47 protein-coding genes, 2 tRNA genes, 3 pseudogenes and 14 riboswitches (1 of these 66 running past the window's edge) are annotated in these 57,671 nt (G+C 63.1%); of the genes and pseudogenes, 12 read left to right on the forward strand and 40 right to left on the reverse strand.

What is annotated here, in order from left to right:
• Positions 1-246 precede the first annotated feature (246 nt).
• Positions 247-981, forward strand: a complete 735-nt coding sequence (locus BFE01S_RS20425) for a Crp/Fnr family transcriptional regulator (RefSeq protein WP_028227101.1) — start codon at positions 247-249, stop codon at positions 979-981.
• Positions 982-1,605: 624 nt separating this feature from the next.
• On the opposite strand, the gene rpiA is transcribed toward BFE01S_RS20425, so the two are convergent.
• From rpiA to rnr, 4 genes are all read right to left on the reverse strand, one after another.
• A complete protein-coding gene (gene rpiA, locus BFE01S_RS20430; RefSeq protein WP_028227102.1) occupies positions 1,606-2,301 on the reverse strand; it encodes a ribose-5-phosphate isomerase RpiA in 696 nt (231 codons plus the stop codon).
• 98 nt (positions 2,302-2,399) lie between these two features.
• A complete protein-coding gene (locus BFE01S_RS20435) occupies positions 2,400-3,272 on the reverse strand; it encodes an N-acetylmuramoyl-L-alanine amidase (RefSeq protein ID WP_042338083.1) in 873 nt (290 codons plus the stop codon).
• Between the two features lie 33 nt (positions 3,273-3,305).
• Entirely contained in the window at positions 3,306-4,049 is a 744-nt protein-coding gene (gene rlmB / locus BFE01S_RS20440; protein WP_028227104.1) for a 23S rRNA (guanosine(2251)-2'-O)-methyltransferase RlmB, read from the reverse strand.
• A gap of 163 nt (positions 4,050-4,212) precedes the next feature.
• Complete coding sequence (rnr, locus tag BFE01S_RS20445; protein ID WP_028227105.1) at positions 4,213-6,675, reverse strand: ribonuclease R; 2,463 nt, start codon at positions 6,673-6,675, stop codon at positions 4,213-4,215.
• Positions 6,676-7,087: 412 nt separating this feature from the next.
• On the opposite strand from rnr, the gene BFE01S_RS20450 reads away from it, so the two are divergent.
• Positions 7,088-7,174 (forward strand) — tRNA-Leu (locus BFE01S_RS20450).
• A gap of 324 nt (positions 7,175-7,498) precedes the next feature.
• Here BFE01S_RS20450 and BFE01S_RS45900 read toward each other — a convergent pair.
• The 14 genes and pseudogenes from BFE01S_RS45900 to BFE01S_RS20530 all read right to left on the reverse strand — a co-directional run bounded on the left by BFE01S_RS45900 (position 7,499) and on the right by BFE01S_RS20530 (position 21,380).
• Positions 7,499-7,975, reverse strand: coding sequence for a single stranded DNA-binding domain-containing protein (locus tag BFE01S_RS45900; protein ID WP_028227106.1), 477 nt, complete (start codon positions 7,973-7,975; stop codon positions 7,499-7,501).
• A complete protein-coding gene (locus BFE01S_RS39445) occupies positions 7,972-10,368 on the reverse strand; it encodes an FAD-dependent oxidoreductase (RefSeq protein ID WP_156967092.1) in 2,397 nt (798 codons plus the stop codon). Before BFE01S_RS39445 ends, BFE01S_RS45900 begins: the two co-directional genes overlap by 4 nt.
• A gap of 92 nt (positions 10,369-10,460) precedes the next feature.
• A pseudogene (locus BFE01S_RS44460) lies at positions 10,461-10,595 on the reverse strand (3-hydroxybutyrate dehydrogenase); the annotation flags it as partial.
• Positions 10,596-10,626: 31 nt separating this feature from the next.
• Positions 10,627-10,959 carry a cytochrome o ubiquinol oxidase subunit IV gene (gene cyoD / locus BFE01S_RS20475; RefSeq protein ID WP_028227107.1) on the reverse strand — a complete coding sequence of 111 codons (333 nt, stop codon included), beginning with the start codon at positions 10,957-10,959 and terminating at the stop codon, positions 10,627-10,629.
• A 1-nt stretch (position 10,960) separates the two neighbouring features.
• Positions 10,961-11,566 carry a cytochrome o ubiquinol oxidase subunit III gene (gene cyoC / locus BFE01S_RS20480; RefSeq protein WP_028227108.1) on the reverse strand — a complete coding sequence of 202 codons (606 nt, stop codon included), beginning with the start codon at positions 11,564-11,566 and terminating at the stop codon, positions 10,961-10,963.
• Complete coding sequence (gene cyoB, locus BFE01S_RS39450) at positions 11,566-13,602, reverse strand: cytochrome o ubiquinol oxidase subunit I (RefSeq protein WP_042338085.1); 2,037 nt, start codon at positions 13,600-13,602, stop codon at positions 11,566-11,568. Before cyoB ends, cyoC begins: the two co-directional genes overlap by 1 nt.
• Positions 13,603-13,609: 7 nt before the next feature.
• Complete coding sequence (gene cyoA, locus BFE01S_RS20490; protein WP_042338086.1) at positions 13,610-14,503, reverse strand: ubiquinol oxidase subunit II; 894 nt, start codon at positions 14,501-14,503, stop codon at positions 13,610-13,612.
• A gap of 555 nt (positions 14,504-15,058) precedes the next feature.
• A riboswitch (Fluoride riboswitch) is annotated at positions 15,059-15,125 on the reverse strand.
• Positions 15,126-15,222: 97 nt separating this feature from the next.
• Positions 15,223-15,840, reverse strand: a complete 618-nt coding sequence (locus BFE01S_RS20495; protein WP_028227110.1) for a histidine phosphatase family protein — start codon at positions 15,838-15,840, stop codon at positions 15,223-15,225.
• A gap of 278 nt (positions 15,841-16,118) precedes the next feature.
• A complete protein-coding gene (locus BFE01S_RS39455) occupies positions 16,119-16,583 on the reverse strand; it encodes a DUF3331 domain-containing protein (RefSeq protein WP_042338087.1) in 465 nt (154 codons plus the stop codon).
• Positions 16,584-16,615: 32 nt separating this feature from the next.
• Positions 16,616-17,920, reverse strand: a complete 1,305-nt coding sequence (gene gltA / locus BFE01S_RS20505; protein ID WP_042338088.1) for a citrate synthase — start codon at positions 17,918-17,920, stop codon at positions 16,616-16,618.
• 177 nt (positions 17,921-18,097) lie between these two features.
• A riboswitch (Fluoride riboswitch) is annotated at positions 18,098-18,172 on the reverse strand.
• Between the two features lie 227 nt (positions 18,173-18,399).
• Positions 18,400-18,873 carry a hypothetical protein gene (locus tag BFE01S_RS20515; protein ID WP_156967094.1) on the reverse strand — a complete coding sequence of 158 codons (474 nt, stop codon included), beginning with the start codon at positions 18,871-18,873 and terminating at the stop codon, positions 18,400-18,402.
• A 374-nt stretch (positions 18,874-19,247) separates the two neighbouring features.
• Positions 19,248-19,535 carry a DUF211 domain-containing protein gene (locus BFE01S_RS20520; RefSeq protein ID WP_218002919.1) on the reverse strand — a complete coding sequence of 96 codons (288 nt, stop codon included), beginning with the start codon at positions 19,533-19,535 and terminating at the stop codon, positions 19,248-19,250.
• Positions 19,536-19,543: 8 nt separating this feature from the next.
• Entirely contained in the window at positions 19,544-20,689 is a 1,146-nt protein-coding gene (gene zapE / locus BFE01S_RS39460; protein ID WP_084170071.1) for a cell division protein ZapE, read from the reverse strand.
• Positions 20,690-20,924: 235 nt separating this feature from the next.
• Positions 20,925-20,986, reverse strand: a riboswitch (Fluoride riboswitch).
• Between the two features lie 58 nt (positions 20,987-21,044).
• A complete protein-coding gene (locus BFE01S_RS20530) occupies positions 21,045-21,380 on the reverse strand; it encodes a hypothetical protein (RefSeq protein ID WP_028227114.1) in 336 nt (111 codons plus the stop codon).
• A gap of 295 nt (positions 21,381-21,675) precedes the next feature.
• A riboswitch (Fluoride riboswitch) is annotated at positions 21,676-21,740 on the reverse strand.
• Between the two features lie 273 nt (positions 21,741-22,013).
• Positions 22,014-22,076: riboswitch (Fluoride riboswitch) on the forward strand.
• A 59-nt stretch (positions 22,077-22,135) separates the two neighbouring features.
• Between BFE01S_RS20530 and crcB the strand changes: the two genes are divergently transcribed.
• Together crcB and cfa are read left to right on the forward strand one after the other, a co-directional pair.
• Positions 22,136-22,528 carry a fluoride efflux transporter CrcB gene (gene crcB, locus BFE01S_RS20535; RefSeq protein WP_028227115.1) on the forward strand — a complete coding sequence of 131 codons (393 nt, stop codon included), beginning with the start codon at positions 22,136-22,138 and terminating at the stop codon, positions 22,526-22,528.
• A gap of 66 nt (positions 22,529-22,594) precedes the next feature.
• Positions 22,595-22,661: riboswitch (Fluoride riboswitch) on the forward strand.
• A 342-nt stretch (positions 22,662-23,003) separates the two neighbouring features.
• On the forward strand, positions 23,004-24,191 hold the full coding sequence (gene cfa / locus BFE01S_RS20540; protein WP_028227116.1) for a cyclopropane fatty acyl phospholipid synthase: 1,188 nt from the start codon (positions 23,004-23,006) through the stop codon (positions 24,189-24,191).
• Between the two features lie 28 nt (positions 24,192-24,219).
• On the opposite strand, the gene BFE01S_RS41990 is transcribed toward cfa, so the two are convergent.
• Positions 24,220-24,564, reverse strand: coding sequence for a hypothetical protein (locus BFE01S_RS41990; protein ID WP_156967095.1), 345 nt, complete (start codon positions 24,562-24,564; stop codon positions 24,220-24,222).
• A 271-nt stretch (positions 24,565-24,835) separates the two neighbouring features.
• A riboswitch (Fluoride riboswitch) is annotated at positions 24,836-24,898 on the reverse strand.
• A gap of 74 nt (positions 24,899-24,972) precedes the next feature.
• On the opposite strand from BFE01S_RS41990, the gene BFE01S_RS45905 reads away from it, so the two are divergent.
• Positions 24,973-25,284 carry a hypothetical protein gene (locus BFE01S_RS45905; RefSeq protein WP_245621156.1) on the forward strand — a complete coding sequence of 104 codons (312 nt, stop codon included), beginning with the start codon at positions 24,973-24,975 and terminating at the stop codon, positions 25,282-25,284.
• 315 nt (positions 25,285-25,599) lie between these two features.
• Positions 25,600-25,734, forward strand: coding sequence for a hypothetical protein (locus BFE01S_RS46275; protein WP_281177407.1), 135 nt, complete (start codon positions 25,600-25,602; stop codon positions 25,732-25,734).
• Between the two features lie 282 nt (positions 25,735-26,016).
• Here BFE01S_RS46275 and BFE01S_RS46590 read toward each other — a convergent pair.
• A pseudogene (locus tag BFE01S_RS46590) lies at positions 26,017-26,664 on the reverse strand (dynamin family protein); the annotation flags it as partial.
• A 287-nt stretch (positions 26,665-26,951) separates the two neighbouring features.
• Positions 26,952-27,019, reverse strand: a riboswitch (Fluoride riboswitch).
• A gap of 114 nt (positions 27,020-27,133) precedes the next feature.
• Positions 27,134-27,203: riboswitch (Fluoride riboswitch) on the forward strand.
• Between the two features lie 66 nt (positions 27,204-27,269).
• Between BFE01S_RS46590 and BFE01S_RS20555 the strand changes: the two are divergent.
• A complete protein-coding gene (locus BFE01S_RS20555; RefSeq protein ID WP_156967096.1) occupies positions 27,270-28,538 on the forward strand; it encodes a hypothetical protein in 1,269 nt (422 codons plus the stop codon).
• 65 nt (positions 28,539-28,603) lie between these two features.
• Here BFE01S_RS20555 and BFE01S_RS20560 read toward each other — a convergent pair whose 3' ends face one another.
• The 13 genes from BFE01S_RS20560 to BFE01S_RS20620 all read right to left on the reverse strand — a co-directional run bounded on the left by BFE01S_RS20560 (position 28,604) and on the right by BFE01S_RS20620 (position 42,321).
• Entirely contained in the window at positions 28,604-29,722 is a 1,119-nt protein-coding gene (locus tag BFE01S_RS20560) for an MFS transporter (RefSeq protein ID WP_042338094.1), read from the reverse strand.
• Between the two features lie 38 nt (positions 29,723-29,760).
• Positions 29,761-30,231 (reverse strand): hypothetical protein, encoded by a 471-nt coding sequence (locus BFE01S_RS39475; protein WP_156967097.1) that lies wholly within the window; start codon positions 30,229-30,231, stop codon positions 29,761-29,763.
• Between the two features lie 198 nt (positions 30,232-30,429).
• Entirely contained in the window at positions 30,430-32,424 is a 1,995-nt protein-coding gene (locus tag BFE01S_RS20570; protein WP_028227120.1) for a proton-conducting transporter transmembrane domain-containing protein, read from the reverse strand.
• Positions 32,414-33,223 (reverse strand): NADH-quinone oxidoreductase subunit NuoB, encoded by an 810-nt coding sequence (nuoB, locus tag BFE01S_RS20575; protein ID WP_028227121.1) that lies wholly within the window; start codon positions 33,221-33,223, stop codon positions 32,414-32,416. Before nuoB ends, BFE01S_RS20570 begins: the two co-directional genes overlap by 11 nt.
• Before the next feature lie 30 nt (positions 33,224-33,253).
• Complete coding sequence (locus BFE01S_RS20580) at positions 33,254-34,741, reverse strand: hydrogenase large subunit (protein ID WP_028227122.1); 1,488 nt, start codon at positions 34,739-34,741, stop codon at positions 33,254-33,256.
• Entirely contained in the window at positions 34,738-36,216 is a 1,479-nt protein-coding gene (locus BFE01S_RS39480) for a hydrogenase 4 subunit F (RefSeq protein ID WP_052420943.1), read from the reverse strand. The genes BFE01S_RS20580 and BFE01S_RS39480 overlap by 4 nt, the downstream gene beginning before the upstream one ends.
• A gap of 2 nt (positions 36,217-36,218) precedes the next feature.
• Complete coding sequence (locus tag BFE01S_RS20590; RefSeq protein WP_028227123.1) at positions 36,219-36,899, reverse strand: hydrogenase; 681 nt, start codon at positions 36,897-36,899, stop codon at positions 36,219-36,221.
• Between the two features lie 4 nt (positions 36,900-36,903).
• On the reverse strand, positions 36,904-37,851 hold the full coding sequence (locus BFE01S_RS20595) for a respiratory chain complex I subunit 1 family protein (protein ID WP_028227124.1): 948 nt from the start codon (positions 37,849-37,851) through the stop codon (positions 36,904-36,906).
• 240 nt (positions 37,852-38,091) lie between these two features.
• Positions 38,092-38,163: riboswitch (Fluoride riboswitch) on the reverse strand.
• Between the two features lie 50 nt (positions 38,164-38,213).
• Complete coding sequence (locus BFE01S_RS20600) at positions 38,214-38,582, reverse strand: DUF190 domain-containing protein (protein WP_028227125.1); 369 nt, start codon at positions 38,580-38,582, stop codon at positions 38,214-38,216.
• 224 nt (positions 38,583-38,806) lie between these two features.
• Positions 38,807-40,099, reverse strand: a complete 1,293-nt coding sequence (gene eno, locus BFE01S_RS20605) for a phosphopyruvate hydratase (RefSeq protein WP_042338098.1) — start codon at positions 40,097-40,099, stop codon at positions 38,807-38,809.
• 33 nt (positions 40,100-40,132) lie between these two features.
• The gene (eno, locus tag BFE01S_RS20610) at positions 40,133-41,434 is read right to left on the reverse strand and encodes a phosphopyruvate hydratase (protein ID WP_028227127.1); all 1,302 of its coding nucleotides are present in this window, start codon (positions 41,432-41,434) and stop codon (positions 40,133-40,135) included.
• A gap of 21 nt (positions 41,435-41,455) precedes the next feature.
• A complete protein-coding gene (gene ppa, locus BFE01S_RS20615; RefSeq protein WP_028227128.1) occupies positions 41,456-41,992 on the reverse strand; it encodes an inorganic diphosphatase in 537 nt (178 codons plus the stop codon).
• Positions 41,992-42,321 carry a DUF190 domain-containing protein gene (locus tag BFE01S_RS20620; protein ID WP_028227129.1) on the reverse strand — a complete coding sequence of 110 codons (330 nt, stop codon included), beginning with the start codon at positions 42,319-42,321 and terminating at the stop codon, positions 41,992-41,994. The genes ppa and BFE01S_RS20620 overlap by 1 nt, the downstream gene beginning before the upstream one ends.
• Positions 42,322-42,494: 173 nt before the next feature.
• Positions 42,495-42,559: riboswitch (Fluoride riboswitch) on the reverse strand.
• 124 nt (positions 42,560-42,683) lie between these two features.
• Positions 42,684-42,750: riboswitch (Fluoride riboswitch) on the forward strand.
• Between the two features lie 90 nt (positions 42,751-42,840).
• Between BFE01S_RS20620 and BFE01S_RS20625 the strand changes: the two genes are divergently transcribed.
• From BFE01S_RS20625 to BFE01S_RS20645, 4 genes are all read left to right on the forward strand, one after another.
• A complete protein-coding gene (locus BFE01S_RS20625) occupies positions 42,841-43,311 on the forward strand; it encodes an HAD family hydrolase (RefSeq protein WP_028227130.1) in 471 nt (156 codons plus the stop codon).
• 18 nt (positions 43,312-43,329) lie between these two features.
• Complete coding sequence (locus BFE01S_RS20630) at positions 43,330-43,875, forward strand: inorganic diphosphatase (protein WP_028227131.1); 546 nt, start codon at positions 43,330-43,332, stop codon at positions 43,873-43,875.
• A 79-nt stretch (positions 43,876-43,954) separates the two neighbouring features.
• Positions 43,955-44,025, forward strand: a riboswitch (Fluoride riboswitch).
• 78 nt (positions 44,026-44,103) lie between these two features.
• The gene (locus tag BFE01S_RS20635; RefSeq protein ID WP_156967098.1) at positions 44,104-44,784 is read left to right on the forward strand and encodes a hypothetical protein; all 681 of its coding nucleotides are present in this window, start codon (positions 44,104-44,106) and stop codon (positions 44,782-44,784) included.
• A gap of 15 nt (positions 44,785-44,799) precedes the next feature.
• Positions 44,800-46,878 carry a dynamin family protein gene (locus BFE01S_RS20645; protein WP_084170073.1) on the forward strand — a complete coding sequence of 693 codons (2,079 nt, stop codon included), beginning with the start codon at positions 44,800-44,802 and terminating at the stop codon, positions 46,876-46,878.
• A gap of 104 nt (positions 46,879-46,982) precedes the next feature.
• Here the strand turns inward: BFE01S_RS20645 and BFE01S_RS39485 are convergent, their stop codons facing one another.
• Complete coding sequence (locus BFE01S_RS39485) at positions 46,983-48,581, reverse strand: MutS-related protein (RefSeq protein ID WP_063834433.1); 1,599 nt, start codon at positions 48,579-48,581, stop codon at positions 46,983-46,985.
• The gene (locus BFE01S_RS20655; RefSeq protein ID WP_028227135.1) at positions 48,578-50,113 is read right to left on the reverse strand and encodes a MutS-related protein; all 1,536 of its coding nucleotides are present in this window, start codon (positions 50,111-50,113) and stop codon (positions 48,578-48,580) included. Before BFE01S_RS20655 ends, BFE01S_RS39485 begins: the two co-directional genes overlap by 4 nt.
• A gap of 166 nt (positions 50,114-50,279) precedes the next feature.
• Positions 50,280-50,342: riboswitch (Fluoride riboswitch) on the reverse strand.
• A 1,084-nt stretch (positions 50,343-51,426) separates the two neighbouring features.
• On the opposite strand from BFE01S_RS20655, the gene BFE01S_RS20665 reads away from it, so the two are divergent.
• A tRNA-Leu gene (locus tag BFE01S_RS20665) sits at positions 51,427-51,513 on the forward strand.
• 125 nt (positions 51,514-51,638) lie between these two features.
• Here the strand turns inward: BFE01S_RS20665 and BFE01S_RS39490 are convergent.
• The 5 genes and pseudogenes from BFE01S_RS39490 to oxlT form a co-directional block, all read right to left on the reverse strand.
• Positions 51,639-53,213 (reverse strand): annotated as a pseudogene (locus BFE01S_RS39490) (TolC family protein).
• Positions 53,200-55,269 (reverse strand): FUSC family protein, encoded by a 2,070-nt coding sequence (locus BFE01S_RS20675; RefSeq protein ID WP_028227137.1) that lies wholly within the window; start codon positions 55,267-55,269, stop codon positions 53,200-53,202. The pseudogene BFE01S_RS39490 and the gene BFE01S_RS20675 overlap by 14 nt, the downstream one beginning before the upstream one ends.
• Complete coding sequence (gene mdtN / locus BFE01S_RS20680) at positions 55,250-56,302, reverse strand: multidrug transporter subunit MdtN (RefSeq protein WP_028227138.1); 1,053 nt, start codon at positions 56,300-56,302, stop codon at positions 55,250-55,252. The genes BFE01S_RS20675 and mdtN overlap by 20 nt, the downstream gene beginning before the upstream one ends.
• Position 56,303: 1 nt before the next feature.
• Positions 56,304-56,591 (reverse strand): hypothetical protein, encoded by a 288-nt coding sequence (locus tag BFE01S_RS20685; protein ID WP_028227139.1) that lies wholly within the window; start codon positions 56,589-56,591, stop codon positions 56,304-56,306.
• 536 nt (positions 56,592-57,127) lie between these two features.
• On the reverse strand, positions 57,128-57,671 hold the end of the coding sequence (oxlT, locus tag BFE01S_RS20695; protein WP_156967099.1) for an oxalate/formate MFS antiporter. Its footprint extends 797 nt past the window's final position; only the last 544 of its 1,341 coding nucleotides appear in the window; the start codon falls outside the window, past its right edge; it ends in the stop codon at positions 57,128-57,130.

Here is a 57,671-nt window from a genome sequence, read left to right on the forward strand (position 1 = left end):
CCCCGATACGGCCCGCAACGATACGCCTGACAGAGTTTTGGGCCAGGCTGGCACACACCCTGCTAAAGAGATCACGCCACACTAGCGAAAACGCCTGGACCGAAACGAAACGGCGAACGCGCACGGGACTATGGGGCTGGCAAGACGAACGGATAGCCGAACGGGAAGCGGCACATAACTACGGATTCGCTTGCTGGAATGAAAGAACAACGAGGCTGCGTTGGCGGTCTCGCACGAGGACCAATCATGTTGACCCTTCAATCCGATCTGCACGGCAACCATTTGCTGGGTGCGCTGCCGTCGCACGAATGGCAGGCGCTTGCACCGCATCTCGAGCTCGTCCATCTGCGCACCGAACAACTGCTCTGCGATTCCGGCCAGCGCATTCATCACGTGTACTTTCCGACCACCGCCATCATCTCGATGCTCTCGACGATGGAAGACGGCAGCTCGGTCGAAATTGCCGCCGTGGGCCGCGAAGGCATGACGGGCGTGCCGGTCCTCACGGGCGGGGAGACCATGCCCAACCGCGTCCAGGTGCAGTGCGCGGGCTTCGCCTATCGCATGAGCGCGCAAAGCCTCAAGCAGCAGTTTGCCCGCTCGGATTTCCTGCGCCGGCTCATGCTGCTCTACATGCACGCCCTGCTCACCCAGGTGGCGCAGACGGCCGCGTGCAACCGCCATCACTCGCTCAACAAGCAGTTGTGCCGCTGGCTCCTGATCGAAGTGGACCGCGTGGCGTCGAACGACCTCACGGTCACGCAGCAGCTCATCGCCGACATGCTCGGCGTGCGTCGCGAAGGCATCACGGAAGCCGCGGGCAAGCTGCACGACGAAGGGTTGATCCATCACAGCCGCGGCCATATCCGCGTGCTGGACCGCGAGGGCCTCGAAGCCCGCGCCTGCGAATGCTACGGCCTCGTGCGGCGCGAGTTCGACCGGCTGCTGCCGCGCCTGCGCCAGGCGGAAACGGTAGAGTGAGCCCAGGCGGGATGAAACAGCGCTGAAGGTTGCGCGCGGGACGATTCCCGCGCGCGAACGCGTGCGTCCGGCTGCCAGCCGGCTTGCCCTGCGGCTTCGCGCAAAAGCCCCTGTTTTCCGGCGCAATAGCATGACGGCAAGCGTGACGGCACGCTCCGCATCGTTCAATGCGGAGCGTCCCCCAAGACAGAGTTCGAAAACCGGACCCTGAAGAGCGCCGACCGTTGCCTTGCGTATTGCTACGCACTGCGACGTATTCTTGTCGGGCGCATTCTCGCTGAAGCCATCCTGTTTCATTGTTATCTCCTCCCTTCGCCCGGCTCGCCTCGAACCTCCCCTCAGGTTCGCTGGCCGGTTAATCGCGCACAAGCGCGAGGCACCGCTGTCTGTCCGCTCTGTCTGGCCTGTTGGCTTTGCGTCGCCGGACAATGAAGTTATAGCTCAGATGATCTGCGCAATGCTACGGCAACCCCACCTGTTGTGTGCGGTCTTCAACGTAGCCCCGGGAGGCGGAAGAGGGATCGGGCAGAACGCGTTGCACGCCTGCCCGAAGCGGGCGGCGCCGCGCACCTTCATGCCGGCAAGGCATGCGCGCGGGCCGCATCGAGCGGGAGCGGAAGGATATCAGCGTTGCGGATAGTCGATGCGCTCGACGCCCGTTGCGGCGCCCAGCAGGCACAGGTCGGCGCCGCGCTCCGCGAAGAGGCCCACGGTCACGACACCGGGCCATGCGTTGACCAGCGCCTCGAACGCGCGCGGCTCGTTGATACGCAGGCCCTTCACGTCGAGGATCTCGTTGCCGTTGTCGGTGATGTAGGGCGAGCCGTCCTTCTGCACGCGCAGAACAGGAACGCCGCCCAGCGCGCTCACGCGCCGGCCGATTGCCGTGCGCGCCATCGGCACGACTTCGATGGGCAGCGGAAACTGGCCGAGCACGTCGACGCGCTTGCTCGCATCGGCAATGCAGACGAACACGTCGGACACCGAGGCCACGATCTTCTCGCGCGTGAGCGCCCCGCCGCCGCCCTTGATCATCGCGCCCTGCGCGTCGATCTCGTCGGCGCCGTCCACGTACACGGGCAGCGATTCGATGTCGTTGAGGTCGAAAATGCGGAAGCCATGCGACTGCAGGCGCGCCGTGGTCGCCACGGAGCTCGACACGGCGCCGCGGTAACGGCTCTTGCTGGCGGCGAGCGCGTCGATGAAGCAGTTCGCGGTCGAGCCGGTGCCGACGCCGATCACGGCGCCTTCGGGCACGTTCGCGTTCACATAGTCGGCGGCGGCCTGGCCGACCAGTTGCTTGAGTTCGTCTTGAGTCATGGGAAAACAGCCTGATGAGAGAAAAAGCCGGGAAAACGCCTAGTTTACCGGAGTCGGCCGCGCGGCCCTCGCGGGCGCTGCCGGAACGGCCCTGGAACTCAGCGCGTGATATCGGGTTCGCCCGGTTGGGCGGGCATGTACTTGTCGAGGAGCGCCTCGGCGATCGCGTCGGTTTCCGCGTCGGGCGTGCCCGAATAGTCGCGCGGACGGAAGTGCATCTGGAAGGCCGCAATGACGCGGCGCGTGCGCTCGTCGAGCACGCCATCGGTCGCGACGTCGTAGCCATAGCGCGCGAGCTTCATCTGCAGGCCGCGCACGTCCACAGGCGAATCCGGCGCGCGGCCGGCCAGATCGGCCTTGACCGTCGCGTCGTCCGGCCATGCGCCCACGCCCGCGTCGTAAAGCTGCTTCCAGGGGAACAGCGGACCCGGATCGGTCTTGCGCTGCGGGGCGATGTCGCTATGGGCCACCACGCGCGTGGGCGGAATGCCGTAGCGCGTCACGATGTCCTTCGCGAGCCGGATGATCGCATCGACCTGCGCGGGCGGCCACGGCGCCCAGACGCGGCCTTGCGGCGTATCGCGCGGGCCCGCATTGACGTTCTCGATGCCGATCGAGGCTGCGTTCAGCTCCGTCGTGCCCTGCCACTCGCTCACGCCCGCGTGCCAGGCGCGCTGCGATTCCGGCACCAGTTGCCAGACCACGGGCTTGCCGTTCTGAAGCGGCGGATCGGCGGGCACGAGATAGTGGGCGCTGACCGCTTCGGTCGTGAGCACCTTGATCGACTCGGCTTCGTCGATTTCCGTGTAGTGCATCACGAGAAAGCGGATGCGCGAGTCGGCGCTCTGCGCGTGATAGCGCGTATCGGCGACATAGGCGCCGCGATCGACCATCGTGCTGCTGGCGCACGCGGCAAGCGCGAGCGTCAACGCGAGAGCGGCCGCGCGCGGCGCGAGGCGCAACGGAGTCATGCGAGCCTCGCGGCGCGTCGCCAAGGCTGTCCCTCAGCGCGCGACGGCGCGCTGACGCACGGCTTCGAAGAGGCACACGCCGGAGGCCACGGAAACGTTGAGGCTTTCCACGGTGCCCGCCATCGGAATGTGCATGACCTCGTCGCAGGTCTCGCGCGTGAGGCGGCGCATGCCCTCGCCTTCGGCGCCCATCACGAGCGCAACCGGGCCGTCGAGCTTGGTTTGATAGAGGTTGGCGCTGGCGTCGCCGGCCGTGCCGACCACCCACACGCCCGCGTCCTTCAGTTCGCGTAGCGCGCGCGCCAGATTCGTCACGGTGATATAGGGCACCGTGTCGGCCGCGCCGCTCGCCACTTTCGCGGCCGTGGCATTCAGGCCCACCGCGCGGTCGCGCGGCGCGATCACGGCATGCGCACCTGCGGCATCGGCCACGCGCAGGCAGGCGCCGAGGTTATGCGGGTCGGTCACGCCGTCGAGCACGAGCAGGAGCGGCGCACCGGAAATGCCGTCGAGCAGCTCGGCCAGGTTCTGCGCGAGCGGCAGGTCGTGCACGCGCGCGACGACACCCTGGTGGCGCTCCGTGTGGGCGAGCCCCCACAGGCGCGTTTCGTCGGCGGCGATCAGGCGCACGCCGGCGTCCTTTGCGGCGTGCAGGAAGTCCTGCATGCGGCGGTCGCGCCGCGTCTGATCGTAATAGACATCCTCGACCGTGGACGCGTCGTGCCGCAGGCGCGCGGTCACCGCATGAAATCCGTAAAGAACCTTGAGACGTGACATGACTTCGAACAACCCCTGATGAACGGTCCGCGACGCGTTGCAGGCAAAGCCTGCCGCGTGCATCGCAAACGACTGAAACTTCCCCGGCCGCGGGCGCGGACCGGGCATCGCGGCGCACGCCGCCCCGCATGCTGCGGGCAACGCGCGCCGCGCCTTGCGGCCCTCAACGCTTCTTGCGCGGAGCCGGCTTCTTCGCCGGCGACTTGGAGGCGGGCCGCTTCTTCGCGGTTTTCGCCGCACCGCGCGCCGCGCGCGCTTCCTTCACTGCCGCGCCCGGCGCGGGGGCGGCCTTCTTGCGGCGCGGCGCCTCCACGGCCGGCAGCGCGCGCACGCGCGCACCGCCTTCGGCCGGACCCTTGTCCATGACCGCCGGACGGTTGCCGGACGGCTTGATCGGCGTATCGCGCACGAGACGGAAATCGATCTTGCGCGCGTCGAGATCGACACGGCTCACCTGCACGCGCACGCGGTCCGAGAGACGGTAGCGAATGCCGGTGCGCTCGCCGCGCAGCTCGTTCTTGATCTCGTCGTACTGGAAGTAGTCGGAACCCAGTTCCGTCACGTGCACGAGACCTTCGATGAAGAGCGAATCGAGCTGCACGAAAATGCCGAACGACGTCACGCCGCTCACCATGCCGCCATACTCTTCGCCGAGCTTGTCGCGCATGAAGTAGCACTTGAGCCACGCCTCGACGTCGCGCGACGCTTCGTCCGCGCGGCGCTCGTTGGCCGAGCAGTGCAGCCCCAGCTCTTCCCAGATCGCCGTATTGCCGCCGCGCGCGCGCTTGCCGCGCTTTTCCTCGTCCTCGGCCTGCAGCGCGCGGGCGCGCGGCGAAAGCGCCGTATTGAGTTCGACGCCATGAGGCGCGACCGGCTGGTACTTCTTGCCCTGCAGGATCGCGTAGATGGCGCGGTGCGTGAGCAGGTCGGGATAGCGGCGGATCGGGCTCGTGAAGTGCGCGTAGGCCTCGTACGCCAGGCCGAAGTGGCCGATGTTGTCCGGGCTGTAGACGGCCTGCTGCATCGAGCGCAGCAGCATGGTCTGCAGCATCTGCGCGTCGGGCCGGTCGCGGATATGCGCCATGAGCGCCGCGTAGTCGCTCGCGTGGGGCGTGTCGCCGCCGCCGAGCGTCAGGCCCATGCCGCGCAGGAAGGTGCGCAGATTCTCGAGCTTTTCGGCGCTCGGGCCCGCATGCACGCGATAGAGGCCCGGGTGCTTGTTGCGCTTCATGAAGTCCGCGGCGCACACGTTGGCCGCGAGCATGCACTCTTCGATCAGCTTGTGCGCGTCGTTGCGCTGACGCGGCACGATCTGCTCGATCTTGCCCTGCGCGTTGCAGACGATATAGGTCTCGGTCGTGTCGAAATCGATCGCACCGCGCTTCTGGCGCGCGGCGAAGAGCGCCTTGTACACGCCGTAGAGGTTCTGCAACTGCGGCAGCAGCGCCGCGCGCCGCGTGGCCTCGGGCCCCTTGGTGTTCTTCAGGACCGCGGCGACCTCGGTATAGGTGAGGCGCGCCGCCGAGTGCATCACGCCCGGATAGAACTGGTACGCCTTGATCTCGCCGCGCGCGGTGATGACCATGTCGCACACCAGCACGCAGCGGTCCACGTGCGGATTGAGCGAGCAGAGGCCGTTCGAGAGCTTCTCCGGCAGCATCGGAATCACGCGGCGCGGGAAGTACACCGAGGTGCTGCGCTCGATCGCGTCGATGTCGAGGCCGCTGCCGGGCAGCACGTAGTGCGACACGTCCGCGATCGCCACGATCAGGCGGAAGCCGTCGCCGCGGCCCACCTGGATCGGCTCGCAAAAGACCGCGTCATCGAAGTCGCGCGCATCTTCGCCGTCGATCGTCACGAGCGGCACGTCGCGCAGATCCACGCGGTAGCGGATGTCCGAGGGGCGCACGGCGTCGGGCAGCTTCGCGGCCTCGTCGAGCGCGGCCTTGCTGAACTCGTGCGGCACGCCGTACTTGCGCACGGCGATCTCGATCTCCATGCCGGGATCGTCGATATCACCCAGCACCTCGGCCACGCGGCCGAGCGGCTGCGAATGGCGGCTCGGGAAATCGGTGAGCTCGACCACCACCACCTGCCCGACCTTGGCCTTCTTCGGGTTCTGCGTCACCAGGATGTCGTGGCCGATGCGCTTGTCTTCCGGCGCCACGATGAGCGCGCCGTTTTCATTGAGCAGACGGCCGATCACGCGCGTGTTGGCGCGGTCGGTGACCTCGACGATATGGCCTTCCGGACGCCCGCGCCGGTCGTAGCCGACGATGCGCGCGAGCACGCGGTCGTTGTGCATGACCTTCTGCATTTCGCCCTGCGGCAGGAACAGATCGTCCTGGCCGTCGTCGCGCACGAGGAAGCCATAGCCGTCGCGGTGGCCCTGTACGCGGCCCGCGACGAAGCTCGACGGATGCGCAAGCTGATAGTGGCCGCGCGAATCGAGCCGGATCTGCCCGTCGCGCTCCATCGCGGCGAGCCGCCTGAAGAACCCTTCGCGCTCCTGGCGCTTGATGGCGAGCGCCTCGGCGATATCGTTCGCGGTGCAGGGCGTTTCGCTGGTCCGCAGCACGCCGAGGATCTCTTCGCGGCTGGGAATCGGGTACGGATATTTGCTCAAGGGCTTGTCGATGGTTGTTCTCGTTGCGTCGATATCGGATGTGCCGCGTCGCCCGAAACATGCAGGACGGCGCCCCGGTCTTCGAGTGCTTCTTACAGCTTGCCAGGCGGCGCCCGGCGAAGGGACATACTGCGAGGCATTCTAACACCCGTGTCGCACCCCGCTAACGCAGATCGGGCCGTGCGCGTGCCCTCTTGTGCGCCCTGTGCGGCACGGCTCGCCGCGCGCTCGTGGGGATCTTCTGGCGGTGGAATGGGGACGCCGCGGCAAGTTCGCGGTGTCACCACTTCGGGGCGGTGGCCGGCAAGGAGTCGCCGCCCGGACTTTATTCAAGAAACGCTTGACAGTCGAGACAGGCACGCTATAATTTCTGACTTCGCTGCGCAATACAACGCGCAGCGAACGACACCTTGCCCAGGTGGCGGAATTGGTAGACGCACCAGGTTCAGGTCCTGGCGGTGGCAACACTGTGGAGGTTCGAGTCCTCTCTTGGGCACCATAAAGCTGTTTAGAGTCGTACAACGCAGTCCAGCAAAACCCCGCAAAGCTTTGTCGCAGCGGGGTTTTTTGCTTTTTTTCGGTCTATCGTCTTCCAGTTGAAGCGCGTGTCATGGTAGTCCGCTGGACAGTACGTCGAAAGTTCGCACTGGCTGGAGCCGGCACTTCCGGCACAGCTTCGCCGGGAAACAGCGGCGCCTCTCCTTCCGCACGTACCCCAACGCACCCCACCCCTCTCCTGCCAGCCAGCAAACGGCCCGCGCGCCCGAACGGCTGCGATCCTGCGACTTGCGCGCTACTTCTTTCTAACAGCGGACACCCGATGTCACGCCTTTGTTCCGCTGCTGGAGCTACGCTTGCCCGCATCAACCCCGCTTTCCCTGACACTCCGTTCGAGCCTGCCGAGATATGTCATCCACGGAACGGTGACGTGGCCAAGGCTACCCGCATGGGCCACGAGGTCGATCACGCTGCGCTGCCAGTCCTTCATCGCAGTCACCACCTCGTCAGCCAGCCCGTTATCCCGGGAAACCGACGTCAGTGCCTCCTGAATGCATTGCTGCCGCGCTTCCCAATGCCGCTGAACAATTCGCGCCTGCATGGACATGAATGCCGGGGCGTCCGTCGCCCCGAGCAGTTCCTCCAGTTCGGCACCTGTGTCCGAAATCGCTGCGGCCAACCTCTGCTGCTGAACCTCGGACCAGCGCCTTCCTGATCGGTCCAGCACCGCACTCATTTTTTGCATCAACCCCGCGTTGATCCTGTAGAACTGCATCAGCGCATCGACACTCTCATCGCTCATTGTTCTTCTCCGTCACAGAACATTTCAGTTCGAGCAGGATCGAGGTCCGCTTTCTCCCTGACCGAGCGCATCACCGCTTCGGGTTTTTCATTGAAATCGTGATCAGACAGCAATCGACGACCGGTGTGCGATTGCCAGTGCGATTCCTGTTCCGACAACACATCCATAGCGAGACGATAGCCATCGCGCAGGTTCGACTCAATCGCCACGTCCGAAAAATCGTAGTCCCGCGACGATGGCTCGCCTTCTGGTCCCTTGCGCACGAAACGCGTCACGCGCATGGGCGCACCGTCTCCCATCAGCTGGATATAGCGCGGACGCTGCCTGATCTTGTCCTGCACCGCAGGATCTACCTCGCTCAGGATGCTTGCGACGAGGCTCCTGTACGCGTCCTTCATCTCGCGGGTGCGAAGATCGCTGCGCACGCGCTCCGAATAAACAATTTCATCGCGGCGCGCCATGATTTCCATCATGTTCGTCGGAAGGGCGCGCTCTCCGGAAAAGAGATCGACAATGTAGACCTGCTTGCCATCGGGTCCGCAACGATCGATCACCAGGTCGAGAGGAGAGTTGCTGACTACGCCGCCGTCCCAATACGGCTTGCCGTCAACGAAGGTCCATGAAAAGCCGGGGGGAAGACTGCCGCTTGCGAGAATATGTTCCGGCGTCAGGTCGTCCACGTAGCTGTCAAACACCTCCAGCTCCGCGGTCAGGACATTGACCGCTCCCACGATGAGCCGGATCGGGCTCGATTTCAGCTTCGAGAAGTCCACATACCCGGACAGCAACTGCTTCATGGGGGAGGTGTCGTAAAAACCCGTCCATTCCCACGGCATCGTCCATGGTTCGTCGAGCGAAGGTATCCAGCGCGGCCTGAAGAACCGCGGGACACCAAACTGCAATACCTGCATGGCCGACATCGCCCGCTGCAGATGTTCGGGCAGCATCCCTGGCGAGCAGATCTGCAGCTCGGACCAGAACGCCTCGAGGGCTCCCACCGCGTTGTCGGGATTTCCCGCGATGATCGCGCCGTTGAGCGCGCCTATCGAGATACCGGCCACGACGTCCGGCACGATGCCATGCTCGTCGAGCGCCTTGACGACGCCACACTCGAACGCCCCCAGTGCGCCTCCGCCCTGAAGAATTAGCACGTTTTGCGTTGCCAGCTCATCCAGTCCGGATCCGGAGTCGCTCAGCACCGCCTTCTCTACCGACACGTTCACGCGATACCGGATCAATCCCTCGGCCTGGCGGATTTCGGTCGGCGGTCGACCAAACGAGAAGACGGCACGCGGCACGTCGTCGCGCAGATAGAACTGCGTATAGGAATGCGCTTCGAGCGAGCCACGCGCGATGTGCTCGTCAACGCCCACCGTATCACCGAGCACATTAAAGCCGATGCCTCCTACCTCGCAGAAAAAGTAGGACACTTCGTCATAGCGACGACGACGCCCGAGCATGTTCAATGCAGCCAGCCTTCCCTGCCGGATGGCGTTATCCCAATGCTCGATATGCCGCCGCCTCAGAAACACCGGATCGTAGAAAGACACTGCGTCGCCGGCGGCAAAGATGCCGGCAGCGCTGGTGCGCAGCAGTTCGTCGACGACAATGCGACCGGCCTCCAGCGCGATGCCGCTGCCCGCCAAAAATTCCGTCGCGGGCTCGACGCCGACACACGTGACCACGAGGTCGCAAGGCAGACTGGCACCGGACGCCAGTTCGACTGCCTCTACCTCGCGATTGCCGCTAAAGCCGACGACTGGATCGCTGAGATGTATGGCCACTCCGCCAGACTGCGCATACTCCCTGAAAAAATCAGATAGCGCCGCTGATTCGAGATGCCGGAGCAGGGAACCATCGCCCTCGACCACTGACACCGCGAGTCCGGCTTCGCGCAAGGACATTGCAACCTCCATACCCAGGAAGCTGCCGCCCACTATGACGGCACTCCGGGCGGTGGCCATCCCCTTGCGGATGGCGTCGCAGTCCGCCCTGGATCGCAGCGTGTGGATACCCGCCAGATCTGCGCCGTCCACCGCAAGCCGGCGTGGTTTCGCACCGGGCGCCAGCAGAAGCTGCTCAAAATGCAGCCGGTCGCCGGTTTCAGTCTCTGCGCACCTGGCCACTGGATCGACTGAAACGATCCGTGTGTCAACGGCAAATCCGATCCCCTGGTCGCTGTAAAACTGCTCGGGATGCACGAGGATCTGCGACGGTCCCGCCTGCCCGAGCAGGTAGCGCTTTGACAGGCTCGGCCGGTGATACGGCAAGTCCGGTTCAGACGAAACAATCAGAATGCCCCCTTCGGCGCCCTCGCGCCGAAGGGTCTCGGCCGCCTTGGCGCTCGCCAGCCCCCCGCCGATGAGAAGAAAATCGATCTGCTGTGCTGCCACCTGAAATGCCTCCATTTATCGACGATCAGACGCGCCACCACGGTGCCCTGTCCTGCCCGCGGCAGCTGCTTCGTTTATTGCATGAACCATCCGTCACGGATGCCGGCTTCCTTCGCCTGTTCCGGAATCCGCCTGTCGACGCGCGGCGTGCGCACGAAGCCCGGACATACAACGTGCAGGCGCACGTTATGTTTCGCGCCCTCCTTCGCCCGCACGCGCGCGAAACCCGGCATGGCGGGGGTATCTGCCCGATATATCCTACCGGGACATCATGTTCATCGTGACGTTATGCATGACCCACAACGTTCCGCCGATCACGATGGTGACCGTCAGCACCGTGAACGCGAATGCCGTGACGTTCCAGCGCTGGCCCGACGAGCCGTTGAGATGCAGGAAGAACACGAGGTGCACCACGATCTGCACCGCAGCCAGCACCGCGAGGCCGGGCACGGCGGTTTCCCGCGAGAACCCGCCGTGCAGCACGAGCCAGAACGATGCGGCCGTCAGCACCACCGCCAGCACGAAACCGACCAGATAACTGCCGACGGTGCCGCGGGCTTCTTCTTCGTGAATGGAATGCGATTGGGCCATTTCAGATCACGCTCGCGAGGTAGACAAAGGAAAACACGCAGATCCAGACGATGTCCAGAAAGTGCCAGAAAAGAGAGAGGCACGTCAGGCGGCGCAGTTCGCGCTCGCCCAGTCCGTCCTTCGCCTTCGCGACCTGCACCATCAGCACGATCATCCACACCATGCCGAGCGTCACGTGCAAACCATGCGTGGCGACCAGCGTGAAGAACGCCGACAGGAACGCGCTACGGTCCGGGCCCGCGCCTTCGGCGATCAGGTGGGCGAACTCGTGCAGTTCGAAGTACAGGAACGTCGCGCCGAGCACGAACGTGATCGCGAGCCACACGAGCACCTGCGCATTGCGCTTGCTGTGCGCGGCGACCATCGCGAAGCCGTACGTGATACTCGACAGCAGCAGCACCGCGGTTTCCATCGCGACGCCCGGAATGTCGAACAGATCCTTGCCGGTGGGGCCGCCTGCGAACTGGTTCTGCATCACCGCGAACACTGCGAACAGCGACGCGAAGATGATGCAGTCCGTCATCAGATACAGCCAGAAGCCGAACACCGAGTGCGACGGCGCATGATCGTGATCCGCCGTCGTGGCCATATTGGTTCTCTGCGACATCAGTTAGCCTCCAGTGCTTCTTGACGTTTCCCGTCGCGGCGCTGCCGTTCCTCGAACGCCCTGACGAGCGCGCGGCTGCGCATCTCTTCATCGGCCCGGACCTTGGCAGCCGGGATGTAGTAGCCGTCGTTGCGGCGAAAGCTGTAGGTGATCACCGTCGCCATCACGCCGATCAGGCCGGCCGCTGCCAGCCACCAGATGTACCAGATCGCCGCGAAGCCGAGCACGAGGCTGAACATCCCGATCAGGAAACCAGTGCTGGTATTTGACGGCATATGGATATCGCTGTACTTCGTGTTCGCGACGTCCACGGTCTCGCGGCCGGTTTTCTTCATATTCGTGAACTCGTCCAGCTCGCTGACGTGCGGGATCACCGCGAAGTTATAGACCGGCGGCGGTGACGAGATCGCCCATTCCAGCGTGCGGCCGCCCCAGGCGTCGCCCGTCAGGTCGCGGTTCTCCAGAAGGTTGCGGTCGCGAACCGAAACGTACAACTGCAGCAGCTGGTGTGCGATGCCGATCGCGACGAGCACGGCGCCACAGAACGCGACGAGCATCCATGGATGCCATGCCGGGTTGTCGTAGTGGTTCAGACGGCGGGTAACGCCCATGAAGCCGAGCACGTATAGCGGCACGAACGCGACATAGAAGCCGACGAGCCAGAACCAGAATGCGCGCTTGCCGAGATTCTCGTTCAGCTTGAAGCCGAAGGCCTTCGGGAACCAGTAGTTGAAGCCCGCGAGGTAGCCGAACAGCACGCCGCCGATGATCACGTTGTGGAAGTGAGCGATCAGAAAGAGCGAGTTGTGCAGCACGAAGTCCGCGCCCGGGATCGCCATCATCACGCCGGTCATGCCGCCGATCGTGAACGTGACCATGAAGCCGATCGTCCACAGGATCGACGTGCTCATTTCGACACGACCGCGGTAGATCGTGAACAGCCAGTTGAAGATCTTCACGCCCGTCGGGATCGAAATGATCATGGTCATGATGCCGAAGAACGCGTTGACGTTAGCGCCCGAACCCATCGTGAAGAAGTGGTGCAGCCACACGACGAACGCGAGCACCGTGATCGCGCAGGTCGCATAGACCATCGCCTTGTAGCCGAACAGCGGCTTCTTCGCGAACGTCGCGACGACTTCCGAGAACACGCCGAACGCGGGCAGCACGAGGATGTACACCTCGGGGTGCCCCCACGCCCAGATCAGGTTCAGGTACAGCATCTGGTTGCCGCCTGCATCGTTCGTGAAGAAGTGCATGCCGAGGTAACGGTCGAGGCCGAGCAGCGCGAGCGTGACGGTCAGGATCGGGAACGACGCCATGATCAGCACGTTCGTGCAGAGCGCCGTCCACGTGAACACCGGCATCTTCATCATCGTCATGCCGGGTGCGCGCATCTTGACGATCGTGACGAAGAAGTTCACGCCCGTCAGCAGCGTGCCGACGCCGGATAGCTGAACCGCCCAGATGTAGTAGTCGACCCCCACGCCCGGACTGAACTGCAATTCGGAGAGTGGCGGATACGCGAGCCAGCCGGTCTTCGCGAATTCGCCGACCACGAGCGAGATGTTGACCAGGATCGCGCTGATCGCCGTCATCCAGAACGACAGCGAGTTGAGCATCGGAAACGCGACGTCGCGCGCGCCGATCTGCAGCGGCACGACGATGTTCATCAGGCCCACCATGAACGCCATCGCCATGAAGAAAATCATGATCGTGCCGTGCGCGGTGAAGATCTGGTCGTAGTGATGCGGCGGCAGGTAGCCCGGCGCGTTGAACGCGAGCGCCTGTTGCGTGCGCATCATGATCGCGTCGGCGAAGCCGCGCAGCAGCATGATGAGCGCGACGACGATGTACATTACGCCGAGCCGCTTGTGGTCCACGCTCGTGAGCCACCCGGTCCACAGGTACTTCCACTTGCCGAAATACGTGATCGCGCCCAGCACGGCGAGCGCGACGAAGACCATGCCTGCGCCCGCCACCACGATGATCGGCTCGTGGTATGGAATCGCGTCTAATGTCAGTTTGCCGAACATGCTGTGCCTACCCCTTCGTACCCGTACCGCAGACGGCGCCCTGGGGTTCCAGAACCTGGCCGTTGTTGTACTTCGCAATGATGTTGTGAAACAGCTTCGGATCGACCGGCGAGAAGTACTGCACCGGCACCTTCTCGCCCGGCTTCGCGACGCTCGCGTACTGGTCCATGCTGAGCTGCTGCTGCGCCGCCCTCACCTGCGCGACCCATGCGTTGAAGTCGGCCCGGCTCTTCGCGAGCGCGCGGAACTTCATGTCCGAAAAGCCGTCGCCGCTGAAGTTCGCCGATTCGCCGGCATAGTTGCCCGCCTCGTCGGCGATCAGGTGCACCTGGGTCTGCATGCCCGCCATCGCGTAGACCTGGGTGCCGAGCTGCGGGATGAAGAACGAGTTCATCACCGAGTCCGACGTGATGAGGAAATTGACCGGCGTACCGACCGGCACCGCCAACTGGTTCACCGTCGCGATGCCGAGATCCGGATAAATGAACAGCCACTTCCAGTCGAGCGCAACGACTTCGACCTTGATCGGCTTCACGTCCGACTGCAGCGGCTTGTACGGATCGAGCTCGTGCGTGGTCTTCCAGGTGAGCACGCCGAGGAACAGGATGATCAACGTCGGAATCGTCCAGACGACGACTTCGATCGTGGTCGAGTGCGACCATTCCGGCGCGTAGGTCGACGTGCGATTCGCTTCACGGTAGTAGTAAGCAAATGCGAGCGTCAGAATGATCACCGGCACGACCACGATGAGCATCGCCCACGTGGACGTCGCGATCAGTGTCTTTTCAGCCATGCCCACGCTGCCCATCGGATCGAGTACGTCCATCTTGCAGCCAGACAGACTCACAAGCAGTGCCGCCGCACTGCAGGGCCACAACCTTCTCCACATATCTGTTCGCATCAACGCATCCCCATCTGTCAACGATTCATGCCCATAACCAGCAACCGCGGATCGAGCGAAGCCACGAACGTCGGTCTGACATTCGCCACTCGCTTCTGATCGAATTCGATGTTGCACGATCCATATTTAGTTAGTTATACTGATTTCGTAGCGAAACACCCCCTCTTGCCATACGGTTTCGCTACACGGGGCTCGCCCGGCTGGCGCTTTGCGAGCCCCACCTTTTCCAGCCCCGCCTCGCTCCCACTCCCGGCATTCTTCCCTTTCATTACGCGAGATTCGGGTCACCTGTGGCTGCGCCTCGTGCTGCGATCCCCGGCAGCATGACAACGACAACAAGGAATTTCGACGTCGTTGCGAACACAACTGTCGCCCCTGTACGGCTTCGGCAGAAACCGATGCGGGCCGGCGCCGAACAAACGCACGCAACGCACAGACGCAGTCACGCGCGACGGCCAAAAGAGTCAGAACTTTCATTGATAACAGGTCTGATGAACTCAAACCTGGGGCGGCAGAATGCCGCAGGAAACAATGCCTGCATCTTCCCTATCCCAGGATTTAGCAGGCATCATCAGCTGGCGTAGCCAGCGTTTATCGGAGGTATGCCATCTCCGTTTGAAAAAGTCTAACCGAACGCAATGTGCGGTGCAACAAGCTTTGCTTCCAGTCAGCGTCGGCCGGTCAGCTCCCTACTTTGCGCAAGCCGGAACGACCACCGGTCACGACACCCCTTCCAGATGCGCAGTTTCGTTAATCTGATGGACACACACCCTGCCGTCTTCGCGAAGATCAAGCACATTGATGCAACAAGGGGCCTGCTCCAGTCGCCAGTAGGCCGACAACGGGAGTTCGAGCGCCTGCGTGAGGATCACCCGGTTGACGCTGTCGTGCGCGACGAGCACCACCGTCTCCCGCGCATGCGATTCAACCAGTCCCCTGATGACGTCGGCGGTGCGCGATGCCAGCACCTGCAATGATTCCCCACCGGGAAATCGCATCCATTGCGGCGCGGACTTCCACAGCGCAAACTGAGCCGGAAACTGCGCACGCGCGACATCGTAGGTCTTCCATTGCCACTCACCATAATCGAGGTCATCGAGACCGTGTTCCACGCGTGATTCCACCGAGCAGGTCGAGGCTATCGCGTTACCCGTGTCCCGGCACCGCTGACGCGGACTCGTGTAAATGATCGTCGGCGCATACCGCGCGCTGACCGCACTGGCCAGCGCCTGCGCCTGACGCTGCCCCAACGCGGTCAGCGCAAGTTGGGCGCGTCCGCGGAACCTCGGTGGATCTATACCCTCTACCAGTCCGTGACGAGTCAAGATGATACGCATGAGTGTCCTCCCTGATTCACTCTTTGACATGCAGCGCATGGTCGGTTGCCGATGACGTTTCCGCTGCGGATCTGATCCCATGTCGCCGGGTCGATGTCTACCGACACGCGGAACAGTCCGGGCACAATGACGCGCAGCGTCTGTGCCAGCAGCAGCGTTGCTCGCCTGATCGTCGCGAGCGCGGTGATCCGTTCGGGCGCCGGCTTTTCGGTGGAGAGGCGAAAGCTCTGCGCGCCCCATACGGACCTCTCTTGATGTCTCGGACAACCTCGTTCTCCTCAGATCGAGTTCGCTACCTGTACCGGCATCATCGCAATTTCAGCGTCGGGTTCCAGGGGAGTCGGTACAAGGAGCTCACCGGGCGCCGCACGCTCGATACAGCCAGGCAGGATCATTGCGCCTTCGTGACGACGTCCCCAGCGCAATGCTGGCTGATAGACACGATCGCGTCGCCGGACATGGATGCGCGTGAGGATGCAGGGACCCGCGCGTCGGGCAGCGCCGATCTTCCACTTCTCCTCGCCGCAAAAGCCAGCCTGAGGATCGCTCCACGACAGCAGCACCGTCTCCAGGTCGATGCGGTCGATCAGCCGGATCGTCGGGGCGGCAAGGTTGACAGTCGCGACCTGCATAGCCTGCGTGGCCGGAATATCCCCCGTCTTCTCGCACGCCAGCGGGGACGTCGACCGATTGAGCAAGTCCAGTATGGCCGCCCACTTCGGATCTCGCGGGGCTATGATCATCGAACGCTCCAGTCCAGTCAGCATCACAAGCGTTAGCAGCGTCTTGATAGCGGTAAGGCTTCCCGCGGGGGCTCGCCCATAAAAAGCTGGCGGGGCCGGCCGATCCTCTGCTCCGGATCGGCGATCATCTCGTTCCACTGGGCGATCCAGCCCACCGTGCGCGCCATCGCGAAGATACAGGTGAACATCGACGTTGGGATACCCAGCGCGCGCTGCACGATGCCCGAATAGAAGTCCACGTTCGGGTACAGCTTGCGCGACACGAAGTACTCGTCTTCGAGCGCGATCTTTTCGAGCGCCATCGCGAGCTTGAACAGCGGGTCGTCGTGCAGGCCCAGTTCGTCGAGCACTTCGTGGCAGGTTTCGCGCATCAGCTTCGCACGCGGGTCGTAATTCTTGTACACGCGGTGACCGAAGCCCATCAGCTTCATGCCTGAATTCTTGTCCTTCACCTTCGCGGTGAACTCGGGAATACGGTCGATCGAACCGATTTCCTCCAGCATGTGCAGGGCGGCTTCGTTCGCACCGCCGTGCGCCGGCCCCCACAGACACGCGATACCGGCCGCGATACACGCAAACGGATTTGCACCCGACGATCCGGCGAGCCGCACCGTCGAGGTCGACGCGTTCTGCTCGTGGTCTGCGTGCAGGATCAGGATGCGGTCGAGCGCGCGCGCCAGCACGTCGTTGACCTTGTACTCCTCGCACGGGTTCGAGAACATCATGTGCATGAAGTTCGCGCTGTATGACATGTCGTTCCCGGGATACACGAACGGCTGGCCTACCGTGTACTTGTACGCCATGGCGACGAGCGTCGGCAGCTTGGCGATCATGCGGATCGCCGACACCTCGCGATGTCCCGGATCGTTGATGTCGAGCGAGTCGTGGTAGAACGCGGACAACGCACCTACCGCCGCGACCAGGATCGCCATCGGATGCGCATCGCGGCGAAAACCGCGGAAGAAAAAATGCATCTGCTCATGGACAAGAGTGTGCTTCGTCACCGCTTCGACGAACGCACTCTTCTCCCTGGCATCTGGCAATTCGCCCTTCAGCAGCAGATAACAGGTTTCAAGAAAGTCGGCATTCTGCGCAAGGTTATCGATCGGATAACCTCGGTATAGCAGCTCCCCCTTGTCGCCATCGATATAGGTGATGGCGGATTCGCACGCTGCCGTCGACATAAAACCCGGATCGTACGTAAACATGCCGGACTGCGCATACAGCTTGCGGATGTCGATCACGTCGGGACCCATTGTGCCGCGATAGACCGGCATTTCTATGGGGGTCTTCACACCCGGGATGTGAAGTAATGCTGCGAGAGAATTTCTTTCCATGGAGATCAGTTTTTTGACGCCTGCAAACCACGGAACCGTGCCCTTGTCTCACAGCGCGCGAGTCCCTGCCGTTGCATCAGCAGTGAGCGAGCAATGTGGGAGGCAGGACCCCTGGTTCAACTAACGCAAACCCGGACGACGGTATGGAGAGAAAAGCGCCCACACGCCCGCCATCGGGGACACGTAGGCATCATTAGCTGCATGACAGAACGTCGCAGCGATTATCGGAGGAATGCCATCTCCGTAATAAATAGCTTAGCGCCAATCTTCGTGCAGCGCAACATTTTGTCGCTGTGCGCCATGCTTAAGCGCCTCTTACCCGGTTCATCTTCATCGCCCTCATCGTCGTGGGACTTTACTGTGTCCTGCGCCGAACGATTCGGACCTGCTGCGCCGTCCCCAACAGCGAGTCCGATGCGGAAGCACGGCTCAGCATGCGCACCGTGAGCACGACGTCATCCGGTGAGACACCCCTGCGGCTAACTACCACCTGCCTGAGAAGCAGGCTCGACAATGGTCTGCACGCTCGGCATCCTGCCGGAGTCAATCACCCGCTCGAGGCGTTGTGCGGCTCGCCGCATGACATGGGCCGGGACCGTCGCGAGCAGGTCATCGTGCAGGCTCAATACGACCTTCAGCGCATCACATGCAGTCGCGTCGATACGCCAGTTGCCATCTTCCGGTACGTGCTTCATGCAGCGGTGGAGACCGGCTTCAGCAACGAGGAACACATCCGGTTCAACGTCGCCGCAGTCGTATGCAACCAGCCACGTCATATACAAAGATTTGATCAACTCGCCCAACTGACTGCCGCTCCCTTGCCCGAGTCTCAGCATCTCTAGCGCCATGTGCGCCTGAAGCGAACGCTTCTGCGCTTTCCTTGCGGGAATCGGCAGCAGAAGTTCGCGTGTCAGGTGCGCCCTGGTGCCTGGCTTCTTTCTTTTATGCGACATGCTGCAGGGTCTCCCGTGTGGTGAAATCGTCGGGTAGCCGGCCAGTGGGTTCATGTGAATTGACCGACGCCGGATAGCCCGGACTGCCGGCATCGGCTGCAGCCTGCGTATCCGCCATACAACGGGGTCAACAGAAAAACAGGCGCTTTCGGGCCACCATCGGACAAGCACACGGATTGCGCGTTCGGCCGGTTCGAGATTCGGCACTGCGCCCGGCGAAGCCGCAAGCCCGCCGTTTCCTGTCTGACACGCCAGCAAACACGGTGTTGAGGTTGAGCAACCGACTATCGACGCATAACGTAAGCCCAGAACGTTACCCGGAAACGGACAGTCAACGTGGCCGCAACGCGATCGCGGCCATTCCCCCAGTTGCACTAGCGGGCACGCGCAATCCGTTCGACGGACCGCTCGCCGCATGCGATATGCCCAACGCGCAGGACCACCGCTCCGCACGCCTCCACTGCCTTCACAAGTTCACCATAGTCGAGGAATTGGCCTTCGATCGTGACGTCCATACCCACTGTCCCGATGTCGATGCCGGTAATTGTGATGTTGACTGCTTCAACACCGCTGCAGGCGGTTATCGTCTCCGCCATTTCAACCAGCGCAGCCTGCCGGCCGCGTTGATCGACGTCGAGCGCGAGGCGCCTGATGTTCAGCATGGGAAGCATCAGGCCTGTCTCTCGCTGGGGCCGTACTCACGATCCACGCCCGGAGTACCGGCTGCGGGTCCCGCAGGCCTCGGACGCTTCGCGCGACGAAAATACGAAACACTGCGCATCTCGTCTATGCGCGAAACGGTCCGCTCGAACTCCGCCGCAAGCGGTCCCTGCATGTATAGTTTTTCGGGCGGCACAGCCGCCGACATGATCAGCCTGATATGGTGGTCGTACAGGATATCGACGAGCCAGGTGAATCGCCTTGCTGCAGACTCCTGGTCCGGCGTCATCTGGGGAACGCCGGAGAGAATGACGGTGTGAAACCGCGCGGCGAGAGCCAGATAGTCATTCTGCGAACGCGGGCTGCCACATAGTGCCGCGAAGTCAAACCACACGACGCCATCGCCCCGCTTGCGCGCTCGCAGCTCGCGCTGCTCGATTTGCAGCACCGGCGTCTGCCCGGCGGTCGCGGCGAGCCTTGCAAACGACTCGTCGAGTTCCGCTTCCGAATCGGCATTCGCCGGGCAAAGATAGGTCCGGACCCGGGCCATCGAACGTTCACGATAGTCCATGCCGCCATCGACATTCACGATATCGAGTCTGTTCTTCAGCAGATCTATCGCAGGAAGAAATCGTTCCCGGTTCAAGCCATCAGGATATAGCTGATCCGGATGGAAGTTTGATGTCGCAACGAGCGCAACGTGACAGGCAAAAAGCACCGGCAGCAAACGCGACAGGACCATCGCGTCGGCGATATCCGACACGTGAAATTCGTCAAGGCAGATGAGTTCCCGCGACGACGATAGCTCGCGCGCGAGCGCATCGAGCGGATCGGCCTGTCCTCGCAAATCCTCCAGGGATCGGTGCACGTCGTGCATGAACTCATGAAAATGCAGGCGACACTTCTTCCTTGCCGGAACGACAGCGTAGAAGCAATCCATCAGGAGCGTCTTGCCACGCCCCACTCCACCCCAAAGATACAGCCCTTTGGGCGGTGCAGGATGGACAAGAAAGCGCGTCACCGGATTGCGGTGTGCCTCATACGCCCGCCAGCCTTCATAGCAATGCTGCAAGCGGCCGAGTGCTTCAAGTTGGGAATGATCGGGCTCGAAACCCCGTGCCCGGGTGATTCTTCTGAAATTCTCGATGACATCCATACCCAGCGACGATCCAGCGTGTTGTGTGTCCTGTCCGCAGCCCCTGCCGCCTCGACCGTATGCATGCAGTCCCGGCAGGCCGCCCGGCCCCGGAAATACCGGGGATGCGATGTGCCGGCCGCACGAAGCCACCCGAAGCCGGCCGACAACCGGTCAGGAAACGAGGCCTTGGTGCCCTTCCCGGCCAAAACATGGGGCGCCCGTTGGAACTCAGGCGACCCCGTGCCTGCTTCCGGGACCTGTAGGCATCATCAGCCCTGTCGGGCGGTTGCGGAGAATACCATCTCCGTTAGGGTGGCTGGCTATGCGGTCTGGTGTGAATTGACTCTGCACGGCCACGTTGTTCCGGGCGAACTCACGTCGCGCAATTCATGTCTTGCGGAGATACCGCCTCGCATCCCTGCCACTGCAACATCTTCTGCAGTGCGCCGACGAACGAGCAATCGCGGACGCGCTCTCCGTCCCGGCCAATCAACATGAATTCGCCGGACGCGAAGGCAAAGACGGTGAGATGGCCAAGCTTGCGCAGCGAAGCCTCCAGTCCGGCGAATTCGCTGCCCGGCGAAGCCGGCGCCGCTGTTCCTCCGCGTCCCGGCAGCGCGCGTCCGTCGAGCGCGACGTTTGCGCGCACATCGATCGCGTGTCCCGCGCGAACTACGCCCACCGCATCATCACTGAGTGCGATTTGCATTTTTGAAATCCCTTCCTGAACGCGGCCCTTAACGGGCCGCTGGTAAACCGTGATATCGGCCGCGGCCGTACCGGTTATTCGCGCCAAGCTGGCTGCTTGCGGTCAGGGCGGCGCGTTCGGGTCTCAAGGCGCACCGGCACCATGGCCATGGACGGCCAACGTCGCGATGCGATTGGCGGTTGTGAGGGAAGGAGTAGATGTGCTGCCCGGCGCAGAAAGCGGGCCAATGAAGAGGTAGACAATGCAACCATGATTCACCTGTTGTTTGCGGGTTAGAAAATGTTTTCGCATCCGTGAAACAGCAGGCATCATCAGCCGGTGCGCCCGGCGGTTAAGGAGAATGCCATCTCCGTTTATAAGCATACCGCTCCATTTGCAGAGCCGCAAGCGTGGTTAGAGCCATCGAAGCGATACTTTCGGCGTTTGTGGCATTCGCGCGTATTCACCGTGCAGGCTGAACAACTATCCGCCTTTCAATCATCCGCCCCGTGCCGTTGCGCGTCCCCGCTCCGGCAACCGCGGTGCCCGGACGCCGCGAGCACGCCGGCGCACTCGCGCTGGTCGTCCTGGACCTGCACGTCCTCGCGTTTTTGCGGGCCGGTCTGCTTGACGTTGCGCCGGCCGATGATAGAATTTCCCGCTGGAGATGGCATTCTCCCTAACCGCTCGCCACGAGCCGATGATGCCTACAAACCCGCAAGACAAGCGTCCGTACACGTGCGCTTGTCGATGTTAAATCGAACAGGGTATTAGACATGTATCAATCGGTTCTCGCTGTCGCGATCGGCGGTGCAATGGGATCGCTCTTTCGCTGGTTTCTGGGCCTTCGTCTCAACGGGCTTTTCCCCGATCTTCCCCTCGGCACACTCGCTGCCAACGTCATCGCCGGCTACATCATCGGTGTCGCGATTGCGTGTTTTGTCCGCATGCCGCAGATCGCCCCCGAATGGCGCCTGTTCGTCACGACAGGACTGATGGGGGGGCTTTCGACGTTCTCGACGTTTTCCGCGGAAGTCGTCGGCGACCTTCAGCAAGGACGGTATGGCTGGGCGGCCGGAGAGGTCGTCATTCACCTTTCCGGTTCGCTGATCATGACCATTCTCGGCTTCGCGACGGTCAGCCTGCTATCGAGAGCGGCCATAGCCTGAAGGGCGTCGGGGGCAATCCCTGCATTGCGCAGATTGCCAAAGCCAGCGGGAGTTTCCAGCCTGTTGGGGCAGTCGGGAGATGGCATTCCTCCCAACAACCGCCGGTTGTCCGGCTGACGATGCCTACCAATTTCCTGGGAGCAGGAGGTTGGTGGCTGCACGCCAGTCCTCCGCCTTCCAGGATTAACGCTATCGATGCACGTCCTGGAAAAGCATGGAATACGTCACTTGCAAGCGCGCGCTCCCCGTTGCCGCACCGTCCGAACAATGCATACCGGTGCACCGACCTCCCCCCCTTCTTCGTTCCCGGCAGCCTTCGGCCCGGCGCGCATTCTGGCCCGGGACAAATCCGTCTGCCCGTGCAAGTTGCACTGGCCCGCGTAACTGATTCGTCGTGCGTCCAGAAAACGGACGCACGACAATCGACGGCCGCGTTTCATTGCGACCGGCCATACCGAAAGAATGGAGAAAATGCATGTCTGCGTCAGTCCAGCAGGAAAACAAGCGTAACGGACGCGCCGCGGGCTCAGCCTGCAGGTTCGTCGAAGAACTGCTCGCACGCGCCGATGTCAAGCTCGGAGGAGTCCGCGCATGGGACATCCGTCTGAACGACGACGCTGTCCCGGGAGACGTTCTTGCACGCGGCAGCCTCGCACTCGGCGAAGCGTACATGGATGGCCGGTGGGAGTGCGATCGTATCGATCAGTTCTTCGACAGGATCATGCGCGCACGGCTGGACGAGCAGGTCCGTCCCGCACGCCTCGCACTGCATGCCTTGCACGCGAAAATAACCAATCGCCAGACCGCACGCCGGTCCTGGCAGGTTGGGCAGCAGCACTACGACATCGGAAACGACCTGTATGCGGCGATGCTCGATCGCCGCATGACCTACACCTGCGCCTTCTGGTCCAGCGGTGCGAAGACGCTGGATAGCGCCCAAGAAGACAAGCTCGATCTCATCTGCCGAAAGCTGCAGTTGCGCCCCGGGATGCGGCTGCTCGACATCGGCTGTGGCTGGGGAAGCCTGATGGGATTTGCAGCCGAATACTATGGCGTGAGCTGCGTTGGTGTCACCATCTCGAAGGAACAGGCCCGGTGGGCCGCACAGCGCTACCGGGGACTGCCGCTCGAGTTCCGGCTACAGGACTATCGGAGCGTCAACGAACGCTTTGACCGCATCGCGAGCATCGGAATGTTCGAGCATGTGGGCGCCCGCAACTATCGTATCTTCATGGAGGTCGCGCACCGGTGTCTGGTCGACGACGGGCTTTTCCTGTTGCATACGATCGGAAAGAACCAGCGCAATACGCCACCCGATCCGTGGCTCGATCGTTACATCTTTCCCAACGGCGAGCTTCCTGCGCTCGGCCAGATCGCCGATGCGTCCAGCGGCCTCTTTGTCACGGAGGACATTCACAATTTCGGCGCCAACTACGACCGGACACTGATGGCCTGGCACGAGAACTTCGAAGCCGCGTGGCCACGGCTCCAGTCGCGGCTCGGAGAACGCTTCCATCGGATGTGGCGATACTATCTGCTATCGTGCGCCGGACTCTTTCGCGCTCGCGAGACGCAACTGTGGCAATGGGTCTTCTCGAAGAGTGGTATTCCCGGTGGCTATCATCGTCCGTCGGGCGGTGACAGCCGGCCATCCAGACCATGATCGCGACGCCCGTCCGGGGCTCGCCTGTTCAGGCGTGCCCCGTCAACTCGGGATGCAGTTGCAGGTGAAGAGCGACAAGCCAGGGCTTCGGACAGTGCTGGCGCACGGCTATCACACGGGAGGTCTCCTCTTCCCGATCCAGAAACCCATGCCGATCCGCCCATTCGAACGCCTTCTCGGCATCCAGGCGCACCCACCACCCCACCAGTATCGTTGTTGCCATACCAAAGGCGCCAAAAAGAACAGGAGAAACGGCAAACGAGAACACATGGAGTGCCGCGGTGATGATGACAGTTTCTATTTCAGTCACTGCCAGCCCGATGCCAAGCACGATAAAGCCGCCGGTCAAGCGCATACGATCGCCAGGTTTCATCGAGCGACCCCGCCTGCACGGCAGATTACCCGACGCACCGTCCGGTTGTCCGTGTCATCCTGCCGAAAATCGTTCCACGCGCATGCCTCGATCTGATTGACTACCTGCATGATGTAGGGTGTCCACCTGTCGCGCCCCGATGCTTGCCCCGGCTCCCTATTGCGAGGACATGCATTCTGGCGCCGTTTGCCACGCCGTCAATCAGGTATGCGAACGGTATCGACAAAACCTTTTCGCACGCGAGCAATGCCAGGCTCGTAACCCTGTTGCCGGACCTGCAGGCATCATCAGCCCTCACGGGCGGTTGTCGGAGAATGCCATCTCCGGTACTTCGCGATTCCGGCTGACACCGCTCGCGCCGATCTCAAGCACGGGGCCACACGTCGCCTGGCTACAGGAATCCGGAACGTGCACGTTGACGAGGCCGGCAATCATCTTGAGCGTGCGGTCGGCTGCCTCGGTTTCCTCCGCGCTCGACAGTTGCCTGCGTATGGCATCGCGCCTGGTTGCGTACCGCCTCAGGTCGTCTGCGAGACGGGACAATATCGACGACTCGCGATCGAGAAGGCGTTCGATAACGTCCTTGTCGGCGAGCGCCGCCACGAGTTCCGGCAAATGCAGCATGCAGATGCCGGACAGCGATTCCACATCGCGGGCGTCGTCGTGCTGCAGACTTGCCGCGATTGCCGCGACCGCTTCCTTCAACGTATCGACGCATAAACGGCAAAGCGCACACTCGCCCGGCGCGGGCAGCACGTCGCCGCGCACGAGTACGTCGTGCCCGCCCACCGACGCGGCGTTCGCCGCTTTGGCCAGCGTGGCCGACAACGCTTCGAGCAGAGCCGGGTAGCCCACCGCAACGCCTTGCGGGGCAGCGAGCGCCGCAAGCTGCCGCGTATGGATCACGCAGAGTCCCTTCGCACGCGCGTGATGCTCCTGCGACGCCCGGCTGACACTGAGTTCGTACTGGTAATGGCATAGAAAGTCGAAACTGACCGACTGGACCCGCTGGCAGATTTCGCAGGGTTCCAGTTCGTGCAACGATCCGACGTCGACCGTACGCACCAGTCGGCGCTCACGATCCGCAGGCGTGCGCTCATTGTCCGGCCCGAGCGCGCGCTGAAAATCACGGATCTGCAAAGCCACATCGGCAAAGGTGCTGCCGGTTGAATCCAGATGCGTCACTTCAAGGACGCGCTCGCAAAAACTCGACAGGAATGCCTGCTGTTTCTCTTCAACCAGAAAGCGGATCAGGGCCTCCTCAAACGCCGCGATCCCGCTTGCGCCCAGTGCGTCGGTATTGCCGGTGAGCTTCGCTGCCAGGCCGTCCCGCGCGGATACCGAAAATGCCTCCGACGCACGCGGGCCGAGAACGTGCCTCAACTGCGCGTTCACATACTCCAGCCCTTCCCTGCGCTGGATGTCCGTGACCGTATCGTGCTTGTTGAGCACCATGAACACGTGCCGGTCGTATCTTGCCGCGAGGCGCAGAACGGCGAACTCTTCCTCCGAAAGCGGACTGTCGTAGCTCGTCACCACCAGCATCGCGTCCGCCTCCGGCAGGAAGGATTCCGTCGTGCGGGTATTCTCCGCAATCGCGGAGCCAAGACCGGGCGTATCGATGAAGTGAAACCCCCGCCTCAGGATCTCCGCAGGAATCTGCACTTGCGCCGTCCGCACATGCCGTACGTTGCCGGGATTCGCCTGCTGCGTGATGAACTCGGGCAATTGATCCAGCTCGACCTCAGCGGCGGGGCGGCGGCCGTCGTAATGGATGATCACCTTCTCGGTGCTGCCATACACGACTGTCGTGATGACCGATGTCAGTGGCAGTATCCCGGTCGGCAGTCGGTCAATGCCGATGATCGCATTCATCAGCGAGCTCTTGCCTCGCCCGAACCGGCCAATCACCGCGAGATTGAAGCGATCTTCCGCAAGCCGCACAAAAAGCGCCCGGATCTGCTCATTGACCCGGTCTCCCTTATCTTTCGCGGCCTCGGAAAGTACGCGCAAAATGCTGGCGAGTTCGAACTTCGCGTTCTCGTAGTCGCGCAGATCCATCGGCCCTTCGCTCATGTCGTTTCCCTCGATACCCGTCATCGCAGTTCACGCATCGCGTGCGGAATCAGTCGCCACACAGGCAACGTCGACAATGTCTGTCCCATACCTCGATGCGCTGTGCGTCAAGTTCCATTCGCGCTGCTTCGCCGGGCGTTCACGCAACCCTCGCAGCAACACGACCACGGGGCCGTACGCCACGATGGCGCCGCGCCACCGGTCTGGACGTCAAGGCTGGTCGTGAGTGGAATATCGCAGATCGGGCCGCATGTGACAGACACAATCTGGCCGAAAAGGAACTGGTGGTCGTGCCAGTGCCGCCTTCGTCCAGGCCAGCAGGCATCATCAGCCCGTCGGGAAACGGGCGGTCAGGGAGAATGCCATCTCCACCAGTGTTAAGCCGATTCTATCGCCGCGCTCGCGGCTCCGCAACGGGTCCCGAACACGAGATCCGGGTCACGCGCCGGTGCTGGGCCAGCCGCATTGTGGCTCGCAGCAGCAGTGCGCTAAACTTGTAAAAGGAGATGGCATCCTCCGACGAACCGCCCGTTTCCCGACGGGCTGATGATGCCTACGGACCCTGGATGGGACGTAGGCCGATTTTTTTGCCGCTTCCAGGTCGCGTAACCCGCTCCGACGTGACCGCCATGCCCGCGACGCAAGACCTTCATGTTCCTGTTGCCCCGTCCCGCACCGCCGATGCCGGCACCCTGCCGGTTGACGTAGCGCCGTTGTCCGCCGCAACCATGCAGGAAGGCGGCCCGATGTACCCGGCGTGCGGTTGTGTTGTATGCGACCAGCTCGCCGGGACGGAAGAGCGCTATTTCGGCAAGCTGCTGCGTGACGGCCGCTCACGTCAAGCGCTTGCCCAGACTATTGCCACGAGCATGGGCTTCTGCGCCCGGCACACCGAGCTCGCGACGTCCTCCGGCGCAGCGAAAGCACGCGCGATGCGCACAGCCGTGGACGATGCCGGCCGTCATCTTGCCTCGCTGCTCGATCGCTCGGACCTGCAGGACGAACTGATCCAGGACATTCTTTTCGGCGCCCGCAGTCGCTGTCCCGCATGTGCCTACTTCCATCGCGCAGAGGGTCGGGCACTGGCGCGTGTTTTGCGCGCGGCAGAGCACGCGAAGCGCGCAGCGCTCCCTGATCTTTGCTTTGTCCACATCCAGATGCTCGTGCAGCGGACCGAGCCGCCCTTGCGGGGGCGGCTGATCCGGCAACTGCGCCTGAAGGCAAAGGCGGCACTCGTCGCGCTCGCGGCAGAGCCGGTTGAAAGCGACAGTACCTCTGCCGTTCGAACGGTGCTTTACCCACTCGGTGACAAAGCCATTCCCGCCACCATCACGCAGTGCCCCGTTTGCGAATCGATCGCAACGGCAGCACAACAATGGCTCGAAGCCGCAGCCGAAAACGTTCGCCTGGAACAGCCCGGCTGGATCACCCTGCCAACGTGCAGCGAGCACCTGCTGCAATGCCTCGCGCACCCCAGTCCCGATCTGCGCCGCGCGGCACTCGATCGCTATCTGGAGGTCGCGCTGCCAGGGCGGTCAACGCAACCGCGCACCTCCGTCGACGTCGAGCCCCCGAAGCGCCGCAGACGCAGCCGGACGCGATGGTTCGATTCGGCTGCTGCGACCGGCGCGATGACTGTCTCGACGGCGCTGCGGGAACCGTGCCCCGGTTGCGACGCACAGGAGATAGCCGGCCGACGGGCCATAGCCGCACTTGTTCGCAAGGCAGCCCGCGCCGCGAACGACGAGGCCGTCACGATCCTGACTGCCGGCGTATGCCTCAAGCACTTTGCGGAGGCACTCATCTACGCGTCGAATCCGAAGGTCGAGCAGCGGCTAAGCCACGCGCTGTGCGAGACGCTTCGCGTCGCGCCCCGCGACGAAGCTGTGGGCGGTTGACAACCTTCGTCGGGATCGCACTACGCGGCCCGGGGACATCGGATCGACATGCGTCCTCAAATCAGCTACGACGCGGCGCGTCGGCGCCAGCCGACCCACACGAACGCGGGAAGCCCCAGGAGCTGTGCCAGCACGCAGAACAGTACGGTTGCGTCGACCGAATGGTCGTAGATCCAGCCGATCAGCGAACTTCCGAGGAACCAGCAGACGCCGTAGATAGCGGTGAAGGTGCCGAATGCCGACGCGCGCTTCGCGCGACCCACCATCGGTGCGACCGCCGCAGGAATAATGGATTCATGTACGCCCATACCCATTCCCCACAGCGCAGCACCGAGCACCGACATCTCGATACTGCCGCCGAGAAACACCAGCGGAGCAAACGCGATACAGATCACCGTCAGTCCGATCAGCACCGGAAAGCCGTACCGGTCAAACAGTCGTCCGAACATCAGCGACGCCCCGCCGCTGGCAGCCATGGCGACGGCATAGAAGAGCGGCACCTGGTCGGACGTTACGACATGATGAACCGTCCAGTGGTAGGCGATGAGCGGGTAGTCCGCAAACCCGGCCGCCACCAGCCCGGCTCCTGCGAGATAGACCCAGTACGCTACCGGGTAGCGCCCTGCGCCGGCCGCCTCCGGCTGATCTTCCTCCAGGTCCTGCGGCCGCGGAAACGTCACGCGCGCGAGGACGACAAAAGACAGATTGATCGCGGCTGGAATGGCGAGGATCGCAAAAGCAAAGCGGTAGTCGCCGCGCACCGACATGATCCCCGCGATGACCAACGGCCCGACCATCGCGCCGAACTGGTCGAACGCTTCGTGAATGCCGAACGCCCAGCCATAGCCCCCGATGCGTTTTGCCGCGCTCTGCCAATTGTGCGTCAGTGCCAGCAGGGGAACGGCGCACATCTGCACCCCATACCCAACTATCGCAATTGGCCAGAAATGACGCGTGGCGTCTGCCAGCCGACCCGAAACCACACGCAGGCCGTATCCCGCCAGTTCGCCGAAGCCCGTGACTATGCCGATGACCGTGGCGGTCGCACCCATCGTTGCAAACCACGGCCCCAGCACGCTGCGGGCGCTCTCGTAGGTAAAGTCCGCGCAAAAGCTTAGTATGCCTACAAGAATTACGAAATGCATTGCGCGACGCGCAGCCGGCGTGCCGGTTCCCGTCCCCATGACCGCTCTCCGCTCCAGATCGTTGTGCGCAGGCTGCGCTAGTCTTCCCGCCAGCGCAGTTCCGGATGCATCTGGATATGCAGCAGGACGAGCCGCCGGCTCGGGCAGTCGCCGGCGATCGAGATGACGCGAGGCGGAACGCCTTCGAAGCCGAGAAACCGTTGCGAGGCCGCCCGTTCATAGGCGCTTTCTGCGTCACCCGATATCCACTCCATCGCGAACGGAATCATCGCCGCACCGAAAACGAGCAACCACCATCGCGGCAGACCCGGATAGACGCTCGCCAGCATGAAAGACAGCGCCCACGCCATGATCTCGTTGGCGACCAGCGCATAACCTGCGAGCATCAATCTGCCCTTCAGGCGCTCCCGCGCCGGGTCCCAGGTCACGGCGTCCGTGCGGCGCAGGCGAGCCAGTGCATGAGCGCCAGCAGTCTTGCGGATTTTTCGTTGCATTTCAGACGTTCCATGTTTTCTTGTCCAAACCGGCTGCCGCATGAACGGACTCATGCGCGCGCAAGACTGCCTCCGGAAGCGCCCGGATGTCACCGGGCGTACCCGAGACCGTCGCCGAGCCCCGGACATGCCGTTCCGGTACGCCGGCACTGCGCGAACCCAGCCTCGCCACGGGCGCGGATGCCCGCGAACGACGGGCTCGCGCGTGTACTGATCGCGACGTTTTCGGCGGTACCCCATACAAACCGCCGCTTATGTGAACGTGAGGCAGAGAATGGCTACGAGAAGCCCGCCAATCATGGCGAGGTAAAAATTCAGGTTGCCCGATTGCAGCGCGCGCAGCTTTTCCGCCCACAGATTGACGATCCGCACGGCGGGGTCAAACAGATGCCGCTGAAACAGGTCCGTCACCCCCGCCGAGAACACCAGACGCTTGATGAAATATTCCCGTTGTTCGTGCTCGCGCGTCGTATTGATCGTCGGCTGATACACGAAGCTGTAGAACGTTCGCATCGCGTTGGAAAACGTGAGCGGCGTGGTCGTCGCGTCCCGTGCATTTGTCGTCAATCCCCCGAACCACACAGGTACGCGGCGGATCGCGTGCCGCTTCGTCAGCCATAGCAGCGCAATGGGCAGAAGGGCCAGCAACGGCATCACGATAATCAGCTTCGACGGCGAAATGAACGCGAACTTGTCAGTGAGCGGAACGAGCAGCCAGCCGGACACCATCGCATGCGGGCTGTTCGCGCTGAACAGCGTCTGGGCGCCATCGGCGAGCGCATTGAGCCAGAGCGGCGCACCCGCGGCGACCGCGAGCACGCACAACCCGAGAAGGCCTACCGCAACGGCATTCCCGCGCGGCACGGGCGGCGTGACGTCGACATCGGCAACGCCCAGCAGACCGAGGCCGAACAGCTTCACGAAGGTCGCGAGCGCGACGGCCGCTGCCAGCGCCAGGCCAGCGCCCGCCAGCACGAGAACGAGCCGGCCGATGAACGATGAAAGATGAAAGCCCTGAAACACCGACTGGAACACATACCATTCGCTGACGAAGCCGGCCTGCGGCGGCACCGACGCAAGGCTCATTACGGCAAACACGGCGCCGAGCCCCAGCAGGAAGCCGCTACGTTTGAGCCAGCCACGCGGGACGATGTCGTACGCGCCGCATGCGCGGAAGACACCGTCCGCGGTAAGGAACAGCGCGCCCTTCGCCAGCGCGTGTCCGGCCAGATGCAGCAGCGCCACTGTCCATGCGAGGCCCGCGAGATCGCCAAGCTGGTCCGCACGGAAAAGCTGCGTCGCGCCGAGCATCACGACCGCAATCGACGCGTTCTCCGCCGAGGAATAGCTGAGGAGTGCCCGCCAGTCGTCCTGCTGAAAGGCGAACAGCACGGCAAGGATTGCGCTGACCACGCCAATCGCGATCGCGATGACGCCGAGGCCGAACGCCGTCTGCGGGTGCTGCGACACGTCCAGCCAGCTGTTCCATCCTCGGCTCAGCGCGAAATACGCGGCGTTGAGCACGACGCCGGAGAATATCGCCCCGGTTGCACCACTCCCACTCGAATACGCGCGCGGAAACCACTCGTAAAACGGCACCAGGCCGAGCTTCGCCCCGAAACCGGTCAGCAGCGCAAGGCCCGCACACCATGACACGAGATCGCCCGACGTCGCCGCATGTCCGGCGAAATCGACGAAGGCGATTCCTCCAGCCGAATGGGCAAGCAGAATGACCGCAAAGACGAGCGCGACCGCGCCGACCTCGAGGAGCGCAAGCATCAGCAGGATGGGCCTGCCCTCGTCCGTCTCCGGGCGTTCGCCGGTCAACATCAACGCACCGCCAAGGCTCATGGTTTCCCAGGCCACCAGCAGTGAGATGCCATCCTGCAAACCCACCAGGCCCAGAGCGCCGAGCAGACTGAACGCCGCCCCGGCGAGCCAGCGCCCTGAGCGCCCGGCGAGCGGCGAACCCAGCCAGCAGGCGAACATGGCCGGCGTGAGGCCAAAACCAAACAGCCACAGGCCGGACGGCTCAACGGCGAACGATACGGGCTGCGTGACGAGGTTCACATGCAACGACACCTGTGCTGTCCCGACGGGCAACGCAACCAGGCACGCGATGATGCCGAGGGCGCAACCCACGCCGAGTCCCGCGCGTACCACGCTGTGCGCGGCACGCCACGGCGAGAACACCACCGCGAGCGCCCACAGGGCGGCGGCAAGTGCGAGCAGAAGATTAGCGCTCAATCTGGCCTCCGTGCATCCGTTGGCGGCTGCGGCCGGCGATCATCAGCAACGCGTGGATGAGCGCCGCCGGGTTGGGCGGACAACCGGGCAGATAGATATCGACGGGCAATACCCCGTCGAGTCCGGTACCGCAGGCATAGTTGCCGCCTGACACGCCGCCGGAGACCGCACACGTGCCGGTAGCGATCACCCAGCGCGGCACCGGCATTGCCTCCCACGTTTCCAGCAACGGGCCGTGCATGGCCTTCGTGACGGGCCCGGTCACGAGCAGGACGTCGGCAAAGCGCGGTGACGGCGTGAAGAAGATCCCGAGGCGATGCAGGTTGTAGTACGGGTTATTCAACGCCTGCAGTTCGGATTCGCAACCATTGCACGAGCCGGCGTCCACGTGCCGGACATGCAGGCTGCGCGCGAACGGCCGTCGCGTGCGCTCCGTCACTTCGCGAACGATGCGTTCGCTCATCGGCACGTCCCACTTCAGGTCAGCGCGCTCATGCACCCCGAGCGCCCAGTCGCCGGACGCAGCGAAGGCCCCGGTCGGACATACCTCGGTGCAGCGCTGGCAGACGATGCAGCGTCCCCAGTCGACTTCCGGCCTCACAGCCGCATCCATGGACGGCACCAGCGAGATCGCGTGGGTCACGCAGGCGCTCGCGCAGGCATCGCACTTCGGCTCACACTTGTCGGGGTCGTAGCGCGGCATTCCAAGCACGCCTTGCTGGCCATCCTCGTTGCCTTTCAACGGCCAGTCCGTACTCGCACTGCCTTCTTTCAGTCCGAACCAGGTCCAGAGCGACATGGGCTGTATTCCTCGCTACGTGTGGGGGCGCTAACGCGCGCAGCCCGAAATCGTGAGGCCGAAGCTGGCCTCGTTGATCGCGTAATCCATCATGTTGCTATCGTGGACCGTGGACGGAAACACGCGCCAGTTGGAAAACGACGGCGACTTGATCTTGACCCGCGCGAGCCGGGCGTCGTTGTCCAGATGGACCGCATACAACACCGTGCCGCGCGACGACTCCGCCCAGCCCAGCCCTTCGGTTTGCGCCGCAGGCGCGCACGGCACATGCAGCCGGCCGTCGGGCACGCCGCCGGCAATCGCCTTCTCCACGAGTGCGATGCTGGCCCTGAGTTCGGCAATGCGCACCTTCATGCGCGCGAGCGCATCCCCCTCCTGGGCGAGGGCCACAGTCGGCTGAAGCGTCCGGTATGCCGCATAGGGATGGTCGCGGCGCAGATCGCGATCGATGCCCGAGGCGCGCTCGATCGGTCCGGTCGCGCCCTGGTCGAACGCGAGTTTCTGGCTTAGCGGAGCGGTGGAGATCAGCCGGTCGAGGTGACTGGTGGTCCGCTCGATCAGCGCGACGTACTGCTCCACCTGCGGCTTCAATTCGGTGAGTCCTTCCGCGATTGCGCGGACGTCCAGCTCGCGCCGCACGCCCCCGGGCCATATCACGCTTCTGAGGAACCGGCTTCCGCTCGCACGGGCGTTGATCTGTTTAGCCCGCTCTTCCAGCAGTTTTCCCTGCGCTTCGCCAACCTTCAGCGTGGTGGTGTGGCACAGATGGCCAAGATAATGAAGATGGTTGTAGACCCGTTCGAGCTCCGACGCGACGAGCCGAAACCACACCGCCCGGTCCGACACTTCGCAGTCCGCAGCATCCTCGACCGCCTGCGCGTAGGCCAGCGAATGCGCCACCGTATCGATGCCGACCACCCGCTCCGCCAGCAGCGCGCCCGATGCCGGCTCCATGCCCTCGAACTGCTTTTCCATGCCGCGGTGCTTGAGGAACAGATTCGGGTGGTAATGCAGAATGCCCTCGCCGAGATACAGGAAAATGAACTGGGCCGACTCCAGCACGTCAGCCCGCACCGGCCCGAACGGCAGAAGCTGGACGTGCCTGCCCGACACCGCCGGCAACGACGGCGCGGGCAGGTCTGCTGCCACGCTTGCCCGTGTGATGCCCTCGGGTTCAAGCGGCCCGCGCTCGCCGGGAGGCAGGAATGCCGTCACGAGCCGTTCGGGTTCGGGGTGTCCCGAAAACGCCACGCCGCTCATCTCCATGATCTCGCGCTCGTGCCAGCCGAGCAGCGGACACACGCCTGCGAGACTCGGCATCGCGGTATCGCCAACTTCGACCGACCAGCAGATGAACCGCGCCTGCCCGGGTAGCGTCGCCACGTAGCGAAGCTCGGCGCGGGAGGCCGCTGGATACCACGCGTACACGCCCTGCATCCGGCCGCCATCGGCTAGCAGTTGTTCGGTGCGTGCCTTCAGATCCGCCACGTCCACCTTCTGGTATTCGCCGTTTTTCATCGGGCGCCTCCACCGATATCGGCCGCGACGGCCTCGAAGAAATGCCAAAGCGGCTGGGGCCACCAGATGCCGAGTACGAACACCGGCACGAGCGCAAGCCACATCGGCACCGTCATCCACGCGCTCAGTCTCGCGTTGCGTTCGGCCGCGAGCGGCGAGTGGACCGGCGTTCGCGCATCGAAGTACATCACCCGGAAATGGTTCAGGAAACCGATAAAAATCACGATCAGCAGGATCAGCATCGCGATCACCGCCCACGCATTGGGTGTCGCGAATCCCGCGCGCATGAGCGTCAACTCGCTCAGGAACAGGCCGAACGGCGGCGCCCCCGTGATGGCAAGCGCGCCCGCGAGCCACAGCGCGCCGGTCACCGGAAAGCGCGCCCACACGCCGCGTATCGCGTCGATCTCCTTGGTGCCGTAGATCCGCATCGCATTGCCTGCGCCGAAAAACATCAGCGACTTGCTCAGCGAATGGTTCAGCATGTGATAGAGCACTGCGGCAATCGCAAGCGGGCCGCCGAATCCCAGTCCGAGCGCCAGCACACCCATATGCTCGACGCTCGAATACGCCATCAGACGCTTGATACCCTGCTGCCGCACGATGAAGAGTGCCGCAACGAACAGCGAGAATGCGCCGAACGCAACGAGTACCGTCCTCGGCAACATCGAACCGCTCGCCGCATCGGTGACGGTCAGAAAGCGGGCCACGCCGAGCATCGCCGTATTCAGCAATGCACCCGACAGCATCGCCGACACGGGTGCGGGCCCCTCGCTGTGCGCATCCGGCAGCCACGTGTGCATCGGCGCCAGCCCCGCCTTCGTTCCATAGCCGACCAGCACCAGCAGAAACGCCATCTGCGTGAGCGCAAGGTTCATGTGCGGCGCCGCGCTCCGCAACGTATCCCACGTCATGTCGTAGGTCGGGCCCAGCACCAGACTCCCGGCCCAGTAAAACAGCACTGTCCCGAGCAGCGCGAGACTGATGCCGGCCGACACGACAATGATGTACTTCCATGCGGCCTCGATCGCCTCCCTTCCCCGCTCGAACCCGACAAGGAACGTGCTGACGAGTGTCGTCAACTCGATGGCGATCCAGTACACGCCGACGTTGTTCATCAGCGGCCCGCAGATCATCGTGGCGGCGAAGAGCGCGAAGAGCGCGTAGAACGCCGGGAGGCGCCCCTCCTCTTCCTTGAGCAGCCGCATGTAGCCGATCGCATAGATCGACGCGAGCGCATACACGATGCACGTGCAGACAAGCGTCCATGCACCGAGTGGATCGAAGAGCACATAGCGATGCACAAAAGTGACCGTACCGCTCACATGCGCAACCAGCCAGATGGCAACAACCAGACACACGAACGACGCGATCAGATTCGCGAATTCCGCCACCCTCACGTGCTGACTCGCGACCGAAATGACAGCGGCGAGTAGCGGTGCCGGCACGACGAGGACGAGCAGTGCTTCGACCATGGTTACCCCACCAGTTGCCGGAGCTCGCGGCTGCTCGTGCTGCCCACGTGCGCCACCAGATAACGAACGAGCACGCCGAAGCTCACGACGATCACCAGCAGGTCGAACAACAGAACCAGTTCGATCAGCAGCGGCATACCGGGCACCAGGATCTGCGATCCGAGAAAGATGCCGTTTTCAAGCACCAGCAGCCCGAGCACCTGGCTGATCGCCTCCTGGCGTACGGTCAACATCAGAAAGCCGATGAGCTTCATCGACAGCATGACGGTCAGCGCGAGCACTACGACGGTGCCGCCCAGACCGAGTGCGTTGCCCAGATGGTTCGACACGACGAACGCGAAGAGCACCAGCAGCGCACCCAGTACGAGACATGAACCGGGCTGCAGCGAAACGTGAAGTTCGCGCTCGACCGCCAGCCGCGAAATGATCCTCCAGATCATCCAGGGCAAGACCAGTCCGCGGAAGAAAGCGGTCAATAGGGCCACGAGATACAGCTCGTGATAGTTGCCGTAATAGCCGACGGCACCGGACAACGCGGCTATCAGCCAGGATTCCCCGGTGAAAGCGAGCAGATAATCCTTCAGCCAGCGCGAGCCGAGCATCACGAAGGCGAACAGCAGGCTGCCGATTGCGAGCAGACTGAAAAGCGACGCGGCAAGCGGGCTCAAATGGGCGAGGAGCATCGTGTCACCGTAGCTGGTTGGCGGCGATTGCAAGCACCGCGAGCATGAATGAAGCGGCAAGCGGCTCCTGGTATCGGAAAAAGCGCAGCCGCGACTGCGCGGTTTCCACCAGCACGACGACGAGCGCGACGAGGAGCATCCGCGCGAACAGCCCCGCCCCCGCCCCCGCCGCACCGAGCGCCGTACCGTGCCGGGAGAGGCCCCAGGGCAGCGTCAGCACGTTGCAGAAAATCGTGTAGAGGATGAACTGCTTCATCATCGATGCCCATTTGAGCAGCGCGAGCAACGGGCCGGAGTACTCGAGAATCCTCGCTTCCTCGATCATGTACACCTCGATGTGCGTGCTCGAATGAATCGGCAGCCGGTCGGTCTCAACCAGCAGCAGCACGAAGAACGCGAAGACGAGAAAGAGGTGTGCGGGGCTCCAGTAGACGGACGGCTGCTGGACCAGCAGATGATTGACCACGAACGGCAGCATCGCTTTCGCCAGCAGCGTGATGCCGACGAGCACGAGAATCAGCGTGGGTTCGGCAAGGATGCCGAGCATGACCGAGCGGCTGGAACCGATGCCGCCGTAAGCGCTGCCGGAGTCGAGCCCCGCCAGCACGATTGCAAACGAGCCGAGCGTCAGGATGAGGCCACCGCCGAGAATGTCGCCCATGTCGGAGAGCGGCAACGGGAAATCGGTCAGCACCGGGATCAGGATCGGCACCGTCATCATGCAGGTGAACGCGACGACGGGCGCGCACCAGTAGATCCATGAAGCGGTTTCGGGCACGACGATCTGCTTGCAGAACAGTTTCCGAAGATCGCGGTACGGCTGGAAAATACCGGGCCCGCGCCCGCGCTGCACGCGCTCCTCCCATTGAAGGATCACGCCCTGCAGAAGCGGGGAAAGCACCAGCACGGTGACGACCTGGGCAATCTGCAGGAGGATGTCGCGCAGGGTCATTGCCGCTCTCCCGCCCAATCGATAACCAGCGGTTCGGACCTGCACACGCACGCGCGTCCTCCCGGCGGAACGCACCTGCGTCGCGGGAATTCCGGGTTATCGGAGCTATCGGGGCTATCGGAGTCGGACTGTCGCGACTCGCCACTGCATCCCATGTTGTTCGCTTTTTTCTGGCATTAACATGCCCGGGATGCCCGTCAATGCGAGCCGGCAAAATGCCTGCCGGCCCCGGCTTCCTGGGGACTGACAGGCATCATTAGCCGCACAGGATGCGTACGGCGGTTAAGGGAGAATGCCATCTCCACACACGTCAGCAGGGAGTATACAAAACCCGGTGCGACATGCAAAGCCGCAAACTGGATCTAGTGAGCGCGCCGCCCGAGGAGTGAAAAATGCTTCCCGGGCTCCTTTGCCGCGTCATCCCCAAGCAGGCCAAATTCAATCGGCGAACGCGTGAAAAACACATGGACGTGTTCGGCCTTCACGACTTCCAGCATCCTGTCCGCTTCCTCTTCGCTGACGGCGAGAATAACCTGCACAGGCTGCTCCGCCAGGCTAAGCATGTGGGCCGCGTGGTGCGCGCCGGCATGTCCGGTGCCCTCCGCACAGTTGATCACGGTTGCGCCGTGAATGCCCAGCTGTTTCGCTTCATGGAGCAACCATTCGACGATCGTATGGTGACCGTGATGCCTGCTCTGTTCCGTGTAGAACGTAAGCTGATAGCCATTCATGTCCGCCTCCTCTCGCGCCGCCCCGATATCGTCGCCCAATGACGATCCCATGGCGCACGCATCTCCTTCAAATATTAGTCGCTTTGCGGTCTGGCGGTTGACGCAGAGCAGCAAACTTCGTACCCATATCGCTGCTTCCTGCAATCAGTCATCCTGATCGACTGATCGTACGAAACGAACCGCTTCGATGAACACCGGAACCCTCTCGTCGAGCGGCGCGTTGCTTACCGTCGCCGATCGAACGCAGCGCGTCCGGCATACTCCGCCGCGTCGCCAAGCGCGCTCTCGATGGTGAGCAGGCGATTGTATTTTGCAACCCGCTCTCCGCGCGCAGGCGCGCCCGCCTTGATCTGCCCGCAGTTCAGCGCAACGGCAAGATCGGCGATGCTCGTGTCCTCCGTCTCCCCTGAACGGTGCGCGACCATGCATGAATACCCCGACGAAAGCGCCATGCGCGCCGTGTTCAGCGTTTCCGTGACCGTGCCCACCTGGTTTGGCTTGATGATTACGCAGTTGCAGCATCGCCGCGCGATGCCGCGCACGAGAAACGCGCAGTTACTCACAAAGAGGTCGTCCCCCGCTATCTGGATCCGGTCGCCGAGTTCGCTGGTCAACTGTGCGTAGCCGTCCCAGTCGGTATCCGCAAGCGGGTCCTCGATCGAAACGATGGGATAACGCATCGACCACTCCCGACACAGCTCCATCATTTCCGCTGCATCCAGGCCGCGGTCTTCCAGTTCGAGGCGGTACCGGCCGTCCTGCCAGAGGCTCGACGCGGCAAGATCCAGCGCCAGCGCAATATCTTCGTCCGGTCGGTATCCGGCACGCTCGATGGCCTGCATCAGCAGGTCGAGCGCGGCCACGTTCGACAGCAGTTGCGGCACAAACCCACCTTCGTCGCCGAGGTTCGTCGTCGCGTGCCGCTCCACGAGAAGCGCTTCCAGCGCGTGATAGGTCTCGACGCCGTACCGGATGGCTTCCCGGAACGTCGGCGCGCCGAGCGGCACGAGCATGAACTCCTGGATGTCCGGACCGCCGTTCCCGTGGCTGCCGCCGTTGAGCACGTTCATCATCGGGACCGGCAACAGGTGCGCGTCGTCGCCGCCAAGATAGCGGAACAACGGGAGGTGGCAGACCTGCGCCGCCACGCGGGCACATGCGACCGACACGCCCAGTGTTGCATTGGCCCCGAGACGGCTCTTGAAGTCCGTGCTGTCGAGTTCGATCAGGGTCGCATCGATGCGCCATTGATCGTCGGCCGGCAGGCCGGTCAGCGCCGGCGCGATCACCTCGTTGACGTGTCTCACGGCCTGCAGGACGCCTTTGCCACCATATCGACGCGGATCGCCATCGCGCAACTCCACCGCCTCCGACTTGCCCGTAGATGCACCTGACGGCACGGCCGCACTGGCGAGCGAGCCATCGTCCAGCACCACGGTGACCTGTACGGTCGGATTTCCCCGAGAGTCCAGCACCTCTTCACCCGTCACGCGGGCGATCGACGCAGATTTCGACATTACGCCAGTCTCCTCCTGCCGGGCATCAGCATTTCACGAGCGTGCCTGAAGCTGCCGAAATGCACTGCGACCGGCGTAGCGGGCATCGTCTCCCAGCAAGCGCTCGATCGCGAGCAACCGGTTGTACTTCGCAACGCGTTCGCCGCGTGCCGGTGCACCCGACTTGATCTGGCCGCAGCCGAGGGCCACCGCGAGATCCGCGATGCTGGTGTCTTCCGTTTCCCCGGAGCGATGCGAAACAAGGCAGGTATAACCGGCCGAAAACGCGAGCGCGGCCGTGTCGAGTGTCTCGGTCACGGTGCCGATCTGGTTGAGCTTGATGAGGATGCTGTTACAGCAATGCTCGTCGATACCGCGTTGCAGGAACTTCCGGTTGGTCACGAAAAGATCGTCGCCCACCACCTGCACCCGGTCACCGAGTGCCTTCGTCAAGGCCGCAAACCCGTTCCAGTCGTTGTCGGCCAGCGGATCTTCCAGCGACACCAGCGGATAGCGGCTCACCCAGTCCGACCAGTAGTCGATCATCTGCTCCGACGTGAGCGTCTTGCCGTCGCGGGCCAGGATGTAGCGCTCGTCCTTGTAGAACGAACTGGCAGCGGGATCGAGACCGATCGCGATGTCCTCGCCAGGACGATAGCCGGCTCGCTCGATCGCCTTCAGGATAAGATCCATGGCTGCTGCATTGGATGGCAACCGAGGCACATAACCGCCCTCGTCGCCCACGTTTGTCGACGCGCCCGCTTCCGCCAGCACTTTTCCGAGCGCATGACAGGTTTCCGCGCCATAGCGCAGCGCTTCGCGGAAGGTCGGCGCGCCGAGCGGCACCAGCTTGAACTCCTGCACGTCCGGACCATCGTCGCCGTGCTTGCCGCCGTTAAGCACGTTGAACATCGGCACCGGCAGCACGTGCGCATTGGCCCCGCCGAGATAGCGGAACAATGGTTCCCCAGTCTCGATCGCCGCAGCCTTCGCGCATGCGAGCGAAGCCCCGAGGATCGCATTGGCACCCAGCACGCCCTTCGACTCCGAGCCGTCCGTCTCGATCAGTTTCTCGTCGATACGGCGCTGATCGTCCACCGGCATCCCGTTCAGCGCCCATGCGATCTCGCCATTGACGTGCTTGACGGCCTTCAGTACGCCCTTGCCGCCGTAGCGCGTCCGGTCGCCGTCGCGAAGTTCAACCGCCTCGAACTCTCCCGTCGATGCGCCCGAGGGGACCGAAGCACTGGCCGTCACGCCATTGCTTAACGTAACGGTGACGTCTACCGTTGGATTGCCGCGTGAATCCAGAATTTCGTCGGCCGAGATGGCCTTGATTACCGCATGTTTGCTCATTGCAACTCCGGGGAATGGACTTCAGGGATGGGCGCCGTGAAAGGCCGCGACCGCACTGCGAATGGCTTCGTATGCGGCGTCGATATCGGCCCATCCATCGAACTGCACCCACTTCCCCGGTTCGAGTTTCTTGTAGTTCTCGAAGAAGAACTGGATCTGGTCCAGCGTGTATTCGCCGACGTCCGAAAGCTCCTTCACATTACGTGTCGCGGGACAGACGCTATCGACCGGCACCGCGATCACTTTCTCGTCCGGGCCCGCCTGGTCTGTCATGTTCATCAGACCCACCGGGCGGCAGGCAATCAGCGAGAGACGTTCCAGCGGAAACGGCGCGATCACGATGATGTCGAGCGGATCCCCGTCACGCGCAAGCGTGCGTGGAATGAAACCGTAGCTGGCCGGGTAGCGCATACCAGCGCTCATGATACGGTCAACCTTCAGGATTCCGAACTTTTTGTCAGCCTCATACTTCACCGGCTCACTCTGCGCAGGGATTTCGATGATCGCGTTGACTTCGAGCGGCAGGTTTTCGCCCGCGGGAATGGCATTGAAATCCATCACTGGCCTCCCTCTGCGCCGAGCGTGTCGTATTCGATAGGCGCGCGGGTGTAGAAAAGACGGATACCGGCATCCCGCAGCCGTGCCAGCAGCGCATCGATCTTCGCATCATCGGCGATCAGGGTGACCGCGACGGGCTGGTCCGTCAGCTCGAAAAAGCGGGCTGCGTGAAATTTCCCTTTGGCGTCCACACCCTCGGCAATTTCGACGACAGTGGCACCCACGATGCCCGTCTGCTTTGCCTCGTCGAGGAGCCACTCGACCACTGTCATGTGCTTGACGCGATGACTCTGATTCGCCGCATAAACGGTGAACTGGCTGCCTTTCATACGCACCTCCGCAACAGCGACCGGCGCGTCCGGACAGATGAGGACAAGCGCGTACGCACGCCGGGCACGGCCCGACGCAGAAATGGAACTGATCGCATTGGAAAACCAGATTCGTAAAATGTACAAACCTGGGCGGCGGGACGCCTTGACATGCCTACGCCGTCCTGACCCAGGAACCGGTAGGCATCATTAGCCCGCGATGGGGCAGTTGAAGGAGAATGCCATCTCCTTGTTTAATCTTAACACGCTGCACAAACCCCGGCTACTACCCGGGACGCGCCCGAACTTCCTGCCGCCAAGGTTTGATCACGCGCAAAATCCGCGTTGCGAAATACCGGTACTTTGGCTACAGTAAAACGAGTCTGATCTACGGAGATGGCATTCTCCGCCAACCGCCGGCGACGCCCGGCTGATGATGCCTGCAGCTGTCCGGTTTCCGGGTTGCTGCGGGGCGCGCGTTCTCTCCCCGTTCGACCCCTGCCGGTATGTTTCTCTGTATGCCGCTGACAGGAGCGACGAATGATCTCCATCGAGATTCCCGGTTACCACACGCTGGACCTCCGGCATCTTGTGCTCGACTACAACGGCACGCTGGCGGTCGATGGCCGTCTGCTCGACGGCGTCGAGGCACAGCTCCTGGCCCTCACCCGCATCGTCGACCTCCACATCGTGACGGGCAATACCTACGGCGACGCCCGCGAGCATCTGCGCGGATGCCCGGCCGAGGTGGTCTGCCTGCCGGTCAGTGGGCAGGCTCAGGCCAAACGCGAGTATGTGCAGCGGCTCGGGGCGCAACACGTGGCGGCAGTCGGGAACGGGCGCAACGACGCCCCGATGCTCGAACGGGCTGCGCTCGGTATCGCCGTGGCAGGTACTGAAGGTCTCGCCTGCGACGCGCTGCAAGCGGCCGATGTCGTCGTCCACCATGCGGTGGATGCTCTCGGGCTCCTGCTGCATCCGAAACGCCTAATTGCCACATTGCGTAGCTGACCTGACGGGAGCTTCCAGATGGACTACGACGGTATCGGCGCGGGCGGCAATGTCCCCGCTTCGTTTGACGTGGTCATCGAAATGTCGGCGTTAGGCGAGCCGGTCAAGTACGAGGCCGACCCAAAGTCTGGCCGCCTGCGGGTCGAGACGTTCATGATGACAAGCATGCGGTATCCGGCGAACTACGGCTTCATTCCAGACACCCTTGCGCCGGACGGGCGGCCGCTCGACGCGCTCGTTGTTGCTCCGTTCCCGATCGTTCCTGGCGCAGTGGTCGAAGCACGCGCGCTTGGCACGATGCACCTGACGGATGAGCGCGGTCCGGACACAAAGGTCATCGCCGTACCCGTCGGCCGCGTTTGCACATCCACCACAGGAAGCCGCTCGCTCGACGACCTGCCGGAACCACTGCTCCACGAGTTTCGCCACTTCTTCGTGAACTACAAGATACTTGAACCCGGCCGCTGGTCCCGCTTCGAGCACTGGGGATCCGTGGAGGATGCACACGGCGAGCTGCTCCGGTGCATTGCCAAATGGCGCGAAGCGTCCGCACCATCGGAGTGACCGCTCAAACGCGAACCTTGTTCTTCCCCGAGATATTGGACGCGTTGCCGAGGCTCGCCGCAGTCATTAGATTGAAGTCGTCAACGCGGGAGATGGCATGCCTCCCTGAACCGCCGCGTGCAATATGCGGCTGATGATGCCTACAGTTCCTGGAGAGGAGCTGCGGGTCATGCCGTTGCCTGTCCAGGCGTGTGTCTTTTCAACACCAGACAGACAGTGCAATACGCCATGACGCTCTCGGACGGCGAGGTCGATTTTCTCTGGTGGTTCATCCAGGGCAGCATCATGGACGCCGACGTCCGGGCACGCCTTTACGACCACTGGGGAATGTGCCCTCGACATGCGCTGGCCTTCCTCATCGTCGAAGCGGCATTTCGTCCACACCTCATCCACGGCAGCACCATCCTGTACGCGGAACTGATACGCCGCGCCGCACGGGTGCTCGGCGGAAATCCGCTATACAGGCTGGCACCCGAAGCGCTTGCGCGACACAGGCTGCGTTCCTCTGGCCCGTGCCATATGTGCGGACTCGGCTACGGACCGGACTCCGCGGGAAACGCCCCACCTGATCGACTCGCAAAGGGCCGCGATCTTGCCAATGCGCGGGCCTTCGCCGCTGACAACCGCAACGGCTGGTTACCACACGTATGCGGGCTATGCGCCGACACCGACAGTCCTGTGCGTTGCCGGCCGCATCTCATTGAAGCGCTGGAACACGGTGGATCGATTTCGATGCAACTTCACCGGGATAGCGTCGAAAGCATCGGCACCCACCTGGCGAAATTTGAACACGCCTTTCGCTGGGACAGCCGCGACACCGATACGGACACGGATCGGGGCGCGCTCGTTGCCGCGATCGGCTGGTGCAGCGGCTGGCACGAAATACTTGCAACCTTCGATAGCCATTAGAAAACGAGACCGCTCATGTTACGCGACCACAAGCATTCCGCGTTCCCGTCTGAATACGCCAGACGGATTGGAGAAGCTTTCGTGCGCATCGACTCCTGCCTCACTGATGCATTGCATTACCTCGATCCTGTTTCGCACCGATCCCCGTTCCCGTCGCGAATCGCCGACGGTGTTCCTGTCCAGCACCAGATGATGCTGGAGGGACTGAACCAGATACGCGCGGCCATGTGCACCATCGTCGAACGACACGGCATCGCACTCCCCACCCCCGACACCGGTGCCGTCAACGCCTCCCGTCTGCGTATCAGCGAAGCGATACTCGCAGCGTCCGAACTCGACCCGCGCATCACTAATCTTTCTTCCTTGCCTCCAGCTCATGGCCTTCCCGATGAACTCCAGGAGGACGCCAGCCGGCTAGTGGGTCACCTGATGGCGCTCCTCGAAAGTGTTCAGGCATCGCTCGCCGGAAGCCTCACCGGAACAAACCCCTCCTCCGTTGGCCAGGTGCCAGGCGTGTCGCAGCAATCGGCCAATCAGGGAACGCCTGTTGACCCTCTCCTGCTGGAGCTGGAGCGCATTACAACCATCCACGGCCTGGGCGAACTCCACCGACGCACGCTCGACTTTTCCCGCCACCATGCCTCTGAAGACATAGTGGTCGGTTTTTTCGGTGCGGTCAGCGCCGGCAAATCGTCACTGATAAACAGTCTGGTGGGCAGCGCGTTGCTACCGGTGGCAGCACTGCCGACCACCACGATACCGGTCGAAGTCCGCCGCGGCCGCACCGCGAAAGGCACAGTGGAATTTGTCGCGGCAAAGCCCGAACAGATCGAACCGGGCCGCATTGCCGAGTTCGTCGACGACCACTACAACAACGCAAACGCGCGGCAGGTCACGCGAATTATCATCGAGGCGGCCGCCGAACTGCTCGCCAGCGGAGTTACGCTGATCGATACGCCAGGCGTCGACTGGAATGTCTGGGACGCGACGCCGGGTGGCCCGACGACGGCCCCCTGGTGCGATCTCGCGATCGTGCTCATTTCGGCGACCGCCCCGCTGACACTGCGCGAAGCCGCGCTGGTACGTCAGTTGACTAACCGAGGCGCACGCGTTGCGGTACTCATCACCAAGATCGATCTCGTCGAAGCCGACGACCGGTGGCGCATCTATGACCACGTCGTACGCGGTCTCTGGAAGAGTACCCACCTCGACGTTCCGGTGTACCTGATCAGCACGTGCGAGGACGACCCGCCGTGGCGGCGCGCCTGGATGGACGGCCCTTTCGCCGATACGCTCGCGCAATGCCGCGACCAGCGCCTCGCCATGCGTAGCCGACAGCTCGCTGCGTTGCGAAGCAACGTCCTCGACGCACTCCAGATACGGCTCCTGTGGCGTTCGCCGGTCACGCATGACGGCGAACAGGTCGACGAAGTCATTGGCGCATTGAGCGCGATTCGTGCAGCGATCCAGGCCGCGGCCCCGTCGCCGCGACATTCCGCCATGTTGCTCGAGCGAACGATGGCCGGCCTTGCCAACGAAATCGCGCACAACGCTGCCGCCCTGTGGTCCGAAACGCATGACATGCTGTTCGATGCAACGCGCCTGGTCGAACTGGCCACCAATGCACGGGCGCTATCGCTGGCTGGCACGGCGACCCGAACACTCGAAACGCTGCATGCGCGAGCAAACATTGCATTGCATCACGCGGCGGACGCGCTCGGGGCAGCCCGGCTTCTACCGGGGCTGCCACCGGGCGCCTACGTCGCGCCGGCCTTTGTGTTCGACCGCCCCTTGCCGACCACGCTGTTGCCACGTTCGCTCGGCTGGGTGATCGGTCGCTGGGGCTTCTATCTCAGTGCGCGCAACAGCCTGCTTCACAACGCTTCGACAGAGGTCATCCGTCAATCGCTTTCGTCCTATCTTGATCTGCTCGACGCATGGATGCGACGCTCGCTTGCGGGCCTTGCCAAGGCACTCGACGAGCATATCGTCCGCATCCAGGCCGCGCGGAAGCGGGACGACCCCGAGACACTCAGGGCGGCCAACCAGCTCCATCGCGACATCGCCAGACTGCTTTCGGCCGAATTCAGCTGACGCGCGGTGCGCCCCTTCTGCCGACGAGTCGCCCGCTGCCGGGAAACCCACACGGTCCCGATTTGAGGCCCCCAGTCGGCCGGATGACCGCGGTCGGCCTAAGACTACCGCCGCCCGTCGACACCTTGCTCCTCGCCAGGTAAAGCGGGCGCATCCTCCAGTACGCCAGCGCCAGATGCAGATGCAACGGCACCGACTTCGGGCGCGGCATCGTCGCCAAATATCTGCCGGTAGAGATCCTGACCGAAACTGGTCTGCAGTGGCTCCGCCTCAATCAACCGGAATGTGCGGACTCCGTCCTCACGGCGTTCCGCCCGTAGAAATATCGACGGAAATTTTTCGTTTTCGTGCAAGGCGTGCGCGAGTGAATAGAGATGGGTTACAAAGAATACCTTTACATGATGCTCAAGTAACGCATCCAGAATCTGCCGCCCGATGTCCGACCCTTCGCGCTCATTCGTCGATGCGAAGGATTCATTCGAGAGAAAAAGCGCATTCGCAACCATATGGTCGACGATTTCTGTCATGCGCCGCAGTTCCTCGTCGAACTTCCCTCCGCGCATTGACGCGTCCTCTTCGCGTTTGTAGTGAGTCAAGACGGCCTGCGCGACGTTGGCCTCGAATTCGTCGGCGCCCACAAACACGCCTGCCTGCAGCAGGATCTGCGCGATCCCGATGCTGCGCAGGAAGGTCGACTTCCCGCCCTGGTTAGCACCGGTCACGACAACCAGATCCTTACCGGTGGCATCCGCGTCGTTGCCGACCGGTGCCTGTTCCATTCTCAGTGCGAGGTTCACGTCGTAGAGCCCCCGATACCGATGCCTGCGCTCAGCTACCGTGTGAGGGACCGGAAAACAGACCGGCATGCCGCGGCGTACCAGTTCATTGTGCAGATTCATGCAGCCGAGATAAAACCCCAGCTCCAGGGAAAGCATTGAGAAAAAGCTTTTGATATGGTCCGCGGACTGGGCGAGCGCGTTCGCGACATGGTTGATGCCGCGTGCCTCGAGCTCCCCGAGCGCGCGCGCGCCGTTCTCGTCCCGATCTGCGATCCGGAAAGTCCTCGACGGCGGCCGTTTGGCAAACATCCGCCTGAAGAAGTTCGGATCCTTTTCGTGCGGCCTGCGCAGCACATAGTTCTCGCCCTTGTTGCCACGCCCAGGCTGCGCGCTGATCAACACTCCACCACTGAATCTGATTTCCTTCAGGCACCGTGTGATCGTTTCGAAGTACTCGTCCGCCAGTTCTTCGCGCAGCATCGAGAAAAAGCGCCGGAAGCCCGGCGACTCGAAGTGGCCCACGTTATCGTCAGCCAGACGGCGAAGCCGTACCAGTATTCCTGAAAACGTCTGGACCAGATCGCGTGCACCGTGCAGGACGCCAGTCGGCGACGAAGTCACACCCCAATAGAAGCTTTTTCGCTCGGCAGCCAGTGCCTCTACCGCAATCGCATAGATCTGCCTTGCCACATCCTCATGCTTGATGCAGTCCCTTAGCACTGCCTGGCGATAGAGGATCTCGTCGAGGTCGGACAGACTGATCGGCAAGACCTTCTTCGTTATGTCGAAAAGGTACTCGTCTCCAGCGGCCATGACCTTGTAGAGCGTATTCAATTCCAGGTCCTGTACCAGCGTTCGTTCGTTCCAGAACTCTTCGCGCCGCCAGTTGAAATCTTCTCCGTCATGCAGCAGATAGGCTTTCATGATGCGAGGCGCTCCTTCAGGCGATCGTAGGTGAGTCCATATTGCTCGGCCACCGAAATGGCGTACGCACGCCCATCCGCCGGGCGCCGCTTCACGCGGAATGTCCGGGCGGACGGATTGTCGGGATTGATCTCGCTCACCATGCTGACCGTCTGGGGGCCGAGCGTCGCCAGTTCCTCGATGAACGTCACGCATACGCACAGCGCATCGAGCCTGATGATTTCGCCTATGATGCGGCGACACAGGAACAATGCGTCGGCCAGCGTCGTCGAGCTGAAGATTTCGTTCATCAGGATGATGCTGCCGGACGTAGCGCGCTGCAGGATTTCATGCATGCGCATCAGGTCGTCCTGAAGCTTGCCGCGCAGGTCCAGCGTATTTTCCTCTCGCTCGAAATGGGCGAAAAGCTTGTCGTACAGGAACAGATGAGGGCTCCGTCCCGGTACCGGGCAGCCCAGCTTCGCCAGGTAATGCAGTTGCCCGAACGTGCGCGCGAAGGTCGTCTTGCCCCCGTTGTTCGGTCCGGACACCACGAAGATCCGCTCATAACCCTCCAGGCGCATGTCGTTGCAGACGACGGCAACCTTGTCGGCACAGAGCTTGCGAGCCAGGACGACGTCGAATGTGTTTTCGCATCGCACGGCCCTGATCGACGATGAAACCGTTGGATAGCCGAATGGCAGCCCCGCATCACGACATGGCTGGATGTAGCTGCGGTATGCAAGATAGAACTGGATTTCGCGGTCGAAAGCCGCGACCATCGGGTCCGGATAGTCGGCGTGCCGGGTGCGAAAGGCTTCCAGTGGCGCGAACGATTCAGGATGAAGTTCGGCGACGAGGTCCAGTATCTTAGCCTCGACGTGATTCATCTCCGGATAGTCATTCTGCGCGACGCTGCGATCCTTTACCTCTGCCTGCTTGAACCGGTCGAAAATACCCAGCACGTACGCACTGTAATCCGGCTCGCCGTCGTAATTCAGGACTGTCACGGTGTTACCGTTGAGGTGTATGCAGTAGCGCACTCCGGCAAGCGCCGTACGCACCTCTTCGAGATCCCGTTCAAGCCCGGCGAACACCTCGGACCCAATGTATGACTGAAGCCAGTCATCCAGCCCGCGCAAGCCTCTTGATGCAGGGCGTCCATTCCGCAAGCCGGCGGAGAATACCCTCACGGCCTGACTGTACTGCGACGCCGCCTCATGGAACCACCACTCCTTCTGTCGCCGGTAGTACAGCTTTTCGGCCTGTTCGAGACTTGCCCTCATCTTGCGCATGGCAAGTGCGAATGCCTGAATCGATAGCAGGACGTCGGCATTGTCGAGGTCTTGCATGACCTCATGGCGGTAAACAATCGCGCCCTCGCGCGTCAGCTCAGTTCGGAAGAAGGGAACCAGCTTGTACTCGTCGTAGCCCCGCGTGGCCTCGTACACAAACTGGTCCAGATTCAGGTCCCCAAAGAACCCGGGTTGATCGACTTCGCCAGACGGACGGCCATCCTCCGGCGTCTCGAAGAGAATGCTGTGGAATGCCACTGTCTTTCCCCCTGTGCTCATCACGCACGCATGGCGCACGCAGCCGGCAGGCCGTTCATAGGAAGCCAGGCCAGGCAATTAGAGAACCGGGAATCACCGCGAGGGCGGCACGGGCACGTGAAGGGAGAAACGCGATGTTTCGCGCGCACCTACAGTACCCGTTCCCAGGTCTGTAGGCATCATTAGCCCCATAGGGCGGTTTTGGAGGAATGCCATCTCCAGCTGCGGACAGTTTACGCTGCCGGGCTTCGGCTTACAACCGGCCACGAGCAACGTCGGAAACTCTACACCCAATACCTGCGCTAGAAAGCCTCTAACTACACACATCGGCCATCGTCGACCCTACCGCTGTACCTATGCAAGTTCCAGCCTGCCTGGTCTTGTCGCCGTCATGCAGGCAGGACCGGCAGTGGCGGGCCTGGCACTATGTAGCGTACCGCCCACGCTGCAGATCGTCGGTGAGGCAGAAGACTTGCCTCCTATTGCCGATGTGGAAATCGGCCTGCTCCAACATCCCCACGCCACGGCTCCCGCTGCAAGCCGCCTCGCTAGCTTCCTGCGTCGCGAACTGATAGTGGGACGAGACAACATGCTTGCCATGGGCCTCTAGCTGCTGCACAGAAAGTCCCCAGCAGCCATTGCCTCACGGATCACCGAGGACGCGTTTGCGGTGCGGTCGGCAAACCGTTCGAATGGTTCAGAACATCGCGGCTCAGGAAAGCGATGCCGCAAACGCGCCCCGATTGACGCACGGCTGCCGTTGCAATTCGGAGAACGGCAAGATGAGACGCTGTTACACGGCTATCCCCTTCAACCGTGAATTCAAGAGCGACGGCACCCGTGGCGACACAAAGCGGATGTGTCCCACGATTCCTTCGCCGGCAGCATCCTGCGAATTCCCGGGACCGTCGGAGACTGTTGCCAAAAGACAACATCCCCTGATATTGCCGCTCGTCGCGCTCATTGCTCCGATGCGGACGAAGCAAATTGCACTCTGCGCTGCAAATTAGTACATCGTTTAGTACATTAACGGCCGACCCAGAATTAAAACCATCGTATATTCAGTACGTTATGTGAAGTACGGTCGAAAGTACGGCCGGAAGTACGGCGCCTCTCCCGGGCGCCAGGATTCAGAAAAAGGTCAGCTTCGGCTGGCCTTTTTTCATTTCTGCCCCGCCTGCCCTGGGTGTACGAGAATTTCGCGCGCGATTCGGGCGACCAGGCGCAATCCGCTTCGGCTTTTGCGCAATCTTTTAAACATCTGTTGACAGCCTCCGCTGGGCCGCTATAATTGCGGTCTAGCTTGAAGACGTGCCCAGGTGGCGGAATTGGTAGACGCACCAGGTTCAGGTCCTGGCGGTGGCAACACTGTGGAGGTTCGAGTCCTCTCTTGGGCACCAGGAATTTAAAAAAGGTCGGCATTTAGCCGGCCTTTTTTCATTTCTCGTCTCGTTCAGAAAAGGTTGGACAGGACTCCAAAGAAACTGCGCAGCCAAACCCCGCCACGCACCCGCTCCCCGCCGCACTACCACGCCGGCTCGCCGTCCGGCGTCGCCGCACCGATCTCCCCTGTCGCCAGCGCCAACGAAGCCGCCGCCGAAAGCGCGGCGCTATAGCTATCGGCGTACGCGTTCTGCGCGGCAATCAACTGGTTCTGCGCGAGCAGCGCATCGGTGATGGAGCCCACGCCATGCCGGTACGCCGCGAACGCCGCGTCATAGGTCGTGTGCGCAGCCGCAACCAGCGCCTTTGCGGCGTCGTTCGAAGCCAGACTCGTGGAAAGCGCATTCTGCGCCGCCACGACCTGCCGCACCGCCTCGTCCTTCGTGCGGGTCAACTGTGCGGAGGCACTGTCCGCATCGTTGCGCGCCTGCATGAGCACGGCAGAGCGCAACCCGCCGTCGTAGAGCGGAATCGTCACGCCGAGGAACACCGCGCCGCTGCGGCGGCTGCCGCTCAGGTTCACCGTGGCCGCCTGATCGCCTACCGGGGGAATCGCGGTAATCGCCGTGGAGCCGGTGCCGTACGCAGCCGTCGCCGAGAGGAACACCTTCGGCATGAACGACGCCTGCGCGGCGCGAATCTTCGCCTGGTTTGCCTCTTCGAGCGCGTAGGCACCCTGCACGTCCGGGCGCCGCGCGATCGCATCGGCCACGATCTCGTCGACCGACTGGTGCAGCGCCGGCGACAGCGTGCGCGGCGGCAACGGCGCGATCTCCGGCTTCGACAAGGGCGAAATGCCGAGCGCCGAAACGAGGCTCAGATAGCTGTCGCTCAACGCGCCATCCGCCTGCACTTTCACGAGATTCGCCTGGGCCTGGTTTTGCGTGGCCTGCGCGACTTCCACCACGGTGCCCACCCCGCGTGCGAACCGCGCACGCGCCGCAGCGAGAATGCCGTTCGCGTTATCGAGCGCCTGCTGGGCCGTTTGCTGACGTTCGCGCGCGGCCTAGTAGCCGTAGTACGAGACGCTCACGTCGTGAATCACGCGCTGGTGAACCGCCGTGAACGCGACATTCGCCGCCAGCGAAAGCTGCGTGGCGGCGTCCACGCGCGCGCGCCGGCCGCCGAAATCGAACAGCAGCCATTGCAGCGCGAGCACCGACACCGTGCCGTGGATGTCCGAACTAGTCGCCACGTTGCCGAGCAGCGTGGATGACGAACCGCTTGCCGCCTGGTAGCCGCCCATCGCCGTCGCCGTGAGTTGCGGCAAATAGGCGGCCTTCGCGATGCCCGTGGCGAGCGCCGCATTGCGCGCATCGTTCCAGGCAATCCGCGTGAGCGGGTTCGACGATTCGGCAAGATCGATCAGTTCGGGCAACGTGTACGAATGGTTCGCGTCGAGGTTCGCCGCAGGTTCGATGGACGCCAGCGCGCTGCTGCGCGGCAACGTGTAGCCTGCGTTTGCGGTGCCGGCAGCGTTGCCCGGAGGCCCCGGGACGATGTTCCCCGCCGCGTCCGTCTGCGGCTGCCACGGACGGTCGGATGCGGACGGCGCGAGATCGAGCGACGATGTCGCGCAGCCCGCGAGGCCGGCCGTGCCGGTGACGGCCAGCGTGATCCATGCGATCAGCCGGCACGTCGTTTCAAGGGCGCGCATCGATCGTCGTCTCCTGAGGTTGGGCTGCACGCGCAGCGATGGCGATCTTGCCGAATCGGACATCGATCACCGCGTCGATCATGTTCGCAAGCGCGCTCACTTCGGAATCCTTACCATGAGCTGCTGCCTCTTCAACAGTTGGCGCGATGCCATCCTTGGCCGCCGAAACGGGAAAGAGCCTCAGGTCCGCATCCGCGCGCGCGTCCTCGCTGCGCTCCATGCGCCGCGCGACTTCGCCCAGCCGTGCATCGGCCACCGCGCCTGCGCGGCCGGCAGAAAGAAAAAGCGGCCCTTCCAGCGCGCCGAGTTCGGCCAGCACGCGCTGCCGGCTCGCGATCCACGCAGGCGCGGGACGCACCCACGAAGGCTCGTAGTGGATCATGCCCAGGTCCTGCTGCAGCCCGCCATACTGAGCGAGCGCGCCTGCCGCAAGCGCGCGGCGCGCACCGGAATCGGCCACGCGCGCTATCCGCGCCCACTGCGCGACGAGCGCCGCGAGCGCCGTATCGATGCGCTTCGCGATACTGACCGGCCATACGCGTGTAAACACGATGTACGCCACCGTGTTGCCAATCAGTATCCCGATTGCGCGATCCCGTGCAATCGTCAGATCGAACGCGGGAGCGGCGCCCTGGATCACGCAAAGGAAGAACGCGAACGAGATCTGAAAACCCACATACGAAATGCGCGGCGAGCCGACCGCAACCCACCCCGAAAGCCACGCCCCCACGAACACCAGGGCCATCAGTTCGCCGACGGAAGTCAGCGCAGGAGTCACGAATACGATAGCCGCTGTGCCGAACGCCGCGCCTATGAGGCAGCCCGCAATCCGCAGCGCGAGCTTTTCGACCGACTCCGCCGTCGTGCCGAGCGACACCAGATAACAGGTGAGAAAACACGTGTGAATGCTCTGCCAGTCGAGTTGCTGATACAGCAGATAGCAGAACATCGCGGCCACCGTGGTCTTTAGCGCATAGCGAACGTGTTCGGGATTGGTGAACGCGTCCGCATTGAAGAAGCCGCTATGCGCGGGTGCGGGGTCCACGGGCGCGGGCGGCGCTGCTTCCGAAGGCGGCACCGCGAAGCCTTCCAGCGCCGCGCGCAAATCGGCGAGCACGAGCGCGGCAAGCGGCGGCAGCGTGGACGCCCGAGGCAGGTCGCGTACATCGACCGCTACCTCTACGGGGTAGCCGCCGGTGTCGAGCATCGTAGCCATCTCTTCCAGCATCGCGGCAAGGTGCGCCGTGCAGGCGGCGGGTAGCCGGGCAGCGGGTTCGCTGCCGGCCAGATCCGCAGCGAGCAGGATGGCCGTGGAAGACGCTGTCGCCTGACGCAGCGCCGCGAAATCGGCGGCGGTCGCCGTGCCTTCGAGTTTCGCAAACTTGAGCCACGCGAGGATCTGGTGGTCGCCCTCGCGCACGCACGCGTCGAATTCGGCGCGCCCGGCATCGGTTGCGGTATCCGTCAAGCGGCGCGCGGCGAGCCTCAGCCGCTTCGCGAGTTGCGCGCAAGCGAGCCGCCGCGGCGACGGCGCGAGCACGAGATTCACGACGATCGCCACACCGATCGGAATCGCGACGAAAAGCCAGGCGTACAGGAGGCCGCGTGTAGCGGCCTCGCCGATCGGCGCGAGGCCCAGTTCGTCGAGACCATAGCCCACGATCATGGCCACGATCGCCCCCACGGGCCGCAGCTTGCTTGCGGACGTAACGAATAGCAGTCCGAACGACAGCGCCGCCATGCATCCCACGCGCAGCGCCGACACGTCGATGCAGAAAATCGCGAAGACCATGACGATGCCGATAATCACCGTCACGAGCAGCAACAGCACGACCGAGGTCACGATGCTCGTCACGCGGTCGGGCTTGTTGAAGAAGAACACGAGATAGGCCGAAAGCGCGGCCTCTGGAGTGCCATACGCGCTCGTGATGAGCGTCGTCAGCGCGCACATCAACGCAATGCGCGTGACGAACGAGGCGCGCCCCGGAAACGGTGCGAGAAGCTGCGCGATCTCCCGCAGGCCGGGCGCGCGAACGTCACCGGCAAGACTGGCCATGCCGGACCTCGACGATCGCGCTTGCGCCCACCCGCACCAGCTTCGCCGCCGGCGCGTCGATGCGCACCCGAACCGGAAAGCGCTGCGAAACCCGCACCCAGTTCACCGACTGCTGCACATAGGGCAAACCGTGCGGCACGTTGATGCGGTCCGTGTCCGCTATGCCGGCGCCAATACCGATCACCTTGCCCTGCATCGGATGCGTGCGGTCGATCATCGAGTACACGGTCGCGCAATCCCCCACGTCGATGGCGCCGAGTGCCGTCTCGCGGAAATTCGCCACGGCGAACCATTCGCCCGCGTGGATCAGCGTGAAGATGGACTGGTTCGGTGCGACCGTCTCCCCGGCGAGAACCGAGAGACCCGTCACGTAGCCGTCGAACGGCGCACGCACGACGGTATCGTCGAGCAGATGCCGGGCGATCGCCAGCGCGGCCTCGCGCGCATGCAAAGTGGCGATGGCGTCGGCGTCGTCGCCGATCGTCTGTGCCGACGCGCGCTGCTGCTCCTGCGCCTGGGCGAGCGACACGTTCGCGTCGCGCTGCGCAACGACCGCCTGGTCGAACTGTTGCGCGGACACATAACCCTGCGCCGCAAGCGGACGCAGCCGCTCGACGCTGCGTGTCGCGAGGTCGTAGTTGTGCGTGGCCCGGCGCGTCTGGTCGGCAGCGACTGCCGCGTTCGAGGTTTCGCCGATCAGCGTGCGGTGACGCGTGGCCAGCGCCGCGCGGGCCAGTTCGACATCGGCCTGCGCCTGCGCCACGGCGAGCCGGTATGAGGTGGGATCGATTTCGAACAGTACGTCGCCCTTCGCGACCCGCTGGTTCTCTTCCACGGCTACCCGCACGATCCGGCCGCCGACGGGCGACGCGACGTGCACCACATCCGCGTCGATGCTCGCGTCGTCCGTGGACGGAAAGCGCGTCGAGCGATCGTAGGCGTACCACAAGGCCGCGGCGCCGAGCAGAACGATGACGGCTGCAATGACGCGGCCCTTCCAGGCAGGTTTGGCATTCACGCCGGCAAGTTTCATCTTAGAGTTGCCCCGTTCCTGACAACCAGACGAGCACCCCGACGACGACACCGATCGCGGTGCAGACAGAAAGCTGGTAAGGCACCGCCCTGACCCAGCCGGTTGCGACAAAGACGCGATGAGCGACGACGGCGCCCGCGATGCCGGTCACGGAACTCAGCAGCCAGAACGGAAAGTACGCGCCGAACAGCGCGAAGGAGGGAGCGCCCCGGGTAGCGCAGCCCGTAAGCGGCATGAAGGCCAGAGGTGAGCATGCGGCGGCGAATCTGGACCCTGTGCGTTGTTTCATCGCTTTCGTGACTGGAACAAAGACTGGTATCGCACCGGCAAGAACAGCCCGTGCGTGCGCCGACGGGTTGCCCTTCCACCTTTTACTTTTGCCGTCTTTCGGCCGCTCACCGCTCAACGCTGACCGCCCGGCGCCCACGGTCCGCTGGCGCCATGCCCGGAGCTGACCGCGTGCCCTCCCTCCCCGGCAAGGCACACCATCATAGCGCGGATCGCGGCACGACCGGCTGCGTACTGTCCGGCACCGGCGATCAATGGGTTTCCTGCCCTGCCGCCTGCAGAATCAGGTTCGCGACTTCCTGGGGATGCGAGATCAACGAGACATGGCTCGCCGGGATCTCGATCGTATGGGTTCCCATGCGACTCGCCATGAAGCGTTCGAGATCGGGGTGGATGGGATGATGTGGATACGCACCCGCCGCCATCACCCGGAGCAACCTGGCGGCCGAACTGGACTAAAGTTCTCGCGGCCCGCAGCGCCGCGAGAACTTGCAGTTGTACTGCGCAGCGGTATCCGTGGCGGAACCGCTGCCGCGCCTATTCGTGCGACCCCAGCGGCGAAGGCGTAAACACGCTTTCCGGCACCGCTGCCGGTGCGGCCGACTGGAAAATCCAGCGCCGCCGCATCGGTTGCAGGATCAGCTTTGCGCTCAAACCGGCTAGCATCGCCACGCAGGCCGCGAAGTCGAACACGGTGTTCCAGCCGCCATGCACCGAAAGCAGCGTGGCAACAGGAACAAGCATGGCCGCCGTGCCCTTCGCGGTATAGAGCGTGCCCGCATTGCCGGCCGCATAGCGGGCGCCGAAGGTATCGGCGCAGGTGGCCGGAAAGTTCGAGAAGATGTCGCCGTAGAAGAGGAAGACGAGACCGGAAAACAGCATGAAGAGCCACGGATCGTGGCCAAACGTGCGCAGACCGAGCAGCGCGAGCCCTTCGCCCAGGAACGTCATGAACATGGTGTTCTCGCGGCCGATGCGATCCGAAATGAACCCGCATAGCGGCCGCGTGAAGCCGTTGCAGAGGTTGTTGATCGAGAGCGTCATCGTGAGCAGGGGCAGCGTGACGCTCACGAGCGTCACC

It is taken from the genome of Paraburkholderia ferrariae NBRC 106233 (genome assembly GCF_000685035.1).
Taxonomy (GTDB): domain Bacteria; phylum Pseudomonadota; class Gammaproteobacteria; order Burkholderiales; family Burkholderiaceae; genus Paraburkholderia; species Paraburkholderia ferrariae.

Bases quoted from the DNA above. Each gene is read 5' to 3' on its own strand.
- crcB (WP_028227115.1), top strand. From the start codon at position 22,136: ATGTATCAATCGGTTCTCGCTGTCGCGATCGGCGGTGCAATGGGATCG.
- cyoA (WP_042338086.1), bottom strand. From the start codon at position 14,503: ATGCGAACAGATATGTGGAGAAGGTTGTGGCCCTGCAGTGCGGCGGCA.
- BFE01S_RS39485 (WP_063834433.1), bottom strand. From the start codon at position 48,581: ATGAAAGCCTATCTGCTGCATGACGGAGAAGATTTCAACTGGCGGCGC.
- BFE01S_RS20625 (WP_028227130.1), top strand. From the start codon at position 42,841: ATGATCTCCATCGAGATTCCCGGTTACCACACGCTGGACCTCCGGCAT.
- BFE01S_RS20495 (WP_028227110.1), bottom strand. From the start codon at position 15,840: ATGCGTATCATCTTGACTCGTCACGGACTGGTAGAGGGTATAGATCCA.
- BFE01S_RS20645 (WP_084170073.1), top strand. From the start codon at position 44,800: ATGTTACGCGACCACAAGCATTCCGCGTTCCCGTCTGAATACGCCAGA.
- BFE01S_RS20685 (WP_028227139.1), bottom strand. From the start codon at position 56,591: ATGAAACAACGCACAGGGTCCAGATTCGCCGCCGCATGCTCACCTCTG.
- mdtN (WP_028227138.1), bottom strand. From the start codon at position 56,302: ATGAAACTTGCCGGCGTGAATGCCAAACCTGCCTGGAAGGGCCGCGTC.
- BFE01S_RS20555 (WP_156967096.1), top strand. From the start codon at position 27,270: ATGCCCGCGACGCAAGACCTTCATGTTCCTGTTGCCCCGTCCCGCACC.
- BFE01S_RS20435 (WP_042338083.1), bottom strand. From the start codon at position 3,272: ATGACTCCGTTGCGCCTCGCGCCGCGCGCGGCCGCTCTCGCGTTGACG.
- BFE01S_RS20520 (WP_218002919.1), bottom strand. From the start codon at position 19,535: ATGCTGAACATCAGGCGCCTCGCGCTCGACGTCGATCAACGCGGCCGG.
- BFE01S_RS45900 (WP_028227106.1), bottom strand. From the start codon at position 7,975: ATGAGCGATGAGAGTGTCGATGCGCTGATGCAGTTCTACAGGATCAAC.
- BFE01S_RS20620 (WP_028227129.1), bottom strand. From the start codon at position 42,321: ATGAAAGGCAGCCAGTTCACCGTTTATGCGGCGAATCAGAGTCATCGC.
- BFE01S_RS20635 (WP_156967098.1), top strand. From the start codon at position 44,104: ATGACGCTCTCGGACGGCGAGGTCGATTTTCTCTGGTGGTTCATCCAG.
- BFE01S_RS20530 (WP_028227114.1), bottom strand. From the start codon at position 21,380: ATGCAAATCGCACTCAGTGATGATGCGGTGGGCGTAGTTCGCGCGGGA.
- ppa (WP_028227128.1), bottom strand. From the start codon at position 41,992: ATGGATTTCAATGCCATTCCCGCGGGCGAAAACCTGCCGCTCGAAGTC.
- BFE01S_RS20515 (WP_156967094.1), bottom strand. From the start codon at position 18,873: ATGTCGCATAAAAGAAAGAAGCCAGGCACCAGGGCGCACCTGACACGC.
- BFE01S_RS41990 (WP_156967095.1), bottom strand. From the start codon at position 24,564: ATGAAACCTGGCGATCGTATGCGCTTGACCGGCGGCTTTATCGTGCTT.
- BFE01S_RS20600 (WP_028227125.1), bottom strand. From the start codon at position 38,582: ATGAATGGCTATCAGCTTACGTTCTACACGGAACAGAGCAGGCATCAC.
- cyoC (WP_028227108.1), bottom strand. From the start codon at position 11,566: ATGTCGCAGAGAACCAATATGGCCACGACGGCGGATCACGATCATGCG.
- nuoB (WP_028227121.1), bottom strand. From the start codon at position 33,223: ATGTCGCTCTGGACCTGGTTCGGACTGAAAGAAGGCAGTGCGAGTACG.
- BFE01S_RS39475 (WP_156967097.1), bottom strand. From the start codon at position 30,231: ATGAGTCCGTTCATGCGGCAGCCGGTTTGGACAAGAAAACATGGAACG.
- eno (WP_042338098.1), bottom strand. From the start codon at position 40,099: ATGTCGAAATCTGCGTCGATCGCCCGCGTGACGGGTGAAGAGGTGCTG.
- BFE01S_RS39455 (WP_042338087.1), bottom strand. From the start codon at position 16,583: ATGATCATAGCCCCGCGAGATCCGAAGTGGGCGGCCATACTGGACTTG.
- eno (WP_028227127.1), bottom strand. From the start codon at position 41,434: ATGAGCAAACATGCGGTAATCAAGGCCATCTCGGCCGACGAAATTCTG.
- zapE (WP_084170071.1), bottom strand. From the start codon at position 20,689: ATGGATGTCATCGAGAATTTCAGAAGAATCACCCGGGCACGGGGTTTC.
- cfa (WP_028227116.1), top strand. From the start codon at position 23,004: ATGTCTGCGTCAGTCCAGCAGGAAAACAAGCGTAACGGACGCGCCGCG.
- BFE01S_RS20675 (WP_028227137.1), bottom strand. From the start codon at position 55,269: ATGGCCAGTCTTGCCGGTGACGTTCGCGCGCCCGGCCTGCGGGAGATC.
- BFE01S_RS20590 (WP_028227123.1), bottom strand. From the start codon at position 36,899: ATGCTCCTCGCCCATTTGAGCCCGCTTGCCGCGTCGCTTTTCAGTCTG.
- cyoB (WP_042338085.1), bottom strand. From the start codon at position 13,602: ATGTTCGGCAAACTGACATTAGACGCGATTCCATACCACGAGCCGATC.
- cyoD (WP_028227107.1), bottom strand. From the start codon at position 10,959: ATGGCCCAATCGCATTCCATTCACGAAGAAGAAGCCCGCGGCACCGTC.
- BFE01S_RS20580 (WP_028227122.1), bottom strand. From the start codon at position 34,741: ATGAAAAACGGCGAATACCAGAAGGTGGACGTGGCGGATCTGAAGGCA.
- BFE01S_RS20595 (WP_028227124.1), bottom strand. From the start codon at position 37,851: ATGACCCTGCGCGACATCCTCCTGCAGATTGCCCAGGTCGTCACCGTG.
- BFE01S_RS20630 (WP_028227131.1), top strand. From the start codon at position 43,330: ATGGACTACGACGGTATCGGCGCGGGCGGCAATGTCCCCGCTTCGTTT.
- BFE01S_RS39480 (WP_052420943.1), bottom strand. From the start codon at position 36,216: ATGGTCGAAGCACTGCTCGTCCTCGTCGTGCCGGCACCGCTACTCGCC.
- rpiA (WP_028227102.1), bottom strand. From the start codon at position 2,301: ATGACTCAAGACGAACTCAAGCAACTGGTCGGCCAGGCCGCCGCCGAC.
- gltA (WP_042338088.1), bottom strand. From the start codon at position 17,920: ATGGAAAGAAATTCTCTCGCAGCATTACTTCACATCCCGGGTGTGAAG.
- BFE01S_RS20425 (WP_028227101.1), top strand. From the start codon at position 247: ATGTTGACCCTTCAATCCGATCTGCACGGCAACCATTTGCTGGGTGCG.
- BFE01S_RS20560 (WP_042338094.1), bottom strand. From the start codon at position 29,722: ATGGGGACGGGAACCGGCACGCCGGCTGCGCGTCGCGCAATGCATTTC.
- rlmB (WP_028227104.1), bottom strand. From the start codon at position 4,049: ATGTCACGTCTCAAGGTTCTTTACGGATTTCATGCGGTGACCGCGCGC.